Consider the following 57,485-nt stretch of genomic DNA (forward strand, 5'->3'; position numbering starts at 1 on the left):
GCTGGAGTACACCTGGGGCGACGACCTGCTCCGCTGGGAGCTGGCCCCTACCGGCGACGGCACCACGCTCACGCTGCGGCACCGGGTCGCCCGGCCCGACCTCGCCCCGACGACTGCTGCCGGCTGGCACCTCTGCCTCGACGTCGCCGCCCATCTGCTCGACGGCGACCCGGTCGGCCCGATCCGGGGCGCGGAGGCGAAGGACTTCGGCTGGGCGGAGCTGCGCGACGCGTACGCCGAACGCCTGAACCGCGGCTGACGACGGCCGTCACGCGGTCCGGCGGCGCAGCCACCCGGCGGCGCCGCCGACCAGCGTCGTCCCGATGGTCGTGCCGATCGCCACCAGCGCCGCCCCGACCGCCCACAGGCCGGTGTCGTCGGTCGAGGCGGCGTGCACCGCCCACGGGACGGTGAACGCCACTGTCATCACCGTCGCCACCAGCCAGATGTTCAGCCACCAGCCGCCCGCTGCGGCCAGCGCGCCCAGGGTCAGCACCGCGGCGGCGACCTGCCAGACCGCGTACGGCCCGCTCATGTCGCCGGTCTGCGGGTCCACGGTCCAGCCGGATTCCCAGCTCAGCCAGGCCACCCAGGCACCGGCGGTGGCCAGCGCCAGGAGCAGACCGCCGAGCAGCGTACGTCTCGTCGTCACGCCTTCGATCCTGCCCGGCCGGCGGGCCGGGCGAATGAGCACGCGTACTCGATTCCGCTGCCGCGCACACGGCGGTGTGCGCGGCGTGTGCGCCCGGTGCCAGCGGGCCCGGCCATCGTCGGCGTCATGAGTTACGCATTCGAGGCGGAGGGCCTGGTCAAGCGGTTCGGTACGACCACCGCGCTGGCCGGGATCGACCTCGCCGCACGCCGCGGGACCGTGCTGGGGGTGCTGGGGCCCAACGGCGCCGGCAAGACCACAGCGGTACGGATCCTCGCCACACTGTTGCGCCCGGACGAGGGGCGCGCCACTGTCGGCGGCCACGACGTGGTCACCGACGCCGCCCGGGTACGCCGGTTGATCGGGCTGACCGGCCAGTACGCCTCGGTCGACGAGGACCTGACCGGCACGCAGAACCTGGTGCTGATCGGCCGGCTGCTCGACCTGAACCGCCGTGAGGCGCGGGCGCGGGCGGCGGAGCTGCTCGCCTGGTTCGGCCTGACCGACGCGGCCGGGCGCCCGGCCAAGACGTACTCCGGTGGCATGCGCCGCCGCCTCGACCTGGCCGCGAGCCTGGTCGGCCGGCCGGAGGTGATCTACCTGGACGAGCCGACGACCGGCCTGGACCCGGCCAAGCGGGAGGAGATGTGGGGCGTGGTCCGCTCGCTGGTCGACGACGGGTCGACGGTGCTGCTGACCACGCAGTACCTGGACGAGGCCGACGCGCTCGCCGACGAGATCTCGGTGATCGACCACGGCCGGGTGATCGCGCACGGTACGCCGGGCGAGCTGAAGCGGATCGCCGGCAGTCAGACGATCGTGGTCCGGCCGACTGATCCGGGCCGGATCGGCGCGGTCGCCGAGATCCTGCGCGCCAGCACCGGGACCGATCCCGAGCTGCCCCGGCCGGGGCTGCTCACCGTGCCGGTGGACAGCGACGCCACGTTCACCGCCGTGGTCCGCCGGCTCGACGACGCCGGCATCGGAGTGGTCGAGCTGGCGTTGCGGCTGCCCAGCCTCGACGAGGTGTTCTTCACGTTGACCGGCCACGGCGCCGAGGAGCCCACGGAGGTGGCGGCATGACCACGACCACTCGTACGGCGGCGACGCCGTCCCGGCCCGCCGCCGCCCACACCGCGGTCCGTCCGTTCGGGATGGCCCGGCACAGTCTGGCGCTGGCCGGCCGCAGCCTGGTCAAGACGGTCCGGACGCCGGAGCAGCTGCTGGACGTCACGCTCCAGCCGATCGTCTTCGTGCTGATCTTCGTCTACCTGCTCGGCGGCGCGGTCGCCGGCTCGCAGCACGAGTACCTCCAGTTCCTGCTTCCCGCGATCATGGTGCAGACCGTGTTGTTCGCGTCCATCGCGACGGGCGTCAGCCTCAACACCGACGTCGAGAAGGGCGTGTTCGACAGGTTCCGCAGTCTGCCCATCGCCCGGTCCGCGCCGCTCGTCGGCTCCGTGGTCGGTGACCTGGTCCGGTTCGTGGTCTCCATCGTGGTGCTGCTGGGGTTCGGCTATGCGCTCGGCTTCCGGATCGGCACCGATCCGCTGTCCGCGCTCGCCGCGTGCCTGCTCACCATCGCGTTCGCGTTCGCGGTCAGCTGGATCGGCGTGCTGCTCGGGGTGCTGATGCGCAGCCCGGGCGCGGTGCAGGGCACGGCGTTCCTGCTGCTGTTCCCGCTGACCTTCGGCACCAACATGATGGTGCCGACGGACACGCTGCCCGGCTGGTTGCAGTGGTGGGTCGGGGTCAACCCGGTCGCCGACGTGATGGAGGCGGCCCGGGGCCTGATGATCGGTGGCCCGGTGGCCGGGCCGGTGACCCGGTCGCTGCTCTGGACCGTGGCGATCATCGCGGTGTTCGCGCCGCTCGCCGTCCGCGCCTACCGCCGCCGCGCCTGACCGGACGGCACGCCGATCACCGAGCCGGGTCGCCGCCCACGAACGCCAGGGCGTCGGCCCGGCTACGGCCGTTACCCCGGGCGTACGCGGCGGCGTACCCGTCCTCACCCAGCTCGGCGCGCAGCCGCTCGGCGAGACGCTGCGCGTCCGGGTTGGAGCGGTCGGGCCGGCCGCGCAGCGAGTCGGAGACGCCGAGCAGTTCGGCGGCCCGCTCGTACCGGCCCTCCGCCACCGCCAACGCCACCCAGCCGACAGTGACGATCGCGACCACCGGCATGTCCCGGGCGGCGAGGGCCCGCGTGGTCGCCTCGTCGAGGTGCCGGCGCGCACCCGGCAGGTCGCCGCGGGCCAGCGCCAGATGGCCCATCTCGGACAGCAGCAGGCCACGGAACTGCGGGGCGACGAGCGGCGTCTCGGCCTGCCGGCGCATCGCCTCGGCGAGACACTCCTCGGCTTCGTCCAGCGAGCCGTCGGAGCGGGCGATGCTGCCGAGCATCATCAGCCCGAACGCGCCGTCCCGGCCGTCCCGGTCGGTCACGAACCGGCGCAGTTCGGCCTTCGCGCCGGCCACGTCGCCGGAGCGGGCCCGGATGGCCGCGAGCCAGATCAGCTGGAAGCCCGGCTCCGAGGCCGGGTTGAGTTCCCGGGCCAGCCGCACCGACTCCTCCAGCGCCTCGGTCGCCGCGTCGAAGTCGCCGCGTTTGGTGAGCGCGTCCGCGTACTCGCTGAGCACGTGCGACAGGCTCATCCGCTCACCGACCGCGCGCAGCTCCGCGGCGGCGTCGGTGAGGTCGCGGAGCATGCCCTCGGCGTCGCCGTCGTTCTCCTTGAACTTGCCGCGTATCCCCAGCAACGTGCCGTCGGTCCACGGGTCGGGATGCCCGCGCGCCCGGTCGATCGCCGCGATCCCGGCCGCCGTGTCGTCGCCGAAGATCGACAGCATCGGTGCGAGCAGCCCCACGATCGGATGCTTGGTCCCCTCCGCCGCCCGCAGGATCGTGGTCAGCTCGGCGATCTGCTCCGGCGTCGGCCCCTGCTCGCCGCGTGCCAGCTCCGCGCCGATGCGGATGGCGAGCACCACCGCCCGCTCCTCCGCCGGAGCCGGGCCGGGCAGCGCCAGCGCGCGGGCCAGCACGTCACCGCCGATGCCGCCGTCGTCGCCCCAGATCACCAGCGGCAACGCCAGCCCCGCGCCGATCCGCAGCGCGGTGTCGGCGTCACCGGCGTCGCACGCGTAGTGCAGCGCGCCGACGATGTTCTCCCGTTCCGCCTCCAGCAGGCGCAGCCACGGCAGCTGACCGGCCGTCCGCAGGTGCGGCTCCGCGGTCCGGACCAGCTCCCGGAAGTACGCCGCGTGCGCGGCGCGCGCCCCGGCCACCGCCCCGGCGGCGGCGAGCCGTTCCAGCCCGTACTCCCGGATGGTCTCCAGCATCCGGAACCGCCCGTCCCCGACGACCTGGAGCAGCGACTTGTCCACGAGCGCGTCGAGCAGCGCGGCGGCGGCCGGGCCGGCGACGCCGGCCGCCGACTCGGCGGTGACCGACGCCGGGAAGACCGCGAGCCGTTCGGCGAGCCGTCGCTCGTCGTCGGTGAGCAGCCCCCAGCTCCAGTCCACCACCGCCCGCAGCGTGCGGTGCCGGGGCAGCGCGGTGCGGCTGCCGCCGGTCAGCAGCCGGAACCGGTCGTCCAGCCCGGCCGCGACCTGCTGCGGCGACAGCGTCCGCAGCCGCGCGGCGGCCAGTTCGATGGCCAGCGGCAGGCCGTCGAGCCGCCGGCAGACCTCCACCACGGCCGCCACGTTGTCGCCGGTCACCAGGAACCCGGGCCGCACGGCGGCGGCCCGGTCGCGCAGCAACTGCACCGACGGGTACGCGAGCGCGTCGCCCGGCGTCGCGTCCGCCGGGGGCAGGCGCAACGGGGGTACGGGGTCCAGCGCCTCACCGACGATGCCCAGCGGCTCCCGCGAAGTGGCCAGCACGCGCAGTCCCGGGCAGCGGCCGAGCAGCTCCTCGGCGAGCCGGGCGGCGGCCTCGACGACGTGTTCGCAGTTGTCCAGCACGATCAGCGTCTCGTCGGTGGCGATCGTCTCCACCAGGCGGCCGAGCGTGTCGCGGGCCGGCGGGCGTACCGGTTCCAGCGTCCGGTCCCGGCGGCCCAGCGTGTCGAGCACGGCCCGTGGTACGTCCGCCGGGTCGGTGATCGGCGCCAGCTCGACCAGCCAGGCCCCGCCGGGTACGCCGTCGGCGAGCCGGCCCGCCGCCACGCTCGCCAGCCGCGTCTTGCCCGCTCCGCCCGGCCCGAGCAGGGTGACCAGCCGGTTGCCGGCGAGCAGTCCGGTGAGCCGCCGCAGGTCCTCGTCGCGCCCGACGAACGTGGTGAGCGCGGTCCGCAGGTTGCCCCGCGTCACGGCCGTCGGCTGCGGCGGGGCCGCCTCGCCGCGCAGCAGTTCCAGATGCGCGGCCCGCAACTGCGGCGACGGGTCCACGCCCAGCTCGTCGGCGAGCCGCTGCCGGATCCGCTCGTACGCGGCGAGCGCCTCGGCGGGCCGCCCGGCGGCGGCGAGCGTGCGCAGGTGCAGTTCGGCCAGCCGCTCCCGCAGCGGATGCGCGGCGGTCAGCTCGTCCAGCTCGGCGACGAGCAGCTCCGGCCGCCCGGTCCGCAGCTCCGCCTCGATCCGGTCCTCCTGCGCGGTGAGCCGCAGTTCCGCCAGCCGCGCCACCGCTGCCGCCGCGTACGGCGCGTCGACGACCTCGGCCAGCGCCGGCCCCCGCCACAACGCCAGCGCGTCACGCAACGTCGTACGCGCCGCCGCCGCGTCCCCGTCACGAAGCGCCGCCCGCCCCTGCCGGGTCAGCCGCTCGAACCGCCCGGCGTCCACGTCGTCCGGGTCGAGGTCGAGCCGGTAGCCCGCCGGGCTGCTGCGTATCGCGAGCCCGGGCACCGCCCGGCGCAGCCGGGACACGAGCGTCTGCACCGCGTTGGCGGTGTCGGTCGGCGGCTCGTCACCCCAGAGCGCCTCGGCCAGCGCGGGCACGCTCACCGGCCGGCCCGGGTCCAGGGCGAGACGGATCAGCAGCACCCGCAGCCGCGCCCCGGCGACGTCGACCGGCCGATCGCCGTCGCGGACCTCAAGCGGCCCGAGGATCCCCACCCGCACCGTGTCACTCTCTCATCCCCCGCCGACCCGACGCCGACACGACCGTGGACGGGCTACGCGTCGGGGATGCGGACCGTGAGCACCCGGGTGAGGACGCGGAAGCCGGCGGCGTCGTACATGCGGCGGGCCGGGTTGCCGTCGACCACCGACAGGCCGACTGACGGCAGCCCGACCTCGCGCGCGCCGCGCAACGCGTGGACGAGCAGCGCCCGGCCGAACCCGCGGCGCTGTGCGCGGGGCGCCACACCCAGGTTGAGGATCCAGACGCAGTCGTCGTCGGTCCACGGCACCGGCCCGGCGCACAGCACGTGCCCGGCGCTGCGGCCGTCCGGGTCGACCAGCCGGGCCGAGGCGGGCACCAGGGGCGGAACCGGCTCGCCGGTGTCGAACATGGCCCGTACCTCGTCGGTGTCGCTCGGCTGCCAGCGGCCGTCTGGGTGGTCCGGGCCGTACGCCGCGTCCAGCCCTGCGGCGAGGTCGTCGTCCCAGCCGGGGGCGCCGAGCGACCAGCCGTCCGGCAGCGCCACCGGTTCGGGTACGTCGATCAGGTCGTGCCGCATGTCGGTGGCGGCCCGGTCCAGCGTCAGCCCGTCGGCCACCAGGGCCGCCGCCAGCGCCTCGTCCGGCGTCTCCAGCCGGTGCCCGGCCAGGTGGCGCCGCACCTGCGCGACGAGCCGGGTGAGCGGCGCCTCGGACAGCGGCCGGACGTCGGCCGCGACCGCGGTGCCGTCGTCGTCCCGCAGCCGCATCCGGGCCAGCGGCGTGTCGCCCTCATCGAGCAGCAGCGAGTCGTCGAGGTGCTGTCGTACCGGCATTCGCGGCAGCGTACCGGGCGCGCCCCGCTCCCGCTGGCGGGAGGGCGCGGGCCTAGGGTTGGGGGGGTGAGCAGGATCGATCGGGGCAGCAGGACGATCGCCGCGTCACCGGGGGCGGTGTACGACGCGCTCGTCGACCGGGCCGCCCTGGAGGCGTGGTTGCCGCCGGACGGGATGCGCGGGCGGATCGAGCGCTGGGATCCACGGCCGGGCGGCGGCTTCCGGATGGTGCTCACCTACCTCGACCCGGCCGGCAGCCCTGGTAAGACGTCGGACGCCACCGACGTGGTCGATGTCGGGTTCGCCGAACTCGTACCGGCGCGTCGGGTCGTGCAGACCGCCGTGTTCCAGGCCGACGACCCCGCGTACGCGGGCACCATGACCATGACCTGGCACCTCGCGGCGGCAGGCGACGGCACCGCTGTGACGGTCACCGCCACCGGCGTGCCGCCGGGCATCGACCAGACGGTGCACGAGGAGGGCATCGCGTCCTCGCTGGCGCACCTGGCCGCGTACCTCGAACCGGGCGGCTGACCCCGGCGGAGGCCGGGAATGGCGGCGGCTTTTGCGGGTAGCCGCCGGCGGTGACCGGGCAGCGTGAGGGGCGCGGCGGCCGGCGGGGGTCGTCGCGGCGCGCCGGCCTGGACGCGGAACGGTTCGACGAGGCGTGGGAGCGCGTGAACGAGCGCGGCCGGGCCGCCGGGCGGGACCGGATGCAACAGTTGCGGATCAAGTCCGTACTCGCCGTGCAGGCCGGACTGGCGGCGGCGCTGGCCTGGGCCGTCGCGCGCTGGCTCACCGGCATGCCGAGCCCGATCTTCGCCCCGGCCGCCGCGGTCGCGGTGATCACCTCGTCGTTCGGACGACGCCTCTCCAACACCGTCGAACTGCTCACCGGGGTGACGCTCGGCATCATCGTGTCGGACCTGCTGATCGGCGCCGTCGGCGCCGGCGTGTGGCAGACCGGCGTGATCGTCGCGGCGTCCGTCCTGGTCGCGCTGGCATTGAGTACGCGGGGCGGGATCGTGGGCAACGCCAGCGGTACGGCGGTGCTGCTCGGCGCGCTCTCCTCCTCCCGGCACACGCTGGAGTTCCCCCGCTTCGTCGACGCGCTGATCGGCGGCGGCGTGGGACTGGTGGTGACGCTGCTTCTGGTGCCGATCAACCCGCTGCGGGTCATGCGGCGGGTGGCCGCGCCGACGCTGCGCCAGCTCGCCGACCAGCTCGCCGCGACCGCCGCCGCGCTACGGCGACGCGACCACGACCTGGCCGACCGGTCGCTGAGCCGGTCGCAGGCGATCGGCGCGGACCTGGGCCGGTTCTGGGACGTGTTCGGCGGCGCGAAGGAGACCGTCGACCTCGCCCCGGCGCGGTGGCCGAGGCGGCGTTCCGTCCGGCACTACCAGCTCAGCGCGCCGGACGTGGACCAGGCGGTCTGGAACACCCGCGTACTGGCCCGGCGGGCCGTCGTGCTGATCGAGGACGGGGAGCCGATACCGGAGAGCCTGCCGGACGCCGTGGAGGCGCTCGGCGCCGCGGTGCACGCCGTACAGGAGGAGGTTCTCGCGGACCGGGGCCCGGAGGACGCCCGCCGTCACGCGCTGAACGCGGTGGCGGCGGCGACGCGCGCGGAGCTCGCCGGGACCGGACTGTCCGGCACGGTGATCGTGGGACAGGTCCGGACCGCGGCGAGCGACATCCTGCAGGCGACCGGGATGGACCGCGCGGAGGCGCTGCGGCGCATCCGGGAGGTGGCCGCCGCGCAGTCGTGAGCCGTCAGTCGTCCCCGCGGACGCGGGCGTGCAGGTGCATGTCGTGCCGTCCGTCGTCGTGCACGGCAGCGCTGCGCTTGGTGCCCTCCAGCCGGAACCCGGCCTTGACCGCGACCCGGCACGACGCGACGTTGCCGGTCGAGTGGTCCAGCCAGAGCCGGTGCAGCCGGCCGTCGCCGAGCGCCCACGCGCTCAGCGCCCGCAACGCGCCGGAGGCCACACCCGCGCCGCGGGCGGCCGGAACCACCCAGTACGCGCACCCGGCCACGCCGTCGTCGAGGTCCACCCCGCCCAGCACCATGCGACCCACCACTGCGCCGTCGCGCGTCACCGCCCAGCTCGCGCCCGTCGCCTGCCGCCAGGCACGGCGGAAGTGTGCGAACCACTCCAGGACCTGCTCCTGCGACGCGGGCCGCCGGGTGTGCCAGCGGCGGATCTCCGGATCCCGGTACGCGGACAGCACGGCCGGTGCGTCCTCGTCCTCCCAGGGGCGCAGGACCAGGCCGTCGGCCGCGAACAGCGTGGGCTGCGGGCCGGTGGTGAGCGTGCCGGCGGGAACGGCGGGTGGCGTCGACAGCGGAAAGCTCATGCCCGACTCTCCCCCGCCGACCGCCCCGCGTGTCAATCCGGTCCGGATCGGCAGCAGTGCTGGGCCCGCCACCATCGGCGCGGACCCAGCTCTCGGCACCGATCCGATCGGATAGTGCGCGTCGATCAGCGCCTGACGGGGCTCGGCGACGGGCCGAGGGGGTTGTCCGACCGCACGCCCGGCGGAGCCGGGACCGGACTGGCCGGCATGCTCGGGTCCGGGTCGACCGGGACGGGCGACGGCGCGCCCGGCGAATCCGGGACGGGCGACGGCGCGCCCGGGCGAGTCGGGTCGGCGCCGTCCGGCACTCGTCGGCCGTCCGGGCCGACCGGGACGGGCGACGCCAGGCCCGGCGGGGGCGGAACGGGCTCGGTCCGGTCCGGCTGCGGGGCGCTCGTGCCCGGCTGCGGCGAGATCACCGGATCGTCGCCGCGGCTGGCGTAGGCGAACGGCGCGCCGATCACCAGCACCGCCAGGATGCCCGCCGCACCTGCCGCCACCGTATTGCGTCGGCGGTTACGCACGCGCCGTTCCGCCCTGGTCAATGAGTCCTGCACAGTCGGTGCCTCCTCGGCGATGTCGGTGAGGGTGGAGCGGAGCAGACCTTCGAACGGATCACTCATCGCCGCATCTCCAGAAGCTCGCTGTCCGGCAGGATCTGACGCAGTCGGGTGACCGCCCGGTGGGTCCGGCTGCGTACCGTCCCGACCGAGCAGCCCAGCAGTTCGGCGACCTGGGCCTCCGGCAGGTCCTCGTAGTAGCGCAGGACCACGACGGTGCGCTGCGCCGGCGGCAACTCCCACAGCGCCGCCCGCAACGCCAGCCGGAGATCCGTACCGCCGGCCGGGTCGGCCACCACCGGCTCCCGCACGCCGGCCGGGGACTCCCGACGACGGCGCAACCGCCGCCACCAGCTCACCTGCTCCCGGTACATGACGGCACGGAGGTAGCCCTCCGGGTCGGCGTGCCGGATGCTCCGCCACTTCGGGATGACCTTCGACAGCGCCGACTGGAGCAGATCCTCGGCGCTGCTGCGGTCACCGGTGAGCAGGTAGGCGACCCGTATCAGCGCCGGGGCACGGCTCGCCACGAACTCGGCCAGCACCGCCCGCTCGTCCTCGTCCACCGCACCACCCTCGTCTTCTCGTTCACCAGTGACAGACGCGTGGGGGTGTCGCCGCTATCCCGGGATCGGCGAAACAGTTTCCGCGGGCGCCGGCACCGTCCCCGGTCCAGGCTCGGCCCCGCCTACACTGCGCCGCGTGGACCAGGCCGCACCGCACACCGTCAGCTCGCTCGCGTACGACCTGCGCGCCCTCGGCGTTGCTTCGGGTGACGTCCTGCTGCTGCACTCGTCGTACCGGAGTCTCGGGTTCGTCGCCGGTGGCACCGAGGCGGTGATCTGGGCGCTACTCGACGCGCTCGGACCGGAGGGCACCCTCGTCGTGCCGACGCACACGCCAGACAACACGGACCCGGCCGGGTGGCGGCATCCGCCCGTACCCGAGGCGTGGTGGCCAGTCATCCGCGAACAGACGCCCGGCTTCGACCCGGCCCGCACGCCGAGCCGGTGGATGGGCGCGGTCGCCGAGACGGTACGCACCTGGCCGGGCGCCCGCCGCAGCGACCACCCGCAGGTGTCCTTCGCCGCGCTCGGCGCGCACGCCGCCGACATCGTGGAGGGGCACCGCCTCGACGACGCGCTGGGCGAGCACTCCCCGCTCGGTGCGGTGTACCGGCTCGACGGCAAGGTGCTGCTGCTCGGCTGCGACCACAGCTCCAACACCTCGCTGCACCTGGCGGAATGGCGGCAGGCTTCGCCGCCGCGGGCGGTGACAGGCTCGGCGGTACGGCTGCCGGACGGCACGAGCCGGTGGACCACGTGGACAGACGTCGTCACCGACGAGGACGACTTCGACCGGCTGGGCACCGACTTCGAGGCGACAGGCGGCGCAACGACCGGCCGGGTCGGCAGCGCGACGGCCCGGCTGATGCGTCAGCGCACCCTGGTCGACTTCGCCACCGCCTGGATGGCCACGAGCCGCGGGCTCTGACCGCCCGCCTCACGCGGCCTTCTCGTCGATCTTGGAGTTGTGGCGCCTCGGATGTCCCGCACGCGGCTATTGCGAGGTGCCGCAACTCCAAGATCAGTGCAGCGCGGCACGCGGGAGGACGGGACGCTCGTTCAGTCCGGCTTGGGGGCGAAGGGGTTGCGGCGGGGCTGGCGTAGTTCCCACTCGGCCGGACACAGGTGGGTCCACGCGGCTCCCGTCACCGATCGCCGGTCGGGCAGCTCGTCGCCCCAGGTCGGCAGGCGGTTCTCGACCTGCCGGACGTAGCGCTCGTAGACGACAAGCTCGCGGTACTCCGGATCGTGCCGCCACAGCGCGTACGGCTGCTCGCGCAACCAGTCGCACGCCGCGTCGCCCTCGGCGACCAGGTCCGCGGTCGGCGGCAACACCGCCAGCGGCCTGTCGTTCTGCCGGTCGCCGTACTGCTTGAGGTGCGCCAGGTATCCGTCCTCGTTCCGAGGGTGGGTCACGTGGACGCCGACAACGGTCACCGGTACGGCGAGCAGCGCGGTCACGGCCAGCGCCGACACCACCCACAGGCGTCTGTTCACGCGGCAACCATAGGCCGCGGCACATCTGTCCGCCGCCCCCTGGCAGCAGCGAACCCCGCCTACGATCCTGCGGAGGAACCCGCCGCACCACCGCTCGTCCGCCAGGTTCTTGCCGGACCGGCTGGCGGATCGCCCGCCGGCAGACTCAGGCGCTTACCGGCTTCCGGGTACGGGGATCTCCCGCGGCGGCCCCGGCTCGGCCCGGCACCAACCGCCTCGGAACTCGACTCCCGGGATGCCCTCGATCAGGCGGCTGATGTCCGCTACCGCCCCGAGCGAGTCGGCGATGCTGCCGCGCAGCTCTCCCACCGCCGATTCGAGGTCGTCGTCTTCCGCAGACCAGTCGATCTCCGCCTCTCGCAGCTCGGCGACTGCGTGATCGGCAAGAGCCTCAGCATCGGTCACCAGCACGTCGACCCTGCAATACAGGTGCAGGGCAAGCGGCACCGACGCGTGCAGGTTCTTCATCGGGCCAGCATGCCGACGCGAGTTGCGATTGGGAAGACAGGCGGCGACCGTCAGCGAAGTCGATCTATCATCTGCCGGTGCTGCGCATACACCCCGCGTTTCTCGCCGTCGCCGTGGTCCTCGCCGTGTCAGGCTGCCAGGGCGACAGCCCTTCGCCAGAGCCCTCGTCGGGTGGCACCACGGCTCCCGCCTCGCATCCCGCCCTGGAGGGCGTCGCCTTGGCCGCCTGGGTGTGCGAGCAGATCAACGAGGTGGTGAAGAACGGCACCCACGGCGAACCGGCGACGATGCGCCCGATCGCCGAAGCGGCAAAGCGGTCCGGCGTCGATGGTTTTGACTTCAAAGGTTCGGTGCTCCTGAAGAAGGCCGACAAGGTCGAAGCGACGAGGGCGCACGATCCCTCAGTGGTCCTGGAACTTCAGAGCAACGCTCTCGACCTCAAATGGACATGCAGAGGGGCGGTTCAACGGCCCGGCTGGCCGAGTTCCACTCGCACCGCAGCGGAATGACCGGGGCGGACGGCCTACTGCTACAGCGAAAAGTGATTGCCCCGGGCGGCCGGTCCAGCCGGTTGATGGTCGCCACTGCGTCCGCCATGTATCGTCACGCTCCCGCAAGATCGCGAGATGGGATACGACGTGAGGGTACGACGGCTCGGGCTCTGCGTGACGGTCGCTGCGATGCTGCTCACGGCCTCGGCGTGTGGCCACGCCGACGAGATGCCGAGCACGCCCACGGCCGTGGCGGCGAGCACCTCCACGGAGTCACCCATCGCTGCGGAGTCGCCCATCCCCACGCCCACGGTGCCGACGGCCACACCGACCCGTGCACCCGAAACCTCGCCGACCCCTCGGTCCTCGGGCATCTCACGGTCCTCGACGGCCCCCGCGGCTACGACCACGACCAAGAAGGCCACGCAAGTGGCTACCACCAGCAACAAGGCGGCCTGCACCGCCGTCAAGGGTCCGTTGGAGAAGGCCATCGCCGGCCTGATCATCCTGGTCGGGGTCGCCGCCAGTTCGACAGTGGAGGCCGAACTCGTCAACGCCCGGGCGGAGGCGTCCACCCGATTGGTCAACCTCGAGGCGGTGGCGAACCGGGTGGCCGGCGAGCAGACCGACCGCACGCTGCGGAAGAAGTTCCAGGTGCTCACCATGGCCGCAGGCCGGAAGGACGTCGAGGTCCGCTCGATCAAGCCCAAGCTCGAATATGCGGAAGCGATCGTGAAGATGGCGAGCGACACAGGCGACCTGGAGAACGCCGTCGACAAGCTCGAGCCGGACTGCGGCAGGTACTGGTAGTGCGGCTGAGTAGGGCGTTTCGCGTGGCGGGGCAGAAGGGCTGGCGGACTCACTGCGTCGCGGCCCACAGAACTCATCGTATTTATCTAGGGTGATGCGATGACCGCCACGCCGGTGACGACTGTACTGTTCGACTTCGCCTGGACTCTGTTCGCCAGGGACTCGGAGCGCTGGGTGGGCAACGCGGCGGCATCGATCGACCGGACATTGGCTGCCGGCGAGGCGCACCGCATTGCCGGCGACTTCGCGGGACTGTTGCGGGAGACGGCCACGGATCCGGCCCACATCGCCCGAGATCTGGATCCGCGAGTCTGGGATCGGGCGATCCTCGCCGTGCTGGGACAGATCCCTGGGGTGGACCGGGCGCTGGCATCGGCCTTGCACGAAACACACGCCGAAGCGATCGAGCCGTACGCCGACACCGTCGCCACCCTGTCCGCATTGCGTGACAGCGGTGTTCGCATCGGCGTCGTCAGCAACGTCGGCTGGGACATCCGCAAATGCTTTGCGCGGCACGGACTCGACGGCCATGTCGATGCGTTCGTACTGTCCTACGAGGTCGGCTTCGTCAAACCGGACCCTCGGATCTGGGGCGCCGCCCTCGAAGCCCTCCATGCCGCACCGGGCCAGACCCTGATGGTCGGTGATCATCCCGCCGGCGACGGCGGATCGGTTTCCGCCGGCATACCAGCACTGATCCTGCCAATGGTGGATTCGCCCGCGCAGAAACGCGGCTTCGAATACGTGCTCAGGCTTGCCCAGGTTCCGTCCTGAGAGGTCTGCCGCTGGCGCTCACGTGAAGCTCCCTGTACCGGCGACGGCGTACCGTTGATGCAGCTCCCCATGAACAAACGCCGGCCTTCCTTCACCAAGGCTACTTTTTCGTCGTAGCTCCCGACGTGGGGCGCGTCGTGGCCGTCGAGTCCACCGTAGACATTGTCATAGGCGTCGGAGCACTCTTCCGCGTCGCCGGGGGATCCCGATGGCCGGCTCTTCTCCACGGCATGCAGTTCGGCCCCACGCTGAGCCATCGTGCGTAGGTATTCCATCTGCTCGTCATGTGACGCATCGCTGGTGCAGCCGGTGAGAAGCGTGGCGAGAGACAGGGCGGCTACGGCGTAGCGCTTCTCCATGGGCGCGGAGTGTATCAACCGCCCTTGATGTCCGAAGGGAAGTACCTATGTGCCTGGCCAGGAGTCGAACCTGCGGCCTTGGGATTAGAGGAAGAGGTCATGGGGCTGATCCTCTGGGCACTCGGGGTAGCGATCGCAATCGGCAGCGGCTTCCCTCCACTGCCCGTGCCGGCGCTCATGGGAGTGAGCTCGGCGCTGATGTTCTCCGCCGGCTTTTTGGGACGTGCAGCGTCAGTTTGAGGTGACCGAGGTCAACGGTCGGGCGGTGTTCGGCACGCCGTAGCCCGTGTTTCGTAAGTGGGCGTGGGCCGGGTGAGGTCACGGCGTGGCGGTGATCGATTGCTGAAGAGGTCTCCGGTAAGTGGGTAAGCGACCAAGCAAACCTGAATACCGGAGACCTCGTGGCCAGCCTAGCGGCGGCGGCGCGGCATGACCTCAGCGACATCCAGTGGCAGCACCTGCACCCTTTGCTGCCTGCGGAATCGTCGCGGGGAAGACCGTGCAAGTGGACCAGACGACAGATCATCGACGGCATACGGTGGCGGGTACGCACCGGTGCGCCCTGGCGTGACGTACCCGCGAACTACGCCCCATGGCAGACGCTGTATCGATGGTTCCGCCGCTGGCAACGTGATGGCACCTGGGCCCGCATCCTCGCAGGGCTGCAAGCCGCAGCCGACGCGGCCGGGCGCATCGACTGGACCGTCAGCGTCGACTCCACGATCAGCCGCGCCCATCAACACGCCGCCGGCGCCCGCCGTAACGGCGACCAGCAGAAAGAACCACCCGGCGGGATCTACGCCGAGCCTGCCGATCATGCGCTGGGCCGTTCGCGAGGCGGATGGACCACCAAGACCCATCTCGCCTGCGAACAGGGCCGTAAGGTCCTGGCCACCGTCGTCACGGCCGGACATCGCGGTGACAGCCCGCAATTCACCACGGTCCTCGACCGCATCCGCGTCACCCGCTGCGGTCCCGGCCGGCCCCGGACCCGCCCGCAGCAGGTCCTCGCGGACCGGGCCTACACGTCCAGGGCCAACCGCGCCTACCTGCGCCGACGCGGAATCAAGGCCTGCATCCCGAGCAAGACCGACCAAGACGCCCACCGCCGCGCCAAAGGCTCCCGCGGCGGCCGGCCACCCGCCTTCAACCCTGAGACCTACCGCCGACGCCACGCCGTGGAGTGCGGCATCAACCAGCTCAAACAACACCGCGCCATGGCCACCCGCTACGACAAACTCGCCGTCCGCTACGAAGCCACCCTGACCATCGCCGCCATCAACCAGTACCTCCGGGCCTTATGAAACACGGGCTAGACGCACCAACGCCGGTCGGTGCCGCTCCCCGCTTCCTGGTCGAGCCGATCGCCGCGCAGATCGCCGGCCGAGTTCCGGTGGCGAGATGGTGTTCATGTCCCCGGCCGGGGAGGTGTTGCGTAACGACAACTTCCGTCGTCCGGCGGGTCGCGCTGCTCCGGACTCAGTGCGGACTGAGAGCGTCGGACCGGACCTCGACGCGATCGGCCCCGACCGCCGGCAGCAGGGCTGACCAGGGAAAACAACTGGTGGGGCGGGCGGGGTTCGAACCCGCGACCGAGGGATTATGAGTCCCCTGCTCTAACCGGCTGAGCTACCGCCCCGTGACCGCGCCGGATCGTAACCCGCCGATCGCTGCGCGGACCACCACCTACCGGGCGGAAACACGGCCGCGACAGCACGATGGGCAACGCGAGGATAACAACGCGCTACCCGCCGATGGCTCACCCGCGCCGCAACTGCGCGAAGACCGCGCCGACCGTACGCCATCCGCTGGCGAGCGCGCCCTGGATGGACGGGCTGTCGCGGTGGTCGCCGGCCACGTACAGGCCGTCGCCGAGCGCCACCGGCTTGCGCAGCCGGCCCTGTGGCGGCGGTGCGGCCGGGAGCGCGTCGGGCACGGCGACTGTGGTGAGGTGGGTCCAGTCGGCGGTGGGGCGGCCGTAGAGGCGGTCCAGTTCGCGCCGGATCACCGGTTCGGGAGGGGCCTGCGGGCCGACCACCGAGGTGGCGACCAGGTGCTGGCCGTCCGGCGCGTACGTGGGCGCGGCCCGGCTCACCACCACCGTGTTGGCGATCAGTTCGCGCCGGTCACCCTCGAGCAGCAGGATCGGCTCGTCCAGCGGCGCCGTGTCGGTGCGGTGGTAGTAGGTGGTGTAGGCGTGCATGCGTACCCTCGGCAGCCCTGGCAGCAGCGTGGCCGCCGCGGGCGGGTCCACCGCGACCACGACGGCGCGGCAGGTGATCTCGCCGGACGGGGTGCGGACCCGGCCGAGCGCGACCTCGGTGACCGGGGTGTTCAGCTCGATCAGCTCGGCGGGCAGGGGCGCGGCGAGCGCCCTCGGCAGCGCCTGCATCCCGTCGGCCGGCAGGCCGATCCGGCCGCGGGCGAAGGAGCGCATGACGACCGCGAGGACGTGGCTGGAGGTGGCCAGCTCGCGGTCGAGCAGCACGCCGGACAGGAACGGCCGGAGCAGTTCCTCGATGATCGCGTCGGAGAGGCCGGCCCGGCGCAGCGCCTTCTCGGCGCTGGTCTCGGGCGTGTCGAGCAGCCGCCCGACCGGCACCGTGGCGTAGCCGGCGGCGAGCGTGGCGAACCGCAACCGGTCGGTCAGCGATCCGATGCCGGCGGTGAGCGTGCCGGGTGCGCCGGTGGGTTCGCGCAGCGGGTTGACCAGGCGTTCCAGCCGGTCGCCGCGGCGCACCAGCACGCCGGAGGTGAACCAGCCCATCGTGAGAGCGCCGACGTCGACCAGGCCGGTGAGCCGCGGGTACGCGGTGTTGAGCACCTGGAACCCCCGGTCGAGCAGGAACCCGTCGACGCGGTCGGTGGCGACCCGCCCGCCGAGCCGGTCGCCCGCCTCCAGCAGCCGCCACGGCACGCCGGCGCGGTGCAGCCGCCGGGCGGCGGCGAGGCCGGCCAGGCCGCCGCCGACGATCACCACGTCCGTGTCAGGCACGGTCCACCCCCGCCCCGGCCCGGTCGCCCTCGCGGTGCGACCGCGACAAACGGCCCGGCCACCAGATCTTCGGCCCGATGTCGTACGCGAGCGCGGGCACCAGCAGCGAGCGGACCACGATGGTGTCGAGCAGGACGCCGACGGCGACCGCCACGCCCAGCTCGACGAGCACCACGAGCGGCAGGACGGCGAGTGCGGAGAACGTGGCGGCGAGCACGATGCCGGCGGAGGTGATGACGCCGCCGGTGACGGCCAGTCCGGCGAGCACACCGGCGCGGGTGCCGCGGCGGACCGACTCCTCGCGGACCCGGCTCATCAGGAAGATGTTGTAGTCGATGCCGAGCGCGACCAGGAACACGAACGCGAACAGCGGGAACGACTGGTCGACGCCGGGGAAGTCGAAGACGTACCGGAACAGCAGCGCGCACAGGCCCAGCGTGGCCAGGAACGACAGCACCACTGTGGCGATCAGCAGCACCGGGGCGACCAGGGCGCGCAGCAGCAGGGCCAGGATGACCGCGATGACCAGCAGCACCACCGGGATGATCACGTCGCGGTCGCGTACCGAGGCGTCGGCGGTGTCCACGTTGATCGCGGTGAAGCCGCCGACCACGGCGTCGGCGCCGGGTACCCGGTGCACCGCCTCGCGCAGGTCGCGGATGGTGCGTTCGGCGCCGTTGCTGTCCGGCGGGTCGGCGAGCGTGACGTTGAGCTGCACCCGCCCGTCGACCACCTTGGGGGGCGCGTTCGGGTCGGGCGGCGCGTTCTCGCCCCGCTCGCCGAGCGGCAGCACCGAGGCGACTCCCGGTACGCCCTGCGCCACCTGGGCGACCTGCCGCGCGGTGGCCTGGTTGGTGAAGATGGTGGCGGGGCTGCCGGTGCCGGCCGGGAAGTGCCTGTCGATGACCTCCTGCCCGGCCACCGAGTCGGTGCGCTGGGTGAACAGCTGGGACTGGCCGAGCGTGGTGGCGCCGAGCTGGGTCACCCCGATCGCGAGGGCGGCGAGCACCACGGCGGTGACGACCCAGACGGTACGCGCGCGGCGCGCCACGAAGCCGGCGATCCGCCCCCAGATGCCGTGTTCGGTGCGCGGGTCGGCCTGGTCGTAGCGGGGTCGCCGGGGCCAGAACGCCCAGCGGCCGCCGAGGACCAGCAGCGCGGGCAGGAAGGTGAGCATCACCAGCAGCGTGGCGGCGATCCCGACGGCGCTGACCGGGCCGAGCGCGCGGTTGGAGTTGAGGCTGGACAGCAGCAGGCAGAGCAGGCTGACGATGACCGTGGCGCCGGAGGCGACGATGGCGGGGGCGGCGCCCTTCCAGGCGGTCCGCATCGCGTCCCAGGGGCGCTCGTGCCGGTGCAGTTCCTCCCGGTAGCGGGCGATGAGCAGCAGCGCGTAGTCGGTGCCGGCGCCGAAGACGAGCACGGTGAGGATGCCCTGTGCCTGCCCGTTGAGCTTGACGATGTCGTGGTCGGCGAGCAGGTAGACGAAGACGGCGGCGAGCGAGTACGACATCCCGGCGGCCAGCAGCGGGAAGATCCAGAGGACCGGGCTGCGGTAGACGACGAGCAGGATGACCAGCACCACTGTGAGCGTGACCAGCAGCAGCGGCCCGTCGATCGCGCCGAACACCTCGATCAGGTCGCCGAGCAGCCCTGCGGGTCCGGCCACGTCGACGGTGAGCCCGTCGCGGTCCGGGCCGGCGATGTCGCGCAGGCGTTCCACCACGGACCGGATCTGTTCGCCCTCGGCGCTGTCGATCGGCACGATCACCTGGGCGGCCTGCTCGTCCTGGCTGACGACCGGTGGCGGGAGCGGGCCGACCACGCCCGGCACCTCGGCGAAGCGGTCCGCGTCGGCCTGGATGCGCTGCTGGTCGGCCGGGGTGAGGCCGCCGGGTCGTTCGTAGACCACGAGTGCCGGGGTGGTCTCCCGGTCGACGAATCCGCCGGCCAGGTCCTGCGCCCGGGTGGCCTCGGCGTCGGCCGGCAGGAAGGAGGCGTTGTCGTTGGTGGAGACCTCGCCGAGCTTGCCGGAGTAGGGGCCGGCGATGCCGCCGACGATCAGCCAGCCGAGCACCACCGCCACCGCGATCAGCGTCGCGGTCCAGCGGCTGCGTCCTGCGGCCATCTCCACCGTCCTCGAATCGACGCATGAATCGACGCAGCGGGAGTCTAAGTCGACGCCGACCATCCTGCCGGGCGAACGAGGACTCGGGGGCGGAAACCCGGCAGCCCGGGCACCGCGAGGGGATGCAGCAACGACGAACGCCCGCCGGATCTACCGACGGGCGTGACGTGGAGCGAAGCTCCCCCGATTGGACTCGAACCAATAACCTGCCGGTTAACAGCCGGCTGCTCTGCCAATTGAGCTACAGGGGACCGTGCACCGCTCGGTTCGGATCTCTCCGCTCCGTGCGACGGGGACAAGAGTACAGGACATCGAGGGGTGGTGCGCCAGGGGGTTACCGGAGGAGGACCGGACCGGCTGACGCGCCAGGATTACGGACAAATCGTCATCTCGGCACAGGGAGGCATGAGCGGAGAGCAGGATGGGTAGTTAGCCGTCGACAGAGAACGCAGGCGCGAGACGGTCATTCCGCCGAGCTGGCGGAAACCGGCGAGAGCGTCAGGTACGGAAGGAGCCGCCATGCGCGGAAAGATCATGTTTCTTGGCGGGCTGGCTGCGGGATTCGTCCTGGGCGCCCGTGCCGGCCGGGAGAAGTACGAGGAGCTGGTGGTCCGCGGGCGCAAGGTGCTCGACCACCCGACCGTCCAGGAGGCGGCCGGGGTCGCGCAGGCCCAGGCGAACCGGCTCTACTCGGAGGGCAAGGACAAGCTGGGGCAGACCAAGCTCGGTGAGAAGCTCGCCACCAACGGTGGCAAGCCGGGCATGACCGACGCCGACAAGCCGTTCGCCGGCACGCCGGCCGCGGTCGGCAGCCGCAGCGCCAACGGGACGGGCTCGACCAGCGCGTCCGGCTCGACCACCACCGGCACGAGCACCAAGCCGTCCAGCACCGGCAACACGCTCTGACAGCAGCGGGCTGCGGGCCGGTCACCTCCGGGTGACCGGCCCGCTCCCGTGTGCGCGGGCGGCGATGTGGCACATTCTCCGTGGGGAGGTGACCACATGCCGATGGTCGGACCGGAGACGGCGGATCAGGCGCGACTGCTGCGCCTGCTGCGCGACGACGGCCCCCGCTCCCGGGTCGAACTGGCCGACCTCCTCGGCCTGCCCCGCGCCCGGTTCGCCGCCGAGGTCGACCGGCTGACCACGCTCGGCCTGGTGGAGAGCGCCGGCCCGGCCGCGTCCCGGGGAGGACGCCGCTCGTCGCTGCTGCGCGTCGGCGCGCAGGTCCGGTTCGGTGCGGTGCTCGTCGGCGACGGCGTCCTGCGGGTCGCGCTCACCGACGGCGAACTGAACCCGCTCGCCCGGCACGACGAGCCGGTGGACGTCCGGCTCGGCCCGGACGTGGTGGTCGGGCGTATCGTCGAACTGCTCGGCAAGCTGCGCGTCGAGGCGGGACTGTCCTCGCTCACCGGCGTCGGCGTCGCGCTGCCCGCGCCGGTCGAGGTCCGCGACGGCTCGCCGGTGTCCGCGCCGGCCCTGCCCGGCTGGCACCGCTTCCCGGTACGCGACACGCTCGCCGCCGAGCTGGGCTGCCCGGTGCAGGTGGACAACGACGCCAACGCGATGGCCCTCGGCGAGCGGCACGCCGGCACCGGCCGGCCGTTCGACGACTTCCTCTACGTCAAGCTGGGCGAGGCGATCGGCTGCGGGCTGGTGCTCGCCGGCGCGCTCTACCGGGGCGCGGCCAGCGGGGCCGGCGACATCGGCCATTTCCAGCTCACCGAGGACGGGCCGCTCTGCGGCTGCGGCAACAACGGGTGCGTCGAGGCGTACTGCGGGGATGTCGCACTGGTGCGCGAGGCGGTGAGCGCCGCGCGGGCCGGGCGCTCGACGGCGCTGGCGGACCGGCTGGCTGCGGCCGGGACGCTGTCGGTGGCCGACGTGGCGGCGACGGCCACCGAGGGCGACCCGGCGGCGCAGACGCTGGTGCGCGACGCCGCCCGCCGGCTCGGGCGGGTGCTGGTCGGGCTGGTCAGCTTCGTCAACCCGGCCATCGTCATCATCGGTGGCGCGCCGGCCGGGATCGGGCCGGTCCTGCTCGCGGAGATCCGGGGCGTCGTCTACCGGCGTTCCACGCCGCTGGCCACCGGCAGCATGCCGATCGTCCTGTCCGACCTAGGCGACACCGCCGGCCTGGTAGGCGCGGCCCACCTGGTCAGCGACCAGGTCTACGCCGCCCGCTGACCCCACCCCCACCCCTCCCACCCCGCCGATCTTGCACTTGCGGCCCGCGTGATGCCGCTTATTCCCGTTTCGGGAGGGCCGCAACTGCAAGATCGCGGGGGGGGGGGGGGGGGGGGGGGGGAGAGGGCGAGGGCGGGGGTCAGTCGCTGCTGCTGAAGGCGGCGTCGAAGGCGGCGCTCGGGGCGTCGAACGCCAGGCGGCGGACGAACTGGAGCGCCTCCGGCGCGCCGACCAGGCGGTCCATGCCGGCGTCCTCCCACTCGATCGAGATCGGGCCGTCGTAGCCGATCGCGTTGAGCGCCCGGAAGCAGTCCTCCCACGGCACGTCGCCGTGGCCGGTGGAGACGAAGTCCCAACCGCGCCGCAGGTCGGCCCAGGGCAGGTGGGAGGAGAGCCGGCCGCGCCGCCCGTCGCCGGTACGGACCTTCGCGTCCTTGCAGTCCACGTGGTAGATCCGGTCGGCGAAGTCGAAGATGAAGTTCACCGGGTCCAGTTCCTGCCAGACGAAGTGCGACGGATCCCAGTTGAGCCCGAACGCCTCCCGGTGCCCGATCGCCTCCAGCGTGCGCTTGGTGGTCCAGTAGTCGTAGGCGATCTCACTCGGGTGCACCTCGTGCGCGAACCGCACCCCCACCTCGTCGAACACGTCCAGGATCGGGTTCCACCTGTCGGCGAAGTCCTGGTAGCCGCGCTCGATCATGGCCGGCGGCACCGGCGGGAACATCGCCACCGTGTGCCAGATGGACGAGCCGGTGAAGCCGACGACGGTGTTCACGCCGAGCTTCGCCGCCGCCCGCGCGGTGTCCTTGATCTCCTCGGCGGCCCGCTGCCGCACCCCCTCCGGCTCGCCGTCGCCCCAGATCCGGGCCGGCAGGATGTCCTGGTGCCGCTCGTCGATCGGGTGGTCGCAGACGGCCTGCCCGACCAGGTGGTTGGAGACGGCGAACACCTGAAGGTTGTGCTTGGCGAGGGTGGCCCGCTTGCGCTCCACGTACGAGTCGTCGGCGAGCGCCTTGTCCACCTCGAAGTGGTCGCCCCAGCAGGCGATCTCCAGCCCGTCGTAGCCCCACTCGGCGGCGAGCCGGCAGACCTCGTCGAACGGCAGATCGGCCCACTGGCCGGTGAAGAGCGTGATGGGTCGCGCCATTGTCCTTCTCCCCTGTGGTGATGGGGGATTCCGTCGCGGACCGGGGCGAGGACGACCGGAGGCGGCGGCGCGTGGGAACCGGTGGACGCCGGAGCGTCTGCTCCCGGGCGGGTTGCGCCTCCCGCCGGGTCACCGGCCACCTCGCGGTCGCCGCCTCCACTCTATGGCCTCCGTCAGGGCAGGGTCCAGCGCTGGTTCGCCGCACCCGTGCAGGTCCACAGGTGCACCGCCGTGCCGTCGGCGGAGTTGTTGCCGGACACGTCCAGGCACTTGCCCGACTGCGGGTTACGCACCGTCCCGTCCGCCTGCGCGGACCAGTTCTGCGCGCCCGTGCCGTTGCACGTGTAGAGCTGGATCTTCGTGCCGTCCGCGCTGCCGCCACCCGACACGTCCAGGCACTTGCCGAGCGCCTTCACCGGCCCGTTCGGCGTGACCGTCCACGACTGCGCCGACGAGCCGTTGCAGGTGTAGAGCTGGATCTGGGTGCCGTCGGCCGACGATCCGCTGCGCACGTCCAGGCACTTGCCGGCCAGGCCCTTGACCGGGCCCGTACCGCCGGTGCCGGTCGAGCGGACCAGCGTGAAGTCGTCGACGTCGAACAGCCCGGAGCCGCTGCCGGTGAACGTCAGGTGGACCGTCTGCGTACCGGACGGCACGCCGGTGAGCGCGGTGCTCACGTCGGCGAACGTGGTCCAGCTGCCGGTGTTCGGCACCGCCACCTGGCCGAGCACCGGACCGGTCGGCGATCCGGTCCGCACCTGGAGCGTGCCGCCCGGCCCGCCGGACACCACCCGGGCGCGCAGCGACGTCACACCGGTGAGGTCCAGCCCCGGGTACGCGGCCCAGTCGCCCGGGTCCACGTACCCCAGGGTCTGGCCGCCGTTGGCGCCGGCCTTGGGGTACGCGCTGACGCCGCTCGCCGAACCGAACGCCTCGGCCTGGACGGTGGTGTTGCCGGTCGGCGGCGGCGTGCCGCCGAGTTCCTTGATCCGGATGTTGCGGAACGACACGTCGTCGCCGGTGCCGTGGTTCTGGATGCCGACGTGCCCGGCGAGCGACCGCACCGGGTCGGTGTTGGTGAAGTCGTTGATGCGCACGCCGTTGAGGAAGACCTGGAGCCGCTCGGACTCGACCAGGATCTCGTAGGTGTTCCACTCTCCCGCCGGGTTCAGGGCCGCGTCCCGGGCCGCCAGGTCGGCGGACTTGAAGCCGTAGATCGCGCCGGTGGTCCGGTCGGCCGCGTCGGTGGGGTCGATCTGGATCTCGTAGCCGTTGTTCACCGCCGAGTTCGGGTCGCTCGACGGCGGGAAGCCGACGAACACGCCCGAGTTGTCGTCGCCGGCCAGCCGCCAGTCCAGCTTCAGCGAGTAGTTGGTGAACTGCTTCGCGCTGTACCAGTAGAGACCCATGCCGCCGACCGAGGTGAGCGTGGCGTCGGCGTTGGTGAAGCTGCCCGGCCCGGCCTGCGACCAGCCGGTGGTGCCGCCGTTGTAGAGCGCGGTGTAGCCGGTCTCCGGCCGGCAGTCGGCCTTCGTGCGCCCGGCCGCGTAGCGGATGCCGCCGAGCAGGTGCGCCCGGAACGCCGCGTCGGCGTACGACGCCTGGGTGTGGCCGCCGCCGGTGTAGAAGGACCGGCCGCCGCTGTACGTCTTGCACCAGGCGTGCGGGTGGTCGCCGCCCATCGAGCCGCCGGAGTACGTGGACTCGTCCAGGCTGGCCAGCACGTGTGCGGTGGAGCGGGCGTTGGTGCGGTAGTCGTACCACTCGTCGGTGCGGTTCCACCGCTGCGGCAGGTGCGCGGTGGCGGCGTGCGCCCGGTCCTCCACCTTCACGGTGGCCGGCTGGATGGCCGGGTGGGAGGCGAACCAGGCGCCGACGAGGTTGCCGTAGAACGGCCAGTCGTACTCGGTGTCGGCGGCGGAGTGCACGCCGACGTACCCGCCGCCGGCGGCGATGTACGCCTCGAACGCCGACTGCTGGCTGGCGTTGAGGACGTCCCCCGTGGTGTTGAGGAAGATCACCGCCTCGAAGCGGGCCAGGTCGGTGGTGGTGAACTGGGCGGCGTCCTCGGTCGCGGTGACGGTGAAGTTGTTCGCCGCGCCCAGCTCGCGTACGGCCTGCGTGCCGACCGCGATGGAGTCGTGGCGGAAGCCGGCGGTCTTGGAGAAGACGAGCACGTCGTAGGGGGCGTCGGCGGCGGCCGCCGGGCTCGCGGGAACGGTGCAGGCGATGGTGGCGAGGACGGCGGTCACCGCCCCCAGTGCGGTACGCACGAGTTTCATCTGGTCCTCCTTCATCCTCACGGCAGGGTCCAGCGCTGGTTCGCCGCGCCGGTGCAGGCCCACAGGTGCACCGCCGTGCCGTCGGCCGAGTTGTTGCCGGACACGTCCAGGCACTTGCCCGACTGCGGGTTGCGCAGCGTCCCGTCGGCCTGCGCGGACCAGTTCTGCGCGCCGGTGCCGTTGCACGTGTAGAGCTGGATCTTGGTGCCGTCAGCGCTGGCGCCGCCGGAGACGTCCAGGCACTTGCCGAGCGCCTTCACCGCGGCGTTCGGCGTCACGGTCCACGACTGCGCCGTCGTGCCGTTGCAGGTGTAGAGCTGGATCTGGGTGCCGTCGGCGGTGGCGGCGTTGCGCACGTCCAGGCACTTGCCGGCCAGGCCCTTCACCGGGCCGGTGCGCACGGCCGACGTGGTGAGCGTGAACGCGTCCAGGTCGTAGAGCGCCCCGGTGCCCCCGGCGAACGTCAGGTAGAGCGTGGTGGTGCCGGCCGGCGGGTTGGCGATCGTGCCGGTGACGGTGGCGAACGTGTCCCAGGCGCCGGTGACCGGGACGGTGGCCGAGCCGAGCACGGTGCCGGTGGCCGAGCCGGCCCGCACCTGGAGCGTGCCGCCGGCTCCGGCGGACGACACCCGGGCGGTGAACCCGGTGGCGTCGGCGAGCAGGTACGGCTGGAACGCGATCCAGTCCCCGTTGTGGATGTCGCCGACGGTCTTGCCGCCCTCGGCGGTGGCCTTGTCGAACGTGTTGATCCCGGACGAGGTCTTGAAGTGCTCGGCCTGCCGGTGCCGGGGCTGGAGCGTGTGCTGGGTGTGCGTGGTGAGGCCGCCGGAGTCGGTGTACTCGGCGTCGAAGACGGCGAAGATGTTCGCCGCGTCGTCGTGCTCACCGTCGACGGGTACGGCGATCGAGCCGGTGCAGCCGGTCGCCGAGGTGATCTGGTGGCCGTGCTGGTCGTGGCCGAGCACGTAGGTCATCTTGACCTTCGTGCAGTCGATCGTGGCGTCCTCCGGGTCGGTGACGGTGATCCGGAACGGCACGGTGTCGCCGAAGGAGAACAGCTTGCCGTTGCCGGGCGTCTCGATGACCACTGTCGGGGCGGTGTTGCCCACGGTGATCGTCACGCTGGCGGTGCCGGTCGCACCCTGCGGGTCGCGCACCGTGAGCGTGGCGGTGTACCTGCCGTTGGCGGTGTAGGTGTGCGACGGGTTTGCCGCGGTGGAGGTGCCGCCGTCGCCGAACGTCCAGGCGTACGTCAGCGCGCCGCCCTCCGGGTCGGACGAGCCGGCTGAGGAGAAGGCGACTGCGAGCGGCGCGGCGCCGGACGTCCGGTCGGCGGCGGCGCGGGCCACCGGGGCGCGGTTGGCGCCGCCCAGGTAGTCGAAGCGGTACAGCGCCGAGTTGGCGTCGCCGTTGAAGTAGCCGGTGCCGTAGTCGAGCACGTAGTACGCGCCGTCCGGGCCGAACGCCGAGTCCATCACCTGCTTGCCGGTCCACGGGAAGCTGTCGATGGTGCCGGGTGAGCCGTCCGAGTTGACGTGGATCGGCTTGATCCAGCCCCGGCCGAACTCGGTGGCGAAGAACTGCCCGTCGAACGACTGCGGGAACTTCGTGGTGGACGGGTTCGCCGCGTCGTACCGGTAGACCGGGCCGCCCATCGGCGACTCGGAGCCGCCGCCGAACTCGGGCGGGCTGCCGGCGTCACCGGCGTAGCGGATCCAGGACGGCTTCGCCGCCGGCAGCGTGGCCAGGCCGGTGTTGCGGAACGAGTTGTTCGTCGGCCCGCCGGTGCAGTTGAACTTCGGGCCGGCGGTGCCGGCGGCGAAGTCCCACTCGGCGTACGTCTCGGCGGCGGTGTTGGTGCCGGTGCAGTACGGCCAGCCGTAGTTGCCGGGCCCGGTCACCCGGTTGAACTCGACCTGCCCGGACGGGCCGCGGGCCGTGGTGGTGCCGGCGTCCGGCCCGTAGTCGCCCACGTAGACGACGCCGGTGGCCTTGTCGACGCTGATCCGGAACGGGTTGCGGAAGCCCATCGCGTAGATCTCCGGGCGGGTCCGCGCGGTGCCGGGCGCGAAGAGGTTGCCGGCCGGGATCGAGTACGTGCCGTTGGCGTTCACCTTGATCCGCAGGATCTTGCCCCGCAGGTCGTTTGTGTTGCCGGCGCTGCGCTGCGCGTCGTACCCGGGGTTGCGGTTGGTGCGCTCGTCGATCGGCGCGTAGCCGGCCGAGTCGAACGGGTTGGTGTCGTCGCCGGTGGACAGGTAGAGGTTGCCCGCCGCGTCGAAGTCGATGTCGCCGCCGACGTGGCAGCACAGCCCCCGGTCGGCCGGTACGTCGAGCACGTCGACCTTGCTGGCCTGGTTGAGCGTGAAGTCGGCGTTGAGCGTGAACCGGGAGAGCCGGTTGACGCCCTGCCAGGCGGAGAAGTCGGTGCCGGTGGCGGGCGCGTCGCCGGCCGGGGTGGACAGCGGCGGCGCGTAGTAGAGGTAGATGTGCCGGTTGGAGGCGAAGCCGGGGTCGACGCCGACGCCCTGGAGCCCTTCCTCGTCGTGCGTGTAGACAGGCAGCGTGCCGATGACTGTGGTGGCGCCGGCCGCGTCGGTGCGGCGCAGCGTGCCGTTGCGGGCGGTGTGCAGGACCGACCGGTCGGGCAGCACCGCGAGCGACATCGGTTCGCCGGTCTCGGCGACACCGCGGGCGAGTTCGACCTGCTGGAAGTCGCTCGCCGAGATCGGGTGGGCGGACGCCGGGACGGACGCCGCGGCCACTGTGACGGTGCCGGCGGTGGCCGCGAGCAGCAGCGCTGCGGCAGCGGCGAACGGTCGTCGGACACGGGGGTGGTGGTGGCTGGACATGCTGTGCTGTCCCTTCCTGACGCGCGCAGCCAGGACCGGGCGCGCGTCGCGCCGGATGCCGAGCAGGGGGATGCTGCGCCGGCCCGCCGGGAGGTCGGCGGGCCGCGACCTCCGGTCGGGACCGGTGGTCACCTCGCCGAGGCGGGCGGTGCGGGGCGATCTGGTGCGGGGCGATCACCTCGGCGAAACAGCGTTGTGCTGTGCACGACATTAAGACCTTTCGATCAGCCTGTCCATAGCTTCTGATCGATCGGCTTTGACTTTCGGCGCTCAGCGACAAAAGTAGGTGTCACTCGTGGCGGTCGACCGCCCGCTCCGCGAGCGCCGCCAGCACCCGTCGCGCCGGTTCCGCCAGCGGCAACGCCTCCAGCGCGACAAGCGCCGCGTCGGCCCGGGTGCGGATCATCCGCTCCACCGCCTCCCGGGCGCCGGACTCCTCGACGATGCCCCGCACCTCGGCCGCGCCCGCCTGGCCGAGGCCGGGATCGCCGACCAGCTCCCCCAGCCGGGCCGCGCCGGCCCGGGAGGCGGACGCCCGGGCCAGCGCCAGCAGCACCGTCGGCTTGCCCTCGCGCAGGTCGTCCAGGTTGGACTTGCCGGTCACCGCCGGATCGCCGAAGACGCCGAGCAGGTCGTCGCGGAGCTGGAACGCGTCCCCGAGCGGGTCGCCGAAGCCGGCCAGCGCGGCCACCTCCTCCGGTGCCGCCCCGGCGAGCGCGGCGCCGATCTGCACCGGGCGGGTCACCGTGTAGCGGGCCGTCTTCAGCCGTACCACGGTGAGCGCGCTCGCCACCGAGCCGTCCCCGGCCGCCCCGACCACGTCCAGGTACTCCCCCGCGATCACCTCCGAGCGCATCCGGGCCAGCAGCACGTGCCCCCGGCGCAGCCGCTCCGGCGGCAACCCGCACCCGTGGAACATCTGCGCCGACCAGGTGGCGCAGAGGTCGCCGCAGAGCAGCGCCGCCTGCCGCCCGTACGCCGCCGGGTCGCCCGGCCAGCCGGACGCGGCGTGCAGCGCGGCGAAGAACCGGTGCAGCGTCGGCGCGCCCCGGCGGCGGTCGCTGCGGTCCACGATGTCGTCGTGGATCAGCGCGAACGCGTGGAACAGCTCCAGCGACGCCGCGGCGACCACGATCGGCGCGGCGTCCGGGCCGCCGAACCCCCGCCAGCCCCAGTAGCAGAACAGCGGGCGCATCCGCTTGCCGCCGGCCAGGACGAACCAGCGCAGAGCAGTGTGGACGGCCCCCGTACCGTCGTCCGGCCGATCCGGCTCTCTCGCGTCCAGGAACGCGGCTAGCGCGGCGTCGAAGCGGCCCCGCAGCAGGGCCGGATCGGTCGGTGCGACGGTTACGGTCATGGTGCCTCCCTGGCCAGTCCGGCGAGTTCGAGCAGCAACGCCTTCACATCGGTGGCCTCCAGCCGGGGCCGGATCGCGGCCCGGTCGGAGCAGAGCAGCACCGGGCCGTCCGCCGGGTCGGCGGGCAGGCGCCCGTGTGAACCACGTACCGCACGCGCGCCCGCGTCCAGCCCCACCACGGACATCAGGTAGCGCAGCCCGAGCTTCTTGCGGGCCAGCGCCACCGCCGCGCGGCGCTTCGCCGCACCCGGCGCGGCCGGGTCGAAGAACAGCTCGGCCGGGTCGTAGCCGGGCTTGCGGTGGATCTCCACCAGCCGGGCGAAGTCGGGTGCCCGCGCGTCGTCGAGCCAGTAGTAGTACGTGAACCAGGCGTCCGGCTCGGCCACCAGCACCAGCTCACCCGAGCGGGGATGATCCAGCCCGTACCCGGCCTGCCCGGCGGCGTCGAGGACCTCGGCCACGCCCGGCAGCGACGCGCAGAGCTTCGCCACCGCCGGCACGTCCGCCGGATCCCTGACGTAGACGTGCGCCACCTGGTGGTCGGCCACCGCGAACGCCCGTGACGTCCACGGGTCGAGGTATTCCATCCCGGCCTGGGTGTAGACCCGCAACAGCCCTTCGGCGCGCAGCATCCGGTTCACGTCCACCGGGCGGGACACGTCGGTGATGCCGTACTCGGACAACGCCACCACTGTGGCTCCCTGGTCGCGCGCGGCGTCGAGCAGCGGGCCGAGCACGGTGTCCAGCTCCGCTGCCGCGGCGGCTGCCTGCGGGCCGGACGGGCCGAAGCGTTGCAGGTCGTAGTCCAGGTGCGGCAGGTAGACGAGGGTCAGGTCGGGGGCGTGGTCGGTGAGGATGCGCTGGGCGGCCCGGCTGATCCACGCCGAGGACGACAGCCCGGCGCCCGGACCCCAGTAGCTGAACAGCGGGAACGTGCCGAGCGCGCCGGTGAGCGAGTCCCGCAGCTCGGGTGGGTCGGTCCAGCAGTCCGGCTCCTTGCGGCCGTCGGCGTGGTAGACCGGGCGCGGCGTGACCGTCCAGTCCACGTCCGCGCCCATCGCGTACCACCAGCAGACGTTCGCCACCCGGTAGCCCGGCTCGACGCGGCGGGCCGCCTGCCAGACCTTCTCGCCGCCGACGAGCCCGTGGTGCTGCCGCCAGAGCAGCACCTCGCCCAGGTCGCGGAAGTACCAGCCGTTGCCCACCACGCCGTGCCCGGCGGGCAGCTCGCCGGTGAGGAACGTGGACTGCGCCGAGCAGGTCACCGCCGGCAGCACGGTGCCCAGTTCGGCGGCGAACCCGGCCTCGGCCACCGCGCGCAGCCGGGGCATGTGCGCCAGCAGCCGTGGCGTCAGCCCGACCACGTCGAGCACCACGAGCCGCCGGCTCATGCGGTGCCGGCCTTCGTTCGCGACTGCGGGGCTCGCAGGACCGGCTCACTCCTCGCGCTCACGGCGACCCCCACCGTCGGGGCCAGGCCGAGCGCGGTCAGCTCGTCGCGGGCGAACGCCAGCTCGGCGGCGATGCCGGCGGCCAGCTCCGCGTCGCCGCGCGGCCGCCGCGCCTCCGGCAGCACCCCCCAGGTGTACGTCTCGACGTCGAGGTGGTCGCAGCCGGCGACCGGACCGGCGTACAACGCGGCCAGCGCCTCGCGCAGCACCGGGACCGTGGAGCGCAGCGGCGGCTCGGGCGGGGCGTGCAACGGCACGTGGTAGTGCACCCGCCACGCCCCTGGTAGCCGCGCGTCGAGTGCGGCGTCGAGGTCGTCGGCCGCGTACGCCGGATCGGCCGGATCGGCGGCGCCGGCGCAACCGGCGGCCCGCGTCTGGTGCAGGAAGCGCGGTTCGACGAACCGGCGCAGCGCCGCGCTCGCGGCGGGCGGGTCGGGCGCCTCGACCGCTGCGGACACCTGGACCTTCACCACAGGGAGACCGGCGGCACGCAGTCCGGCCAGGGCATCCGCCGGCTGCTCCCAGGCACACGCCAGGTGCGCGAGATCCAGGCAGATCCCGAGCCGGTCGGTATCCATGTCTGAGAATACCTCGCGTGCTTGTCCCGTCGACTCCACCAGACAGCCCGGTTCCGGTTCGAAGCCGACCCGGATCACCCGGCCGGTCTCCCGCTGCACGGCGGCCAGGCCCTCGGCCAGCGCGTCCAGGCGACGCCGGGCGGTGGCGGCCCGCCCGGAATCCCACGGGGTGCGCCAGGCGATCGGCAGCGTCGAGATCGAGCCCCGGACGGCGTCGTCGGGCAGCAGGTCGGCGAGCACCCGGGCCAGGTCCAGCGTGTACGCCGGCCGTTGCGGCGTGGTCCAGTCCGGGTGGTACACCGCGCCCTTGACCACAGGGGCCTGGAACGCGGCGTACGGGAAGCCGTTGAGCGTGACCACCTCCAGCCCGCGTACCGTCAGCTCGTGGCGCAGCCGGCGCCGGGCCGGCGGGTCGGCGGCGAGCGCGGCGGCCACCGGCGCGGCCAGCCAGAGCCCGAGCCCGAGCCGGTCGGCGCCGAGCGCCCGGCGGACCGCGACCGCGTACGTGTCGAGCTGGGCGACGACGCCCGGCAGGTCCTCGGCCGGGTGCACGTTCGTGCAGTAGCCGAGGTGGACGGTCGTGCCGTCGGCGTGACGCAGCCGCATTACGCGCCTCCCCGCAGGATCGAGTTGCCGGCGAACGTGGCCGACGAGTCCTCCAGGTCGGTCAGGTCGAGCCGGCCGGACTGGCCGTAGAACTCCACCGGGTTGCGCCACAGCACCCGGTCCACGTCGTCGGCGTCGAACCCGGCCAGCAGCATCGCCTCCCCGGTGGCCCGGGTCAGCAGCGGATCCGACCGGCCCCAGTCGGCCGCCGAGTTCACCAGCATCCGCTCGGTGCCGTACCGCTTCAGCAGCTCCACCATCCGCGGCGGCGACATCTTCGTCTCCGGGTAGATCGAGAAACCCAGCCAGCAGCCGGTGTCGCGGACCAGCTCGACGGTCACCTCGTTGAGGTGGTCGACGAGCACCCGCCCGGGCGCGATGCCCGACTCGGCGACCACGGCGAGCGTCCGCTCGACGCCGCGCGCCTTGTCCCGGTGCGGCGTGTGCACCAGCGCGGGCAGGTCGTGCGCGACGGCCAGGGCGAGCTGCCCGGCCAGCGCCGCGTCCTCGGCCGGCGTCATCGCGTCGTAGCCAATCTCGCCGACCGCCACCACGCCGTCCTTGTCCAGGTAGCGGGGCAGCAGGTCCAGCACCGGGCGGCAGCGCGGGTCGTTCGCCTCCTTCGGGTTCAGCGCCACTGTGGCGTGGTGCCGGATGCCGAACTGGCCGGCCCGGAACGGCTCCCACCCGATCAGCGAGTCGAAGTAGTCCACGAAGCTGTCCACGCTGGTACGCGGCTGGCCCAGCCAGAACGCCGGCTCGACCACCGCGCGGACACCGGCGGCGGCCATCCGCTCGTAGTCGTCGGTGGTGCGGGACGTCATGTGGATGTGCGGGTCGAAGATGCGCATGTCACGCCTCCGTGGTGGGGATGGTCAGCCGGCGCAGCAGGTCGGACGCGTCGGCGGGCATGTCGCGGCCGGCGGCGTGCCGTTCGGCGGCGAACGCGGCGAGCATCCGGGCCAGCTCGCCGTCGGACCGCTCCGGCAGGCCGTCGACCACCGCCAGCGGCACGCCGGTGAACACGCACTTGAGCACCGCCTGCCGCCAGGTCGCCTGCTCCAGGTGCCGGGCGTACGGGCCGAGCGCGGCGGCGACCAGCCGGGTGTCGTTGGTGCGGGTCGCGTCGTGCAGCAGCGGCACGCACTCCGCGCCGATCGGCAGCAGCGGCAACGCGCGCAGCACCGCACGTTTCTCGGCGGCGTCGCCCTGCCGGTAGAGCGTCTCCGCGGCGGCGGCGTGGCCGTGCGGCAACGCGGTCAGCAGCAGCGCCCGGGCCGCTTCGTCCGCCGTCCAGCCCGGCGGGTCGGGCAGCGGCAGGCGGCCGCACCGCCGGGCGGCGGCGGCGAAGAACCGCCCGATCGCCGTGGGTTCGGTAGCGACGCGGCGCAGCGCCGCGTCCAGCCACTGCGGATCGGGTACGCCCCGAAGCGCGGCGCGCAGTCGGTCGGGTGTCATGCCGTCTCCCCTCTGCCGGGTGGAAGGTGGTGGGTCACCGCCCCTCGCCGCTCGAGGCGGCGGCGCGCAGGAAGTCCAGTGAGCGGGCGGCGACGGCCGGTGCGGCGTGTGAGTGACGGGGCAGCTCCACGGCCACCAGCCCGCAGTAGCCGGCGTCGGCCAGGGCTTGCAGCACCGGCGGGAAGTCGATCTCGCCGGTGCCGAACTCCAGGTGCTCGTGCACACCCCGGCGCATGTCGTCGATCTGCACGTTGACCAGGTGCTCGGCGACCGCCGGCACGCACTGCGGCACCGGCAGCGGCTCCAGGCAGCGGCAGTGCCCGATGTCGAGCGTGATGCCGAAGCCTGGTGGCGCGCCGAGCGCCTCGCGCAGCCGCCACCACCCGGCGATGTCCTCGACGAACATGCCCGGCTCCGGTTCGAAGCCCAGCGGTACGCCCGCCTCCGCCGCCTCGGCGCAGACGGTCGCGCAGCCCGCGACCAGGCGGTCGGCGGCGACGTCGGGTGGTACGCCGGGCGGGCGTACGCCGGCCCAGAAGGAGACCGCCTCCGCGCCCAGGTCGGCGCCGATGCGGACGGCCCGGCGCAGGAACTCCACCCGCCGGGCCGGGTCGTCGTGCAGCAGCGTCGGCGCGTGCTTGTGCCACCGGTCGAGCAGATACCGGGCGCCGGTCTCGACCACCACCGCGAGCCCGAGCGCGTCCAGCCGGCGGCGGACGGCGGCGACGCGGCGGGCCAGGCCGGGGGCGAACGGGTCCAGGTGGTCGTGGTCGAGGGTGAGCGCGACGCCCACGTACCCGAGGTCGGCGAGCACCGCCAGCGCGTCGCCGAGCCGGTGGTTGGCGAAGCCGTTGGTGCCGTACCCGAAGCGCAGCCCGCCCGGCCCGGGCAGCGGTTCGGTTGTCATGTCGGGGAGATCAGTCGGGCCAGGCGGCGGCCGAGCGGGGCGGCGCCGGCCACGGCGAGGCCGAGCAGCCGGGCCCCGGCGCGGGCGGTCAGCGCGCCCTGCAACGCGGGCAGCCCGGTGATCCCGGCACCCACGGCGGCCCGCACCCGGGCCGGTGACGGGTCGGCGAGCACCCGGGCCTGCGCCCGGCCGTAGCGGGCGGCGTACCCGGCGGCGAGCACCGCCGGCACCAGCTCCCCGAGCCGGGCGGCGCGGCCGGTGTGAGCGGCGGTGGCGGGTGGCGTGGGCCGGGCCGGGGTGGTGAGCGCGATCAGCGCGGTGCCGGCGAGCGTGAGGCCCGGCAGCCGCCGGTCCGCGCCGGTCACCTCGCGGCGGGACAGCGCGGTCACGGTCCAGGTGTGCGCGGCGACTGTCAGCGCTGCGGGAAGCGCCCGGACCACCCGGCCGCCGGACGCGCCGAGCAGCACGTCCAGCCCTCGGCAGGCGGCCATCACCGCCGGGCCGGCGGCGGTGTTCTTGGCGCGCAGGTCGTACCCCCAGATGGTGGCCGCGAGTGGGAGCGCGACCGCTGCCGCGCGGCGGCCCCCGGCGGCGGTGGCGACGGCGAGCCCGGCGGCGGTCAGGCCGGACGCGACGCCGAGCGCCACCGACGGGCGCACCCGCCCAGACGGGATCGGGCGTTCCGGCCGCTCGACCGCGTCCAGCCGCCGGTCCGCCCAGTCGTTGGCGGCCATCCCGGCCCAGTAGAGCAGCACCGACGCGCCGGCCAGCGCCGGTGTCCGCGGGCCGAGCGCACCGGCCGCCGCCGCGCCGGACAGCACGTCCCCCGGTACGGAGAGCGCGGCGGGCGCCCGCACCAGCTCGGCCAGGTCGGCCAGGCGGGTCACGGCGTCACCCGGGCGTGCAGAGCGGCGGCGAAGTCCCGCAGCACCGTCCACTGGTCACCGAGCGCGTGACCGGTCGCGCCGAGCGGATCCTTGAAGAAGAACGCCAGCTCGGTCAGCGGACCGTGGCGGCCGGCGGCGTGCGCGGCGGCGGTGAGCCGGGCCAGGTCCAGCACGAGCGGCGCGGCCAGCGCCGAGTCGCAGCCGTGCCAGGTGAACTCCATCCGCATGCCGGTGCCCAGGAAACCGGCGAATGTGACCAGGTCCCAGGCGGTCTTGAAGTCGCCGAGTTCCTCGACGTACTCGATCCGGGTGTGGCCCTGCGGCAGGTAGCCGAGCGTCTCGGCGAGCACCCGTTGTTTGCTGCCCACCTTCGCCGCGTTGGCGGCCGGGTCGGCGAGCGTGGCGCCGTCGCCGCCGCCCAGCAGGTTCGTGCCGGACCAGGAGCGCACGGCCAGGTGCCGCATCGCGAACATCGGCGCGAGCACCGACTTGAGCAGCGTCTCGCCGGTCTTGCCGTCGTGCCCGGCGTACGGCAGTCCGCGTTCGGCGGCCAGCGCGGCCAGGGCCGGCAGCCGGGCGCCGGTGGACGGGGTGAAGTCCACGTACGCACACCCCGCGGTGAACGCCGCGTACGCGTATCCGGAGCTGGGCGGCAGCACGTCGGCCGGGCCGGAAAGCGCCTCGCGAAGCGCGGCCAGGTCGTCGTGGGCCGGATGCGGCGCGGGCGCCGGTTCGGTGGCGGCGACGTTGACCACCACCACCCGGTCCAGCCCGTGCCGGGTGCGGAAGTCGGTCAGGTCGCGCACCACTGCGGCGATCCGTTCGCCCTGGTCGCCCTCGGTCGGCGCGGGCCGCAGCGCCGCCTCGACGCCGGCCAGGTCGGGCGCCACGGCGTCGGCCAGCCGGGCGGGCAGCACGCCGGCGGCGGCGAGCGCCTCGGCGCGTTTGGTGAGCGGGGTGGCGACCACGTCGTGGCCGCCGAAGACGAGATCGGCGAAGCCCGGCAGGGCGGGCCCGCGCAGGTCGGGCAGCTCGGTCACGCAGCCGGTCGGCGCGGTGAGCCCGGCCCGCAGGGCCAGTCCCCCGACCACGGCGGTGGTGGCGACCGAGCCGCGCGCACCCACCAGCCAGACACCCGTACGCATTCGCGCTACCTCCCCAGGTAAGGCCGGTCCGCCGGTGCGGCCGGGGAATCCCGGTCCGGCCGCACCGGAGGGCCGTGCTGGTCGTGCCGGCGGACACCGGCGGCACGCTCCCGGAGCCGGCCTCGTCCCCGCCGCGGGGCGCAACCGCGGCGGGCCCTCGCCGGCCGGCGCCGGTGAGTGTCGGGCGGGCCCCGCAGGGCCGCCTCGGGTCAGGCGGAAGCTTCGGCCAGGGCGGGCTCCACCTCCGTCCAGGCGGCCCGCTCGGCCGAGCGGGTCACCGCGTCGAGCACGAGCTGGACCTGCAACGCGTCGGCGAACGACGGGGCCGGGTCGGCGCCGGTGGCGACCGCCTCGACGAAGTCGCGTGCCTGGTGGGTGAAGGAGTGCTCGTAGCCGATGATGTGGCCGGGCGGCCACCACGCACCCAGGTACGGGTGGTCCGGCTCGGTCACCAGGATCCGGCTGAAGCCCTGCTCGGCGGTGGGGCGGGTGGCGTCCAGGAACTCCAGTTCGTTGAGGCGTTCCAGGTCGAACACGACGCTGCCGCGCGAGCCGTTGATCTCGACCCGCAGGGCGTTCTTGCGGCCGGTGGCGAACCGGGTCGCCTCGTACGTGGCCAGCGCTCCCCCGTCGAGCCGGGCCACGAACACCGCCGCGTCGTCAACTGTCACCTGGCCCATGGCGCTGCCGTTGCCGTCGGCCTGCGCGGCCAGGCCGCTCGACCCGGCGACGAGCGGCCGCTGACGCACGAACGTCTCGGTGAGCGCGCTGACCCCGGTGACGAGCTGACCCGTGACGTACTGGGTCAGGTCGATGATGTGCGCGCCGATGTCACCGAGCGCGCCGGAGCCCGCCCTGTCCTTCTGCAACCGCCACACCAGCGGGAACTGCGGGTCGACGATCCAGTCCTGGAGGTAGGTCGCCCGGACGTGCCGGATCTCGCCGATCCGCCCGTCGGCCACCAGCTGCCGCATCAGGGCGACAGCGGGCACCCGCCGGTAGTTGAAGCCGCACATCGCGCGTACCCCGGACTCGCGGGCCCGGGCCGCGGCCTCGGTCATCTCGCGGGCCTCGGCGACGCTGTTCGCGAGCGGCTTCTCGCACAGCACGTGCTTGCCCGCGGCGAGCGCGGCGAGTGCGATCTCGCGGTGGCTGTCCCCCGGCGTGCAGATGTCGACCACGTCGATCTCGTCGGACTCGACGAGCCGCCGCCAGTCGGTGGTGTAGCCGTCCCAGCCGAGCCGGTCGGCGGCCTCGGCCACCTTCGGCTCGTCGCGGCCGCAGACGAGCGTCATCCGCACCCGCGCCGGCAGGTCGAACACCCGGTTCACGGTGCGCCACGCCTGGGAGTGCGCGGCGCCCATGAACGCGTAGCCGACCATGCCGACCCGCAGGATGCTGTCGTGACTGGACAAGGTGGGTCTCCCCCCGTGTGTCAGAACCCGAGCTTCAGGTAGTCGCTCGCGTTCTCCTTGGTGATCGTCTCGGAGGCGAGCACGATCTCCTTCGGTACCTGGAGTTCGACCAGGTCGGACATGCCCTTGCCCTGGCCGATCAGGCGGGCCAGGGAGATGGCCGAGGAGGCCATCGACGGGCTGTAGGTGACTGTGGCCTTGAGGACGGTGTTGTCGGCGGCGATGTCCTCCATGGCCTTCTTGGAGCCGGCGCCGCCGACCATGAGGAATTCCTTGCGGTTGGCCTGGTTGACCGCCGCGAGCACGCCGATGCCCTGGTCGTCGTCGTGGTTCCAGACCGCGTCGATCTTCGGCAGCGCCTGGAACAGACCGGTGGCGGCCTGCTGCCCGGAGTCCACAGTGAACTCCGCGGGCCGCCGGTTGGCGACCTTGAACCCGTACGAGGCGAGCGTGTCGGCGAACCCCTTCGACCGTTCCTGGGTCAGCTCCAGCGACTCGATGCCGGGGATCTCGCCGATCACCGGGTTGCTCACGCCCTTGGCCTTGAGCTGCTCGGCGATGTAGGTGGCGGCGGCCACCCCCATGCCGTAGTTGTCGCCCTTGATCTGCAGGCGGTAGGCGCGCGCGTCCGGGAAGGCCCGGTCCAGGTTCACCACCGGGATGCCGGCCTTCATCGCCTCCAGGCCGAACGCGTTGAGTTCCTTGCCGTCGTGCGGCAGCAGCACGATCACGTCGGGCTTCTGCGAGATCAGCGTGGACAGCGCCGCCCGCTGGGCCGCCGCGTCCGCGCCGGCCTCGACCGACTTCAGCTCCACGTCCTGGTACGCCCCGGCCTGCGCCTTGGCGTTGTTGGTGATGGCGGCGATCCAGCCGTGGTCGGCGGCGGGGGCGGAGAAGCCGATGCTCACCTTCTTGCCCGTCTCGGTGTTGGCGCCGGAACCGGCCGCCTTGGTCTGCGCCTCGGTCGGGCTCTGCTCGTTGCTGGTGCAGCCGGCGAGCAGCACCCCGGCGGAGACGGCGGCCCCGCCGAAGAGCAGCCGGCGGCGGGACAGGTCAGGGCGCGGTGTTCTCATGACGCCTCCTGGGATGAGGTGGTGGGGTGGTTTCGGGTGTGGCGGGCCGGACCACCGTCGGTACGACGGCAGCCGGGATGTGCGCGTGGGGTCAGGTGGTGGTGGCCCGGTTGCGGGCGAGGAACTGGGTGAGGCTGCCGAACTGCACCTGCTGGACCAGGACGGCGGCGACGATGATGCCGCCCTTGACCATGTTCTGGGCCTCGGCGGACAGGTTGTTGATGGCGAACAGGTTGGTGATGGTGGAGAAGATGATCACCCCGAGCAGGGAGCCGATGATCGTTCCCCGCCCGCCGCTGAGCAGCGTGCCGCCGATGATCGCGGCGGCGATCGCGTCCAGCTCGTAGAGGTTGGCCATCGCCGCCTGCGCGGAGGTGGCCTGCGCGGTCAGCATGACCGCGGCGATGCCGCAGCACAGGCCGGACAGCGCGTAGAGGAGCACGGTGTGCCGGCGGACGTTGATGCCGGCGAGCCGGGCCGCCTCCGGGTTGCCGCCGACCGCCACCGTACGGCGGCCGAACGTGGTCCGGTTCAGCAGCACCCAGCCGGCCGCCACCACCGCCACCAGGATGTAGACCAGCAGCGGGATGCCGAGCACGTTCGTGCTGGCGATGCCGTTGATGAACGTGTTGCCCGACACCTGGGTCTGCTTGTCGGAGATCTCCGCCGCCAGCCCTCGCGCGGCGACGAGCATGGCGAGCGTGGCGATGAACGGCACCAGCCGCCCGTACGACACGAGCAGCCCGTTCACCACGCCGACGGCGAGCCCGACGGTGAGCGCGGTGAAGATCATGCCGCCCGCGCCGTAGCTCTGCGTCGCCACTGTGGTGCACCAGACCCCGGCGAGCGCGACGATCGCGCCGACCGACAGGTCGATGCCCCCGCCGATGATCACGAACGTCATGCCGACGGTGACCACGCCGACCACCGAGGCGAGCTTGAGGATGGTGAGCGTGTTGCCCCACACCCAGTTCGGGTCGCCGTAGAGGTCGGGGCGGGTCAGGATGCCGATGACCACCAGTACGACGAGGACGGCGAGCAGGCCGAGGTTGCGCTTGGCGCCCTCCCCGCCGTCGCCGCGCCACCAGGAGAGCTTCGCCGGCGCGTCGACCTTCGCGGTCTCCGTCCGCTCCACCGGCGGCGACTGCGCGGGCAGGGCGGATTCCGTCACTTCGCTCATGCCGCCGCCCCGCTTCGCGCGGCGCCGGCACGAGACTCTCTGGCGCTGTGTCGATGATTCGCTCGCTGTCGCTCGCTCATGCCGGTGCGCCTTCCATGAGGGACCCCGCCATGACGAGGTCGAGCACGGTGTTCTCGTCCAGTTCGCCGGCCGGGGCCTCGCGGACCACCCGGCCCTCCCGCATCACCAGCACCCGGTCGGCCAGGCCCAGCACCTCGGGCACCTCGCTGGAGACCAGCAGCACCCCGACGCCACGGGCGGCCAGATCGCGGATCACCTGATACAGCTCCGCGCGGGCGCCCACGTCCACGCCCCGGGTCGGCTCGTCGAGCAGCAGCAGCCGGGTGTCACCGAGCAGCCACCGCCCCACCACCACCTTCTGCTGGTTGCCGCCGGACAGCGTGCGCACCGGCCGGCGTACGTCCCGGGGCCGCAGCTCCAGCGACGCGGCGATCCGGTCCGCCTCGGCGCGTTCCCGTCCGGTGTCGGTGAAGCCGAGGCGGGCGTACCTGCTGAACGTGGCGAGCGTGACGTTGCGGTAGATCGGTTCGCCGAGCAGCAGCGCCTGGCTCTTGCGCTCCTCCGGCGCCATGCCCATCCCGGCCCGTACCGCCGCGCCCACACTGCCGGGACGCAGCGCGCGGCCGTCCACCCGGACCGTACCGGCGTGCGCCCGGCGCGCGCCGAAGATGGTCTCCAGCAGCTCCGACCGGCCCGAGCCGACCAGCCCGGCGATGCCGACGATCTCTCCCGCCCGGACCCCGAGCGAGACATCGGCGAACTCGCCGGGCCGGGTCAGCCCGTCCACCCGCAACAGCTCCGCGCCACCCCCGTGGTCGGCCGGGCGCTGCGGGAAGACGTACTCGATGGTCCGCCCGGTCATCCGGGCGACCAGGTCGCGGGTCGGTGTCTCGCGGGCCGGCAGGCTCGCCGCCGTGGTCCGGCCGTCCTTGAGTACGGTGACCCGGTCGCCGATCTCGCGGATCTCCTCCAGCCGGTGCGAGATGTAGATGACCGCGATGCCCTGCGCGGTGAGTTCCCGGATGATCCGGAACAGGTTCGCCACCTCGTCGTGAGCCAGCACCGCGCTCGGCTCGTCCATGATGATCAGCCGCGCCTCGTGGGACAGCGCCCGGGCCATGCTGACGATCTGCTTGCCGGCGGCGGGCAGGTGCCGCACCAGCCGTCCCGGCGGGATCTCCGCGTGGCCGAGCCGGGCCAGGATCTGCCGGGTACGCCGGGCCATGTGCCCCCGCCGGACGAAGCCGAACCGGCGCGGCTCGTGGCCGAGGAACGCGTTCTCCGCCACCGACAGGTCGTCGACCAGGTCGAGTTCCTGGTAGATGGTGGCGATGCCGGCGCGCATGGCGGCCTGCGGGTTGGCGAACGAGGCCGGCTCGCCGCGCCAGAGCACCTCGCCGGAGTCCGGCCGGTGCACCCCGGCCAGCACCTTGATGAGCGTGGACTTGCCGGCGCCGTTCTGCCCCAGCAGGCAGTGCACCTCACCGGCCCGCACCTCCAGTTGCACGCCGTCGAGCGCGCGTACCCCCGGGAACGTCTTGACGACGTCGGTGAGGCGCAGGACCACCTCGCCCGCGACGGCGTCGGCGGGCGCCTCGACGAGCGGCCGGGCCTCGGGCTGTCCGATCGCGCTCACGCTGCACCGCCTTTCGTTCGCGACTGCGGGGCTCGCAACACCGGCTCACTCCTCGCGCTCACCGAGCCCGCCTCCGTTCGCGACTGCGGGGCTCGCAACACCGGCTCACTCCTCGCGCTCACCGAGCCCGCCTCCGTTCGCGACTGCGGGGCTCGCAACACCGGCTCACTCCTCGCGCTCACGCTGCCTCCCCGAATGCGAGGTCACTCGCCAGCACCGCCGCGCCGGCGACGCCGGCGCGCGGGCCCAGCTCGGACAGGACGACGGGCAGGTTGCCGGTGGCGAGCGGCAGCGAGCGGCGGTAGACCACGCTGCGGATCTCGGCCAGCAGGATGTGCCCGAGCTGGGCGAGCCCGCCGCCGATCACGATCATCGACGGGTTGGTGAAGCTGACCAGCCCGGCCAGTACGCTGCCGACCCGCCGGCCGCCGTCGCGGATGAGCTGGATGCAGGTGACGTCCCCCTCGATCGCCCCCTGCGCCACGTCCAGCGCGGTCACCACGCCCCGGGCGGTCAGCCGCTCGGCCAGCGCCGGGGACACCTCGGTGCGGGCCGCGACCGTCGCCTCCCGGGCCAGCGCGGCGCCGCTGAACACCGCCTCCAGGCAGCCGAGGTTGCCGCAACTGCACATCGGACCGTTCGGGTCGACCTGGATGTGGCCGATGTCCCCGGCGCAGCCGTCGGTGCCCCGGTAGACCTCGCCGTGCAGGTAGATGCCGCAGCCGATGCCGGTACCGATCTTGATGAAGAGGAAGTCGTCGACGGAGTGGGCCACGCCCCCGTGCCGCTCGCCGATCGCCATGATGTTGACGTCGTTGTCGACCACCGCCGGGCAGCCGTGCTCACGGGTGAGCAGCTCGCGGACCGGGAACCGGTCCCAGCCGGGCATGATCGGCGGGGAGACCGGCACGCCGTCGCGGAAGCTGACCGGCCCCGGTACGCCGATACCCACCGCATCGAGCCGCTCGTACGCGCCGTCCACCTTGGCCTTGTGCAGCAGCTCGTTAACCCGCTGGAGCGTCACCTTCGGGCCGGAGCGGATGTCGGCGGCCTCGGTGTAGGCGGCCACCGTCTCCAGCCGGCCGTTCACCACCTCCACGTCGATCGAGCTGGCGCCCAGGTCGACGGCGGCGAAGCGTAGGTGCGGGCTCAGTTCGACGAGGGTGGAGCGCCGCCCGCCCCGGGAGGCGGCCAGCCCGGCCTCGGCCACGTATCCGAGGGAGACCAGGCGTTCCAGCTCGGCGAGCAGGCGCGGACGGGGCATCTGGAGCCGGTCGCCGAGTTCGGCGCGGGACACCGCGCCCTCGTCGCGGAGCAGTCGCAGAAGCCGTACGTGCAGGGGGTCGACCGTCCGCACCGGCAGTCACCTCCGCATCGGAAGTCCGTCTCATCGACGACGGCGTTGTGTGTTGTGTCCGACACAGTAGGAGCCTTCCGGGCCGCATGTCCATACCTTCGGCACGCCTGATGCAAACTTTTGTCCATACGAACAAAAGCGAGTTCCGGATCATGAAAACGCGACGCCCCGCCCGTGTGACTTCCGGGCGGGGCGTCGCGATCTCGGGTCAGCGGGAGGGCGCGCGGCCCTTCTTGCGCAGCTTGCGGTCGTCGCGCAGTTCCACGTAGGGCTCCTCGTCGGCCGGGTGCCCGGCCGCGATGGCGCGGCTGCGCTCCAACTCGGCGTCGAACTCGGCACCCAGCAGGATGGCGACGTTGCTCAGCCACAGCCACACCAGGAAGATGATCACGCCGGCCACGGCGCCGTACGTCTTGTTGTACGAGCCGAAGTTGCTCACGTAGAGCGCGAACAGGCCGGAGACCACCAGCCAGAGCACCACCGCGAGCACGCCGCCGGGGCTGACCCAGCGGAAGCCGCCGTGCCGGGCGTTCGGCGAGGCCCAGTAGAGGATCGCGAACATCAGGCTCACCAGCACCAGGAGCACCGGCCACTTGGCGATGTTCCACACCGTCACGGCGGTCTCGCCCAGCCCGATCGCGTTACCGGCCTGCTCGGCCAGCCCACCGGTGAACACCACGATCACGGCGCTGATCAGCAGCATCACGCCGATCACCGCGGTCACGCCGAGGCGTACCGGCAGCGTCTTCCAGATCGGCCGCCCCTCCGGCACGTCGTAGATGCTGTTCGAGGCGCGCATGAACGCGGCGACGTAGCCGGACGCCGACCAGAACGCCGCCACCAGACCGATGATCGCCGCGATGCTCGCCAGCCCGCCGGACTGGCCCGCCTGGTCGATGGCGCTCTCGATGATGCGGCGGATGTTCTCCTCCGGCACCGCCTGCCCGACGGTGTCCCGTACCCCCTCGGTGGCCCGGTCGCCGAGCAGGCCGAGCACCGAGATCAGCACCAGGACGCCCGGGAAGATGGAGAGCACGCCGTAGTAGGTGAGCGCGGCGGCCCAGTCGGTCAGGCTGTCGTCCTGGAACTCCCGCACGGTCCGCTTGAGGGTCGCCATCCAGCCCGTGGCCGACAGGTCGGTCGGGCTGTCCGGCCCGTCGTCCGGCCCCACCGGCCCGGCGTGCTTCCGCCCGTCGGGCCGGTCGTGCCCGGCGCGGGCGTCGTCGCGCGTGGTGGGGGCGTCCTCACGCCCGTCGCGGGTGTCCTCGTGGACGTCGTGGGCGTCGTCGCGGGCGGCCATGGCACCTCCTCGTCGTCATGTCGTCCCGCACGACATGCCCTGACGAGGGCAGCGATAACCACCGCACCCGCAAACCGGCCACTCGACCGCCGGCGACTGGTCCCCACCCCTTCCCTGCCGGCCCGTTCCCCGGCCGAGCCCTGCCCGGCCGTCGCCGCCCGCACCCACCCGCTCTCCACTGCCCGCGCCCTGCCGTCGCCTCCCTCGTCGGCACCTTCACCCCGCTCGCCGCCTTTGCTCTGCACCCATACGCGCGGCAGACACGCTCCGTAACCATGTGCGCCGACGGATGCAGAGCAAAAGGCGGCGGGGGCAGCGCTCCCACCGGCACCCCACCGCACCCCGCCCGAAATCCGGGCGAGCCGCCGCTCCGCCGCGACCACCGATCGCCACCATCTCGACGACCGTCACGACGAGTGGAACGTCATGGGTGTCAAACGGGGCCGGAAGCACCCATGGCGTTCCACTCACCGAGGGTCAGCCACCGGCGCGCGCGGAAGCGAGAGCGCCGCGTACGGACGGCGACGGTCGGGGCGCTGAAGTGACGCGTGATTCGTCTTCCGATGCCACCACCTCGGCGAAGTGGAGATGATCGTGGAAACGCGAGCCGGCGAACACGCTCTCCGGCCAATTCCCCGCCGAGTGAGCGCGGTGCGCACGAGCGCGCGCGACACGGCGCGACGGGCGCCGCCGACGCGAGCCACCACGGAGGACGCACCCACCTGAGTGGACACGTTGCGTGACGACAAGCATCACGGGCGCGCCCATTCTTCATCGTTGTAAGCGATATCGGGAGAGAGCCGAGAGAGACCGCCTCCCATCATTGCGAAACAGTTTCAAGAAATATGTGCCGCGAGTGAGCGAAGCTCCATTCCGTCACTCATTGCAATCATGATCGGCAATGTTCCCAACATGCGCGCTATTCGCGTATCGTGCCCCCTCGTGCCGCCCGTTCGCCCCTCCGACGCGACTCCCCCCAAACCCCGGCCGCCGTCCGGCGGACGACCGGGGTCCGACGTGGATGCCGAGGTGGTGTCGCTGCCGCCGGACGATGGAAGCGTCGCCGGGCCCGAGTGGGCCGACGACGGGCCGGGCGAGACACACCACCACAGCCGAGCAGCGCACCACACCGCAGGCGAGCACCACACCGCGGGCGAGAGCAAGACCCGCGACAAGGGCGAGAACGAGACCCGCGACAAGGACGCGAGCCCGGACCAGACGAAGGACGCCCGTGAACTGGCGGCCCGGTTCGAGGAGGAGAAACCGGGACGGGTGCTCGCCGGTCCGATCGGGCTTCTCTTCACCGGCGTCACCGTCGCGGTCGGACTGCTGACGCTCTGGCAGGTGTTCTTCCCGCTGGCCCAGGGCAGCAAGTACTACCTCATCTTCTTCCTGGCCGGCGTCCTGCCGATGGTGTTCCTCGCGTACCCCTCGGGGGTGCGGCTGCGACGCGCCAAGGCCGACGCGGCCGACGTGGACGACCGGCGCGGGCCTACGCCCGTGGACTGGTTGCTGGCCCTCGCGGCGCTCGTCGTCTGCCTCTACCCGGTGCTGCCGGTCACGATCGGTGCCGGTGGCGGCGGGTACGACGCCTTCCTGGACCGGCAGGGCCTGCTGGATCCGCTGGACGTGGCGTTCGGCACCGGGCTGCTGCTTCTGCTGCTGGAGGCGTGCCGGCGTACCACCGGATGGATCCTGCCCGCGGTGTGCGTGCTGTTCCTCGGGTACGGCTACTACGGCGGGCTGCTGCCGCAGTCCTGGCCGGTGGCGCACGCGGGGCTCGACTTCGGGCAGCTCGTGGACGCGTTCTACAACTCCGACAGCGGCTTCTACGGCACCCCGCTGGACGTGGCCGCCTCGTACATCGTGCTGTTCACGATCTACGGCGCGGTGCTCGACCTGTCCGGCGCGGGCCGGTTCTTCGTGGAGCTGTCCGCCGCCGCGTTCCGCCGCTCCCGGACGGCCGCCGGGCGTACCGCAGTCGCCTCGGGTTTCCTGCTCGGCACGGTCTCCGGCTCCGGCGCCGCCACCACCGTCAGCATCGGCGCGGTGACGTGGCCGATCCTGCGCCGCGCCGGCTACCCGGCCGAGCGGGCGGGCGGCATGCTCGCCGCCGCCGGTGTGGGGGCGATCCTGTCGCCGCCGACGCTGGGCGCCGCCGCGTTCATCATCGCCGAGTACCTGGGCGTGTCCTACCTCCAGGTGCTCGGCTGGGCCACGGTGCCGACGATCCTCTACTACCTGGGCATCCTGCTCTCCGTCGAGATCGATGCCCGGCGCTCCGGCGTCCGCCCGGTGGTCATCGACACCGGCTCGGCGTGGCGGCTGCTGGCCCGCTTCGGCTACCACTTCCTCTCGCTTCTCGTGATCATCGTGGTGCTGGCGCTCGGCGCGTCGGCGATGCGCGCGGTGGTCATCGCCACCGCGGTCGCCGCGGTGCTGTCCTTCCTGGACCGCCGGCACCGGCTCACGCCGGCCCGGCTGGTGACGGCGCTGCGCGACGGCGTACGCGGGGTGCTCGCGGTGAGCGCCGTCTGCGCCGCGGCCGGCATCATCACCGCCACCACCACGAAGACCGGCCTCGGGCCGCAGGCCGCCGCGCTGCTGATCGACGGCGCGCAGGCGGTCAGCTCGGAGCCGGCGGTGGTGCTGGCGCTGACCGCGGTGCTCGCCGCCGTCGCGCTCAGCCTGCTCGGCCTCGCGGTGCCGGTCACCGCCTCGTTCGTCATCGGCTGGGTGATCATCGGCCCGGCGCTGCTGAACCTGGGCGTCGAAGCACCCGCCGCGGCCATGTTCGTCTTCTACTTCGCGGTGCTGTCCGAGGTCTCGCCGCCGACCGCGCTCGCCGCCGTCGCCGCCGCCGCGGTCACCGGCGGCCGGCTGGTGCCGACCATGTGGCAGACCCTGCGGTACGCGCTGCCGGCGTACCTGATCCCGCTGGCCTTCGTCATCACGCCGACCGGCCTCGGGCTGCTCGGCATCGGCGGGCCCGGACGGATCGTGACGGCCGGTCTGGTGTCGGCGCTGGGCGTCGCGGTGCTGGCGGTCGCGGCCGGCGGCTGGCTACCCGGCGTGGGCCCGGCCGGCGTGCCGGAGCGGATCGTCGGCGCGATCGCCGGGCTGGTGCTGCTCTGGCTGGAACCACTGCCCATGGCGATCGGCGCGGCGCTCGCCGCGCTCGCGGTCGCGGGCGTGTACGTCCGACGTGGCGCCGCCGGACACCCCGGCCGCCCGGCGGCCGAAGAATCCGTGGACCTTGGGGAGGAGAGAGAGTGGGACGGATCGACGCGAGGATAGTGGCGGGTGTCGGGGCACTGGTCCTGGTCGCCGCCGGTGCCGCCGGCTGCGGGGGCCGTCAGGACGGCGCGGCGAAGGACGACGCCGCCCGCGAGGTCAGCTGCAAGGTCACCAAGGACACCCGGGTCGGCATCGCCACCGGAAACGCCACCGGCGTCTACTACGTGGTCGGCAACGCGCTCGCCGGTGAGCTGAGCAAGACCACCGACGGCAAGCTCACCGGGACGGCCGCCGAGACCGGCGCCTCGGTGCAGAACGTCGAGCAGCTCGTCGCCGGCCAGTACGACGTGGCGTTCTCGCTGTTCGACACCGCTGTCAACGCGGTGCAGGGCAAGGGGAGCTTCAGCTCGCCGCAGCCGGTGAAGGCGCTGGCCCGGATCTACGACAACTACACGCAGGTGGTGGTCCGCGCCGACGCGGGGATCACGTCGGTGGCCGACATGAAGGGCAAGAAGATCTCCACCGGCTCGCCGAAGTCCGGTACCGAGGTCATCGCCAACCGGCTGCTCACCGCCGCCGGGCTGGACCCGGCCAAGGACATCCAGGCGCAGCGGCTGGACCTGACCAAGACCGTCGACGGCATGAAGGACGGCAGCATCGACGGCTTCTTCTGGTCCGGCGGCGTGCCGACCGGCGGGGTCACCGACCTGTTCACCACGTCCGGCGACAAGGTCAAGTTCGTCGACATCAGCCCGCTGCTGCCGAAGATGGCCGAGCTGAACCCGGCGTACCAGGCGGGCACCATCGGCAAGGACATCTACCGGACCCCGGCCGACGTGCCCACCATCGTGGTGCCGAACGTGCTGCTGGTGCGGGACAACCTGGACGCCGACGTGGCCTGCGCGATCACCCGGACGGTGTTCGACTCCAAGGACGCGCTGGCCCAGGCCAACCCGGCGGCGAAGGGCATCGAGCTGGGCAACGCCCGCAAGACCGACCCGGTGCCGCTGCACCGGGGCGCGGAGCGGGCGCTGAGCGACCTCGGCGCGAGCTGACCCGAACGGGCCGGGCCCGGACGTGCGTCCGGGCCCGGCCCACCGACCCGACCCGGAGACCCCCGTGCCGCTGCCCCACCCGGCTCGCGTACGCCGGCATCACCGCTCCGCGGACCGCACCGGACGCCTCCGCTCGGTCCGCGTCCAACTGCTGGCCCCGATCCTGGTGGCCACCGCCGGCCTGGTCGTGCTGGGGGCGGCGCAGACCGGCGCCGCGCTCGACGCGTCCACCGACGCCGACCGGGCCCGCGTGCTGGCCGGCACCGCCACCGCGACCGTACGGCTGGTGCACGAGCTGGAACGCGAACTGGGCGAGACGGCCGCGTTGCGCCAGCGCGGCGGTACGTCCGGCCGCCCGCTCGTGGACGCGCAGCGCCGCCGGGTGGACACTGCGGTGGAGCGCTACCGCTCGGCGCAGGGTGACGCGCGCCGGGCCGCCCCGGATCTGGGCGGCGTGCTCGACGACGTGGGCGGGCGCCTGGCGCAGCTCGCGCCGACGCGGGACCTGGCACTGGCCGGTGATCGCGGCGACCCGGCGTACGTGTCGCTCGTGGAGTCGCTGCTCGCGGTGGCGGACGCGCTGCCGAGCCAGCTCCGCGACGCCGAGCTGGCCAACCAGGCGCGCGAGGTGGCAGCGGTGGCCGCCCAGGAGCACCTGTCGGCGCTGGAACGCGACCTGCTGCGGGCGGTGTTCGTCAGGGGTGGACTGGAACGCGGCGAGCTGGCCCGGCTGGGCCGGCTGCGGGGTGCCCGGGAGCAGCGGCAGGCCGAGTTCCTGCGGATCGCCTCCGGCCCGGCGAGCAGGGCCTGGTACCGGCTGGTCGACGGCGCCGACGTGACCACCGCGCGGCGGATGCGGGACGCCGTGCTCGACTCCGACGGCGCGCCGGACGCGTTGAAGACCGACGGCGACGCCTGGTACGTGGCGCAGAGCGGCGCGATCCGCCGGTACAACCTGCTCGGCCGGGACCTGACCGACGGGCTGGACCGGGACGCGGCGGACCTGGCCGGGGCGGCCCGGTTGCGTGCGGTGCTGACCGCCGGTGCGACGAGCACCGTCGCGCTCGGCTCGCTCGTCACCGCCGTGCTGCTGGCGGTCCGTACGAGCCGCCGGTTGCGCCGGCTGCGGGTGGCCGCGCTGACCATGGCGAACCGGGAGCTGCCGGAACGGATCACCGCGATCGCGGCGGGCGAGCGGACCCCGGCGGAGGGCCCGGCGACCCGGATGACCGACGGGATCAGGCGGGGCCGGGACGAGGTGGCGCAGGTCGCCGAGGCGTTCGACACGGTGAACCGGGCCGCGTTGCGGCTGGCCGGTCAGCAGGCCGAGTTGCGGCTGGACGTGACCCGGATGGCGGAGGCGCTGGCCCGGCGCATCCGGACGCTCATCACCCGGCAGCTGCGGCTGCTCGACGACTTCGAGCGCGAGGAGACCGACCCGGACGCGCTGGCCCGGCTGTTCGCGCTGGACCACCTCGCCGCCCGGTTGCGCCGCAACGGGGAGAACCTGCTGGTGCTCGCCGGTGGCGAACCCGGACGCGGGCACGAGGGCGCGTTGCTGCTGGACGACGTGGTGCGGGCGGCGGCCTCCGAGATCGAGGACTACCCGCGGGTGGAGATCGACGTGCCGACCGCGGCGGTGCACGGCACGGCGGCCGGCAACCTGGTGCACCTGCTGGCCGAGCTGCTGGAGAACGCCACCGTCTACTCGCCACCCGAGGCCCGGGTGCTTGTCGACGGCCGGCGCACCGTCGACGGGCTGGTGCTGCGCGTCCGCGACCAGGGCATCGGCGTCAGCGAGAGCCGGCTGACCGAGATCAACGAGCGGCTGGCCGCGCCGGCCACCCTGTCCAGCGCGGCGGCGGGCAGCATGGGCCTGCACGTGGTGGCCCACCTGGCCGCCCGGCACGGGATCCGGGTGCAGTTGCACAACCCCGGTACCGGGACTGTGGCGCAGGTCGACGTACCGGAATCGGTGCTGACCCGGGTCGAGTCGGTGGCGTCCCGGCCGGCCGCCGAGCGGCGGCCGCGCGCCGCGGCCTGGTTCAAGTCCGGGCCGGCCGCCGGCCGCAGCCTCGTCACCAGCGCCACGACCGTCGGGCCGGTGCGCGGCGTCGCCGCGGTCCGCACGCCGGGTGGCGCGCTGCTGGCGCCGAGCACGGCCCGGATCCGGCCGGTGAGCGTGCCGCCGACGCCCGTCCCGACCACCGCCGCCGGGCTGCCCCGGCGGCAGGTGGGCGGCCACCTGCCCGAGCCGATGCCGGACACCACCGCGCCGCCGCCGGCTACCGACCTGCTCGACCCCGAAGTGGTACGTGCCCGGCTGTCCGCCCTCGCCGAGGGGGTGGCCAGCGCAACCCGCCGTGCCCCGAACACCACACCCAACGGGAGAAGACCATGACCTCACCGTCCACCACCGGACTGGACTGGCTGCTGGCGAACTTCGCCGAGCAGGTGCCGGACGTCTCGCACGCGCTCGCGGTCTCCGAGGACGGGTTGCGGCTGGCGTCCTCGCCGGACCTTGCCCCCGACCAGGTCGACCAGCTCTCGGCGGTGATCAGCGGGCTGGCGAGCCTGACCGTGGGCGCGGCCCGGCTGATGTCGGCCGGCCGGGTACGCCAGCAGATCGTGGACATGGACGGCGGGGTGATGCTGGTGATGGCGGTGGGTGAGCGGGCGCTGCTCGGCGTGCTGGCCGCGCCCGGCTGCGACCTGGGCCAGATCGGCTACGAGACGGCGACGCTGGTGCAGCGGGTGGCGGAGGCGCTGGAACCGGCGGTCCGCCGGTGACCGGCCGCGCGCTGCGGCTGACCGCCGCGCTGATGTCGGCGGTGCTGGTGGCCGGGTGCGCGGCCGAGGACTCCGCGCCGGAGGCGTGGCACGGCGGGCGGATCTTCCTGGCCACCGGCAACACCACAGGCGTCTACTACCAGCTCGGCGGCGGGTACGCCGACCTGATCACCCGTCATCTGCCCGGGTACGAGGCGCGGGCCGAGCCGACCGGCGCGTCGGTGGAGAACATCACCCGGGTGGCGAGCGGCGACATGGAGATCGCGTTCAGCCTGGCCGACACGGCGGCGGACGCGGTCGACGGGCGCGGGGCGTTCGACAAGCAGCCGCAGCCGGTACGGGCGCTGGCCCGGGTCTACAGCAACTACACCCACGTCATCGTCCGGGCCGACGGCAAGATCCGCAGCTTCGCCGACCTGCGCGGCAAACGCATCTCCACCGGTTCGCCGAAGTCCGGCACCGACATCATCGCCGGGCGCCTGCTCACCGCCGGTGGCATCGACCCGAACCGGGACATCCAGCGGTTCAACCTGTCGCTGCCGGAGACGGTCAAGCGGATGCGGGCGAAGGGCCTGGACGCCATGTTCTTCTCCGGCGGTCTGCCCACCCCCGGTGTCAAGGATCTGCTCTCGTCCGCGCCGGGCACATTCCGGCTGCTGCCGATCGACGAGCTGATCGAGCCGTTGAGCGCCCGCTTCGGCGCTGTCTACACCACGGCGACGCTGCCGAAGGAGGTGTACGGGACACCCGAGCCGACGCCGACCATCACGGTGGCGAACGTGATCCTGGTGGGGGCGGACATGCCGGACCAGCTGGCGTACGACCTGACCCGGGTGCTGTTCACCTGGCAGGGCGAGTTGATCCAGGTGCACCCGGAGGCGGCGAACTTCAACCGGTCCAGCGCCGCGGCGACCCGCCCGATCCCGTTGCACCCGGGCGCGCAGCGGTTCTACCGCACCGGCTGAGCGCGGGACCGTGCCGCCTCGGTCCGCGCCGGGGCGGCGCCGCGCCCGCTACGGCGTCCAGTCGCGTCGTAGCAGGCCGTAGATCACCAGGTCGGTGAAGCCGTCGCCGTCGTACTCGCGGTCCCGCTGGGTGCCCTCGTGGACGAAGCCGCACCGCTCGGCGGTACGCCGCATGGCCGTGTTGCCGGCGAGCGTCTCGATCTCCAGCCGGCGCAGGTTGCGGTTGCGGAAGCCGTACCGGCAGAGCAGCCGGATCACCTCGGTGCCGTAGCCCTGGCCGCGCGCCTCGGGCAGCAGCGTGATGCCGAGGTGGGCGTACCCGTTGAAGGCGTTGATGCCCCAGAGCACGCCGGTGCCGAGGAACGTGCCGTCGGCGACGGTCTCGGCCAGCAGCGACACCGGAGCGGCGGCCTCCGGCTGCTCGGCGGCGCGCTTCTCCAGCCGGGCCCGGACGTGTCCGACGTGGTGCGGCAGGAACGGCTCGTCGTCGGTGACCAGGTGCAGCTCCGGGTCGCTGTGCAGCCGGAACAGGTCCGGCGCGTCGTCGGGGGTGGGCGGACGCAGGCGGACCCGGTCGGTGGCGAACATGCCGCGACGCTAACGGCGGGCGGGTGGGCCGACAACCGGATTCGACTCCCTACCGACCGGTCGGTAGGGTGATGGGTATGACGCCGCTCGTGCTCGCCACCGCCCTGACCAAGACCTACCGGACGCGCGACGCCCTGCGCGCGCTCGACCTGACCGTCGCGCCGGGCAGCCGGTTCGTCGTTCTCGGCCACAACGGCGCCGGCAAGTCCACGCTGCTGGAGATCATCGCGACGCTGCGCACCCCGACGTCCGGCTCGGTACGCGTCGGCGGCTTCGACACCGTCACGCAGGCGCGGGAGGCCCGGCGCCTGATCGGCCTCGCGCCGCAGTCGAACGCCCTGGACCCGCTGGCCACCCCCACGGAGGTGCTCGACTTCCACGCCGTGGCGCTCGGGCTCGGACGCCGGCAGCGGGCCCGCCGTACGCCGGAACTGGTCGACCTGTTCGGCCTGGGCGAGCACCGCTCGACCCGGGTCGCCAAACTGTCCGGCGGCACCCGCCGCAAGCTCGACCTGGCCGTGGCTCTCGTCGCCGAGCCCGCCGTGGTGATCCTGGACGAGCCGACCACCGGCCTGGACCCGCTCGCGCGCATCGGCTTCTGGGCCGAGCTGACCCGCCTCAACCAGACCGGCACGTCGCTACTCATCTCGACCCAGGATCTCCACGAGGCGGACGTGCTCGCCACCGAGATCGCGGTGCTCCGGGACGGCCGGGTGGTCGCCCAGGGCTCACCGGCGTCGCTGAAGCAGCGCGTCGGCGCCCGTACGCTCACGCTCGACCTGTCCGGCGCCGCCGCCGCAGCCGCGTTCGCCGCCGCGTCCGAGGCCGGGTTCCGCGCCGACGCCGACCGCCCGGACCGGGTACGCCTCAGCGTGCCCGACGACCCGCGCGCCCTGGCGAAGGCCCTGACCGAGGCGGGAGACGCCGCCGCCGGCATCACCCGGCTGCACCTCGCCGAACCCTCCCTCGACGACGTCTTCGTCGCCCTCGCCGCCCGCTGAGGCGTGACCCCACCGCACCCCGAAAGGCCCGGATCCGTGCTCCCGCTCGCCGTCACCCCGCCCCGCCGCTCCCCGGCACCTGTCGTCCTCGCGGCGATCAGACGTTCCACCCGTGCCGTGCTCCGTACGCCCGCGCTGCTTGTCGCCCCGGTCGCCCAGTCCCTGTTCTTCCTGCTCGTCTACGCCGGGCAGCTCGACGCCGTCGGCAGCACCTACCTGGACGGGACGAGCTTCATCGCGTTCCTGCTGCCGCTGATCCTGCTCACCGGCGTCGCCACCGGCGCGGGCACCGCCGGCACGCTGGTGCTGGGCGACCTCGCCAGCGGATACCTCGACCGTCTGCGGCTCGCCCACGGCACCACGACACCGTTCCTCGTCGGCCCGGTCGTCGCCGCGCTGATCGCCGTCGTCCTCCAGATGGCGGTGACAGTGGCCGGGGCCGCGGCGATCGGCTACCGGCCGGCGAGCTGGTCCGGCGTCGCCGGGATGCTGCTGCTGATGCTGACCCTGGGCCTCGGTGTCGCGCTGCTGAGCACGGCGCTCGCGATCCGGTCGGCCTCCGCGTCGGCCACCAACCTGGTCACGCTCGCCGTGTTCGGCCTGTCGTTCTTCACCGGCGTGTTCGCGCCGGTCGACGAACTCGCCGGCTGGATGCGGGTGATCGCCGTGGTCAACCCGCTCACCTATATCGTCGACACCGCCCGCCAGCTCGGCGGCGACGCGGCGCTCACCGCGGCCCCGATCGGCGTGGCGGCGATCGTCACCCTCGCCGTCGCCGGGACCGCGGCGTGCGCCCTCGCCCTCCACCACGCGAGGAAGACCCGATGAGCCCTGCCGACACCCGCACCCAGATCATGGACGCCTTCGCCGAGCAGCTCGCGGCGACCGGCTACCAGGGCATCTCCCTGGTCGGCGTGGGCCGCAGCGTCGGCATCCAGAAGCCGTCCATCTACCACCACTTCCCCGGTGGCAAGGAGGATCTCTACATCGCGGTGGCGGAGCGGTACATCCGCGACGTCGGCGCCCGGATCTCGGCGGCGCTGGCCGGCCCCGGCGACGTGCCGCACCGGCTGCACGCGCTCGCCGCCGTCGCCGCCGGTCAGCGCGGCGCGGTCACGTTCGAGCAGCGCATCTACGACACGCTGCCGCTCGTCTCCGCCGGGACCAGCGAGCACGTCTCGGGCCTCTACGTCGCCCTGATGCTGGCGCCGGTGACCCGGTTCTTCGCCGACGCCCGGGCCGAGGGCGCCGTCACCGGCGAACCGGAGTTCCTGATGAACGCGTTCCTGCACCTGGCCCGCGCGGCCGACCTCACCGACGAGACCGGACCCGCCCGGGTCGTCGCGCTCTTCCTCGACGGCGCCCGCCCACGTGCCTGACCCCGCGTGACTCCGGGCGTGGCGCGGCCTCAGGCGTCGGCGGGGGTGGTGGCGGCCCGTGCCGCCGCGACCAGCCGGGCGGTCTCGGCGGTCACCGCCTCGTCGTCGGCGGGCGTCCCCGGGTCGTAGCGGACCGTCCAGGTCAGGCCGTCGACCCCGGGCACCCGCCGGGCCGCGATCCGCCCGGAGCCGCCGGGCACCTCGTGGTGCGAGGTGTACGCCACCGAGCCGGTGACCCGGGCCCGGACCTGGTGCGGCAGGTCGCCCGGGTCGACGAGCAGGTACGTCTCCGGGAGGCCGTCCGCGACCACCAGGTAGCCGTCGCGCTCGGCGACCGGCTCGGCCGGGGTGACGGTGAGTTCGCGGCCGGACCAGACCGCCTTGAGGATGTCGTGCCAGCCGAGGCGGTCCACCCGGCCGGGCAGCCAGAGCCCGCGGTTGCTGGCCACCAGCACGCCGTCGTTGCCGCCCTCGCCGGTGCCGGCGGCGGCCCAGGCGAGCACGCGCTCGTCGGCGGCCAGCGGCGGCCGGTCCGCCGAGGGCAGTTTCGGCCGGCGGTTGAACAGACCCATCACAAACCTCCGGCGGCCTGCTCGCGCAGTGCCCGTGCGTGCTGTTCCAGCGAGAGCAGTTCCCCGAACAGGGCGAAGTACTCGTCCTTGTTGCTCACCGGGTTGACTCGCTGGATCTTCGACTTCAGGTCACGGATGCGGCCGGTGACCGAACTCCACTGGAGCCGGGCCATGGTGATCGAGACGTACCGCGGGTCGGGCTCGCCGTCGATGCGCAGCGGCTCCACCGCCAGTTCACCGATCAGCGCCTGCCCGGCCAGGTCGTCGCAGGCGTCGCGGACCCGCTCGATCCAGACCGCGCCGCCGGTGGCGCCGGACGCCCCGCCCGCCGCGGCGACGGCGGCGCGTACCGCGAGGTGCACCGGGTGCTGGTAGTCGGTCGCCTCGACCGCGTCGAACATCGGGCCGGCCAGGACCGGCTCCTGCAACGCCAGCTTCAGCGCCTCCCGCTCCACCATGGATCGCGGGCTGTCCACGGTGGGCGCATTGGGGCGGGGGCGCCCGGACGCGGCGGGCGTACCGGGGGCCGGTTGCCCGTTCGCGGCGGCGAGCACCGCGCGCTGCACCGGCTCGATCTCCATGCCGAGGTCGCCGGCGAGTTTGCGGACGTACTCCGGGCGCTTCTCCCGGTCCTTGATCTTCGCCACGAGCGGCGCGGCGCGGCGCATGGCCTCGACCCGGCCGTCGACGGTGTCCAGGTCGAACCGGTTGATCACGTGCCGGAGCGCGAAGTCGACGAGCGGCTCGCGGCGGGCCACCAGGTCGCGTACGGCCAGGTCGCCCTTTGCCAGGCGCAGATCGCACGGGTCCATGTTGTCGGGGCTGACCGCGATGAACGTACGCCCGACGAAGCGCTGGTCGTCCTCGAAGGCGCGCAGCGCTGCCTTCTGCCCGGCGGCGTCACCGTCGAAGGTGAAGATGATCTCCCCGGCCCGCTCGTCGCTGTCGAACAGCACCCGGCGCAGCACCGAGATGTGGTCGCCGCCGAACGCGGTGCCGCAGGTCGCCACCGCCGTCGGCACGTCGGCGAGGTGGCAGGCCATCACGTCGGTGTAGCCCTCGACCACCACCACCTTGCCCTGCTTGGCGATCTCCCGTTTGGCCTGGTCGATGCCGTAGAGCACGTGCGACTTCTTGTAGATCGGCGTCTCGGGGGTGTTGAGGTATTTCGGGCCGTCGTCGTCGTCGAAGAGCTTGCGGGCGCCGAAGCCGATCACGTCGCCGGTGATGTCCCGGATCGGCCACATCAGGCGGCGGCGGAACCGGTCGATCAGCGAGCCGGAACGGGCCGGGCGGGACAGCCCGCCGGTGACCAGCTCGTCGTGGGTGAAGCCCTGCTGACGCAGGTGCCTGGTGAGCAGGTCCCACCCGTCGGGGGCGAAGCCGCAGCCGTACCGCTCGGCGGCGGCCCGGTCGAAGCCGCGCCCGGCGAGGAACTCGCGGGCCGGGCGGGCGCCGGCGGTGGTGAGCTGGGCCCGGTAGAACTCGACGGCGGCGGCGTGCGCGGCCACCAGACGCTGCC

At 73.2% G+C, this 57,485-nt stretch carries 50 protein-coding genes and 2 tRNA genes (2 of these 52 cut by a window edge); 20 read left to right on the plus strand and 32 right to left on the minus strand.

What is annotated here, in order from left to right:
* A protein-coding gene (locus CLT75_RS16900; RefSeq protein WP_135241506.1) for an SRPBCC family protein crosses the window boundary here: on the plus strand, positions 1-259 show its 3' portion. The gene continues 272 nt to the left of window position 1, outside the view; the window shows 259 of its 531 coding nt (coding positions 273-531); its start codon lies off the left edge, out of view; it ends in the stop codon at positions 257-259.
* 9 nt (positions 260-268) lie between these two features.
* Here the strand turns inward: CLT75_RS16900 and CLT75_RS16905 are convergent, their stop codons facing one another.
* Positions 269-652, minus strand: coding sequence for a hypothetical protein (locus tag CLT75_RS16905; RefSeq protein ID WP_135241507.1), 384 nt, complete (start codon positions 650-652; stop codon positions 269-271).
* Positions 653-778: 126 nt separating this feature from the next.
* Here CLT75_RS16905 and CLT75_RS16910 point away from each other — a divergent pair, with 126 nt between their 5' ends.
* Positions 779-1,735: an ATP-binding cassette domain-containing protein gene (locus tag CLT75_RS16910; RefSeq protein ID WP_135241508.1), complete on the plus strand. Its 957-nt coding sequence runs from the start codon at positions 779-781 to the stop codon at positions 1,733-1,735.
* Positions 1,732-2,556, plus strand: a complete 825-nt coding sequence (locus tag CLT75_RS16915) for an ABC transporter permease (protein ID WP_135241509.1) — start codon at positions 1,732-1,734, stop codon at positions 2,554-2,556. The genes CLT75_RS16910 and CLT75_RS16915 overlap by 4 nt, the downstream gene beginning before the upstream one ends.
* 16 nt (positions 2,557-2,572) lie before the next feature.
* Here the strand turns inward: CLT75_RS16915 and CLT75_RS16920 are convergent, their stop codons facing one another.
* Both CLT75_RS16920 and CLT75_RS16925 read right to left on the minus strand, forming a co-directional pair.
* A complete protein-coding gene (locus CLT75_RS16920) occupies positions 2,573-5,713 on the minus strand; it encodes a BTAD domain-containing putative transcriptional regulator (RefSeq protein ID WP_135241510.1) in 3,141 nt (1,046 codons plus the stop codon).
* A 53-nt stretch (positions 5,714-5,766) separates the two neighbouring features.
* Positions 5,767-6,528 (minus strand): GNAT family N-acetyltransferase, encoded by a 762-nt coding sequence (locus tag CLT75_RS16925; RefSeq protein WP_135241511.1) that lies wholly within the window; start codon positions 6,526-6,528, stop codon positions 5,767-5,769.
* Between the two features lie 66 nt (positions 6,529-6,594).
* Here CLT75_RS16925 and CLT75_RS16930 point away from each other — a divergent pair, with 66 nt between their 5' ends.
* Both CLT75_RS16930 and CLT75_RS16935 read left to right on the plus strand, forming a co-directional pair.
* The gene (locus CLT75_RS16930; protein ID WP_135241512.1) at positions 6,595-7,062 is read left to right on the plus strand and encodes an SRPBCC family protein; all 468 of its coding nucleotides are present in this window, start codon (positions 6,595-6,597) and stop codon (positions 7,060-7,062) included.
* Positions 7,063-7,112: 50 nt separating this feature from the next.
* Positions 7,113-8,300, plus strand: a complete 1,188-nt coding sequence (locus CLT75_RS16935; RefSeq protein WP_135241513.1) for an FUSC family protein — start codon at positions 7,113-7,115, stop codon at positions 8,298-8,300.
* A 4-nt stretch (positions 8,301-8,304) separates the two neighbouring features.
* Here CLT75_RS16935 and CLT75_RS16940 read toward each other — a convergent pair whose 3' ends face one another.
* The 3 genes from CLT75_RS16940 to CLT75_RS16950 all read right to left on the minus strand — a co-directional run bounded on the left by CLT75_RS16940 (position 8,305) and on the right by CLT75_RS16950 (position 10,015).
* Positions 8,305-8,889, minus strand: coding sequence for a GNAT family N-acetyltransferase (locus CLT75_RS16940; protein ID WP_135241514.1), 585 nt, complete (start codon positions 8,887-8,889; stop codon positions 8,305-8,307).
* A gap of 125 nt (positions 8,890-9,014) precedes the next feature.
* Positions 9,015-9,512: a hypothetical protein gene (locus CLT75_RS16945; RefSeq protein WP_486485203.1), complete on the minus strand. Its 498-nt coding sequence runs from the start codon at positions 9,510-9,512 to the stop codon at positions 9,015-9,017.
* A complete protein-coding gene (locus CLT75_RS16950) occupies positions 9,509-10,015 on the minus strand; it encodes a SigE family RNA polymerase sigma factor (RefSeq protein WP_135241515.1) in 507 nt (168 codons plus the stop codon). The genes CLT75_RS16945 and CLT75_RS16950 overlap by 4 nt, the downstream gene beginning before the upstream one ends.
* Positions 10,016-10,151: 136 nt before the next feature.
* Here CLT75_RS16950 and CLT75_RS16955 point away from each other — a divergent pair, with 136 nt between their 5' ends.
* Positions 10,152-10,943 (plus strand): AAC(3) family N-acetyltransferase, encoded by a 792-nt coding sequence (locus CLT75_RS16955; RefSeq protein ID WP_135241516.1) that lies wholly within the window; start codon positions 10,152-10,154, stop codon positions 10,941-10,943.
* Between the two features lie 131 nt (positions 10,944-11,074).
* Here the strand turns inward: CLT75_RS16955 and CLT75_RS16960 are convergent, their stop codons facing one another.
* A complete protein-coding gene (locus CLT75_RS16960; protein WP_486485204.1) occupies positions 11,075-11,512 on the minus strand; it encodes a hypothetical protein in 438 nt (145 codons plus the stop codon).
* Positions 11,513-11,665: 153 nt separating this feature from the next.
* Positions 11,666-11,980, minus strand: a complete 315-nt coding sequence (locus tag CLT75_RS16965; RefSeq protein WP_135241518.1) for a hypothetical protein — start codon at positions 11,978-11,980, stop codon at positions 11,666-11,668.
* Positions 11,981-12,057: 77 nt separating this feature from the next.
* Here CLT75_RS16965 and CLT75_RS16970 point away from each other — a divergent pair, with 77 nt between their 5' ends.
* The 4 genes from CLT75_RS16970 to CLT75_RS16985 all read left to right on the plus strand — a co-directional run bounded on the left by CLT75_RS16970 (position 12,058) and on the right by CLT75_RS16985 (position 15,718).
* Complete coding sequence (locus tag CLT75_RS16970) at positions 12,058-12,489, plus strand: hypothetical protein (protein WP_135241519.1); 432 nt, start codon at positions 12,058-12,060, stop codon at positions 12,487-12,489.
* Between the two features lie 411 nt (positions 12,490-12,900).
* Positions 12,901-13,281, plus strand: coding sequence for a hypothetical protein (locus tag CLT75_RS33325; protein ID WP_486485205.1), 381 nt, complete (start codon positions 12,901-12,903; stop codon positions 13,279-13,281).
* 99 nt (positions 13,282-13,380) lie between these two features.
* On the plus strand, positions 13,381-14,055 hold the full coding sequence (locus CLT75_RS16980; protein ID WP_135241521.1) for an HAD family hydrolase: 675 nt from the start codon (positions 13,381-13,383) through the stop codon (positions 14,053-14,055).
* 760 nt (positions 14,056-14,815) lie between these two features.
* The gene (locus tag CLT75_RS16985; protein ID WP_135240737.1) at positions 14,816-15,718 is read left to right on the plus strand and encodes an IS5 family transposase; all 903 of its coding nucleotides are present in this window, start codon (positions 14,816-14,818) and stop codon (positions 15,716-15,718) included.
* A 258-nt stretch (positions 15,719-15,976) separates the two neighbouring features.
* Here CLT75_RS16985 and CLT75_RS16990 read toward each other — a convergent pair.
* From CLT75_RS16990 to CLT75_RS17005, 4 genes are all read right to left on the minus strand, one after another.
* Positions 15,977-16,053: transfer RNA gene (locus CLT75_RS16990), tRNA-Ile, on the minus strand.
* A gap of 120 nt (positions 16,054-16,173) precedes the next feature.
* Positions 16,174-17,409 carry an NAD(P)/FAD-dependent oxidoreductase gene (locus CLT75_RS16995; protein WP_135241522.1) on the minus strand — a complete coding sequence of 412 codons (1,236 nt, stop codon included), beginning with the start codon at positions 17,407-17,409 and terminating at the stop codon, positions 16,174-16,176.
* Complete coding sequence (locus CLT75_RS17000) at positions 17,402-19,537, minus strand: MMPL family transporter (protein WP_135241523.1); 2,136 nt, start codon at positions 19,535-19,537, stop codon at positions 17,402-17,404. The genes CLT75_RS16995 and CLT75_RS17000 overlap by 8 nt, the downstream gene beginning before the upstream one ends.
* A gap of 178 nt (positions 19,538-19,715) precedes the next feature.
* Positions 19,716-19,788 (minus strand) — tRNA-Asn (locus CLT75_RS17005).
* A 268-nt stretch (positions 19,789-20,056) separates the two neighbouring features.
* Between CLT75_RS17005 and CLT75_RS17010 the strand changes: the two genes are divergently transcribed.
* A complete protein-coding gene (locus tag CLT75_RS17010; protein WP_135241524.1) occupies positions 20,057-20,443 on the plus strand; it encodes a hypothetical protein in 387 nt (128 codons plus the stop codon).
* Between the two features lie 96 nt (positions 20,444-20,539).
* Positions 20,540-21,724 (plus strand): ROK family transcriptional regulator, encoded by a 1,185-nt coding sequence (locus tag CLT75_RS17015; protein WP_135241525.1) that lies wholly within the window; start codon positions 20,540-20,542, stop codon positions 21,722-21,724.
* Positions 21,725-21,863: 139 nt separating this feature from the next.
* On the opposite strand, the gene CLT75_RS17020 is transcribed toward CLT75_RS17015, so the two are convergent.
* From CLT75_RS17020 to CLT75_RS17100, 17 genes are all read right to left on the minus strand, one after another.
* Positions 21,864-22,871: a sugar phosphate isomerase/epimerase family protein gene (locus CLT75_RS17020; RefSeq protein WP_135241526.1), complete on the minus strand. Its 1,008-nt coding sequence runs from the start codon at positions 22,869-22,871 to the stop codon at positions 21,864-21,866.
* A 173-nt stretch (positions 22,872-23,044) separates the two neighbouring features.
* On the minus strand, positions 23,045-25,153 hold the full coding sequence (locus CLT75_RS17025) for a ThuA domain-containing protein (protein WP_135241527.1): 2,109 nt from the start codon (positions 25,151-25,153) through the stop codon (positions 23,045-23,047).
* A 17-nt stretch (positions 25,154-25,170) separates the two neighbouring features.
* Positions 25,171-28,005 (minus strand): RICIN domain-containing protein, encoded by a 2,835-nt coding sequence (locus CLT75_RS17030; protein ID WP_135241528.1) that lies wholly within the window; start codon positions 28,003-28,005, stop codon positions 25,171-25,173.
* A 289-nt stretch (positions 28,006-28,294) separates the two neighbouring features.
* The gene (locus CLT75_RS17035; RefSeq protein ID WP_135241529.1) at positions 28,295-29,362 is read right to left on the minus strand and encodes a polyprenyl synthetase family protein; all 1,068 of its coding nucleotides are present in this window, start codon (positions 29,360-29,362) and stop codon (positions 28,295-28,297) included.
* Positions 29,359-30,753, minus strand: a complete 1,395-nt coding sequence (locus CLT75_RS17040) for an alkaline phosphatase family protein (RefSeq protein WP_135241530.1) — start codon at positions 30,751-30,753, stop codon at positions 29,359-29,361. The genes CLT75_RS17035 and CLT75_RS17040 overlap by 4 nt, the downstream gene beginning before the upstream one ends.
* Positions 30,750-31,997 carry a metabolite traffic protein EboE gene (eboE, locus tag CLT75_RS17045; RefSeq protein WP_486485206.1) on the minus strand — a complete coding sequence of 416 codons (1,248 nt, stop codon included), beginning with the start codon at positions 31,995-31,997 and terminating at the stop codon, positions 30,750-30,752. Before eboE ends, CLT75_RS17040 begins: the two co-directional genes overlap by 4 nt.
* On the minus strand, positions 31,997-32,848 hold the full coding sequence (locus CLT75_RS17050) for a TatD family hydrolase (RefSeq protein ID WP_135241531.1): 852 nt from the start codon (positions 32,846-32,848) through the stop codon (positions 31,997-31,999). Before CLT75_RS17050 ends, eboE begins: the two co-directional genes overlap by 1 nt.
* A gap of 1 nt (position 32,849) precedes the next feature.
* Positions 32,850-33,455: an EboA domain-containing protein gene (locus CLT75_RS17055; protein WP_135241532.1), complete on the minus strand. Its 606-nt coding sequence runs from the start codon at positions 33,453-33,455 to the stop codon at positions 32,850-32,852.
* Between the two features lie 34 nt (positions 33,456-33,489).
* Positions 33,490-34,362, minus strand: coding sequence for a sugar phosphate isomerase/epimerase family protein (locus tag CLT75_RS17060; protein WP_135241533.1), 873 nt, complete (start codon positions 34,360-34,362; stop codon positions 33,490-33,492).
* Entirely contained in the window at positions 34,359-35,249 is an 891-nt protein-coding gene (locus CLT75_RS17065; RefSeq protein ID WP_135241534.1) for an SCO3242 family prenyltransferase, read from the minus strand. Before CLT75_RS17065 ends, CLT75_RS17060 begins: the two co-directional genes overlap by 4 nt.
* Complete coding sequence (locus CLT75_RS17070) at positions 35,246-36,394, minus strand: inositol-3-phosphate synthase (RefSeq protein WP_135241535.1); 1,149 nt, start codon at positions 36,392-36,394, stop codon at positions 35,246-35,248. Before CLT75_RS17070 ends, CLT75_RS17065 begins: the two co-directional genes overlap by 4 nt.
* Before the next feature lie 209 nt (positions 36,395-36,603).
* A complete protein-coding gene (locus CLT75_RS17075) occupies positions 36,604-37,776 on the minus strand; it encodes a Gfo/Idh/MocA family protein (protein ID WP_486485353.1) in 1,173 nt (390 codons plus the stop codon).
* Positions 37,777-37,829: 53 nt separating this feature from the next.
* Positions 37,830-38,882 carry a substrate-binding domain-containing protein gene (locus CLT75_RS17080; RefSeq protein ID WP_135241537.1) on the minus strand — a complete coding sequence of 351 codons (1,053 nt, stop codon included), beginning with the start codon at positions 38,880-38,882 and terminating at the stop codon, positions 37,830-37,832.
* Between the two features lie 91 nt (positions 38,883-38,973).
* Complete coding sequence (locus CLT75_RS17085; RefSeq protein ID WP_135241538.1) at positions 38,974-40,062, minus strand: ABC transporter permease; 1,089 nt, start codon at positions 40,060-40,062, stop codon at positions 38,974-38,976.
* 76 nt (positions 40,063-40,138) lie between these two features.
* Positions 40,139-41,710, minus strand: a complete 1,572-nt coding sequence (locus tag CLT75_RS17090) for a sugar ABC transporter ATP-binding protein (protein ID WP_135244043.1) — start codon at positions 41,708-41,710, stop codon at positions 40,139-40,141.
* 187 nt (positions 41,711-41,897) lie between these two features.
* Positions 41,898-43,076, minus strand: coding sequence for an ROK family protein (locus tag CLT75_RS17095; protein ID WP_135241539.1), 1,179 nt, complete (start codon positions 43,074-43,076; stop codon positions 41,898-41,900).
* Positions 43,077-43,284: 208 nt separating this feature from the next.
* Positions 43,285-44,376: a YihY/virulence factor BrkB family protein gene (locus tag CLT75_RS17100; RefSeq protein ID WP_135241540.1), complete on the minus strand. Its 1,092-nt coding sequence runs from the start codon at positions 44,374-44,376 to the stop codon at positions 43,285-43,287.
* Positions 44,377-45,393: 1,017 nt separating this feature from the next.
* Here CLT75_RS17100 and CLT75_RS17105 point away from each other — a divergent pair.
* From CLT75_RS17105 to CLT75_RS17125, 5 genes are all read left to right on the plus strand, one after another.
* The gene (locus tag CLT75_RS17105) at positions 45,394-47,673 is read left to right on the plus strand and encodes a TRAP transporter fused permease subunit (protein ID WP_135241541.1); all 2,280 of its coding nucleotides are present in this window, start codon (positions 45,394-45,396) and stop codon (positions 47,671-47,673) included.
* Positions 47,649-48,668, plus strand: a complete 1,020-nt coding sequence (locus CLT75_RS17110; protein WP_013287916.1) for a TAXI family TRAP transporter solute-binding subunit — start codon at positions 47,649-47,651, stop codon at positions 48,666-48,668. Before CLT75_RS17105 ends, CLT75_RS17110 begins: the two co-directional genes overlap by 25 nt.
* A 64-nt stretch (positions 48,669-48,732) precedes the next feature.
* Complete coding sequence (locus CLT75_RS17115) at positions 48,733-51,069, plus strand: nitrate- and nitrite sensing domain-containing protein (protein ID WP_135241542.1); 2,337 nt, start codon at positions 48,733-48,735, stop codon at positions 51,067-51,069.
* The gene (locus CLT75_RS17120; RefSeq protein ID WP_135241543.1) at positions 51,066-51,458 is read left to right on the plus strand and encodes a roadblock/LC7 domain-containing protein; all 393 of its coding nucleotides are present in this window, start codon (positions 51,066-51,068) and stop codon (positions 51,456-51,458) included. The genes CLT75_RS17115 and CLT75_RS17120 overlap by 4 nt, the downstream gene beginning before the upstream one ends.
* Positions 51,455-52,423 (plus strand): TAXI family TRAP transporter solute-binding subunit, encoded by a 969-nt coding sequence (locus CLT75_RS17125; RefSeq protein ID WP_135241544.1) that lies wholly within the window; start codon positions 51,455-51,457, stop codon positions 52,421-52,423. Before CLT75_RS17120 ends, CLT75_RS17125 begins: the two co-directional genes overlap by 4 nt.
* A gap of 48 nt (positions 52,424-52,471) precedes the next feature.
* Here CLT75_RS17125 and CLT75_RS17130 read toward each other — a convergent pair whose 3' ends face one another.
* On the minus strand, positions 52,472-53,011 hold the full coding sequence (locus CLT75_RS17130; protein WP_135241545.1) for a GNAT family N-acetyltransferase: 540 nt from the start codon (positions 53,009-53,011) through the stop codon (positions 52,472-52,474).
* Positions 53,012-53,088: 77 nt separating this feature from the next.
* Here CLT75_RS17130 and CLT75_RS17135 point away from each other — a divergent pair, with 77 nt between their 5' ends.
* From CLT75_RS17135 to CLT75_RS17145, 3 genes are read left to right on the plus strand one after another with little or no spacing between them, the layout of a single operon-like run.
* A complete protein-coding gene (locus CLT75_RS17135) occupies positions 53,089-54,012 on the plus strand; it encodes an ABC transporter ATP-binding protein (RefSeq protein WP_135241546.1) in 924 nt (307 codons plus the stop codon).
* A 36-nt stretch (positions 54,013-54,048) separates the two neighbouring features.
* Complete coding sequence (locus CLT75_RS17140; RefSeq protein ID WP_135241547.1) at positions 54,049-54,840, plus strand: ABC transporter permease; 792 nt, start codon at positions 54,049-54,051, stop codon at positions 54,838-54,840.
* Positions 54,837-55,391 (plus strand): TetR/AcrR family transcriptional regulator, encoded by a 555-nt coding sequence (locus CLT75_RS17145; protein WP_135241548.1) that lies wholly within the window; start codon positions 54,837-54,839, stop codon positions 55,389-55,391. The genes CLT75_RS17140 and CLT75_RS17145 overlap by 4 nt, the downstream gene beginning before the upstream one ends.
* Before the next feature lie 29 nt (positions 55,392-55,420).
* Here CLT75_RS17145 and CLT75_RS17150 read toward each other — a convergent pair whose 3' ends face one another.
* Positions 55,421-55,963 carry a hypothetical protein gene (locus CLT75_RS17150; RefSeq protein WP_135241549.1) on the minus strand — a complete coding sequence of 181 codons (543 nt, stop codon included), beginning with the start codon at positions 55,961-55,963 and terminating at the stop codon, positions 55,421-55,423.
* Positions 55,963-57,485 carry the 3' portion of a DNA primase gene (dnaG, locus tag CLT75_RS17155; protein ID WP_135241550.1) on the minus strand. 373 nt of this gene lie beyond the right edge of the window, so the window shows 1,523 of its 1,896 coding nt (coding positions 374-1,896); its start codon lies off the right edge, out of view; its stop codon occupies positions 55,963-55,965. Before dnaG ends, CLT75_RS17150 begins: the two co-directional genes overlap by 1 nt.

The sequence above is a fragment of the Micromonospora sp. CNZ285 genome (assembly GCF_004637285.1).

Coding starts and splice junctions, on each gene's coding strand:
- CLT75_RS16945 (WP_486485203.1), bottom strand. CDS start 9,512: ATGAGTGATCCGTTCGAAGGTCTGCTCCGCTCCACCCTCACCGACATC.
- CLT75_RS17050 (WP_135241531.1), bottom strand. CDS start 32,848: ATGCGCATCTTCGACCCGCACATCCACATGACGTCCCGCACCACCGAC.
- CLT75_RS16910 (WP_135241508.1), top strand. CDS start 779: ATGAGTTACGCATTCGAGGCGGAGGGCCTGGTCAAGCGGTTCGGTACG.
- CLT75_RS17130 (WP_135241545.1), bottom strand. CDS start 53,011: ATGTTCGCCACCGACCGGGTCCGCCTGCGTCCGCCCACCCCCGACGAC.
- CLT75_RS17080 (WP_135241537.1), bottom strand. CDS start 38,882: ATGAGAACACCGCGCCCTGACCTGTCCCGCCGCCGGCTGCTCTTCGGC.
- eboE (WP_486485206.1), bottom strand. CDS start 31,997: ATGCGGCTGCGTCACGCCGACGGCACGACCGTCCACCTCGGCTACTGC.
- CLT75_RS17085 (WP_135241538.1), bottom strand. CDS start 40,062: ATGAGCGAAGTGACGGAATCCGCCCTGCCCGCGCAGTCGCCGCCGGTG.
- CLT75_RS17040 (WP_135241530.1), bottom strand. CDS start 30,753: ATGAGCCGGCGGCTCGTGGTGCTCGACGTGGTCGGGCTGACGCCACGG.
- CLT75_RS17135 (WP_135241546.1), top strand. CDS start 53,089: ATGACGCCGCTCGTGCTCGCCACCGCCCTGACCAAGACCTACCGGACG.
- CLT75_RS17075 (WP_486485353.1), bottom strand. CDS start 37,776: ATGGTCGGCTACGCGTTCATGGGCGCCGCGCACTCCCAGGCGTGGCGC.
- CLT75_RS17020 (WP_135241526.1), bottom strand. CDS start 22,871: ATGGCGCGACCCATCACGCTCTTCACCGGCCAGTGGGCCGATCTGCCG.
- CLT75_RS17000 (WP_135241523.1), bottom strand. CDS start 19,537: ATGGCCGCAGGACGCAGCCGCTGGACCGCGACGCTGATCGCGGTGGCG.
- CLT75_RS17150 (WP_135241549.1), bottom strand. CDS start 55,963: ATGGGTCTGTTCAACCGCCGGCCGAAACTGCCCTCGGCGGACCGGCCG.
- CLT75_RS16915 (WP_135241509.1), top strand. CDS start 1,732: ATGACCACGACCACTCGTACGGCGGCGACGCCGTCCCGGCCCGCCGCC.
- CLT75_RS17010 (WP_135241524.1), top strand. CDS start 20,057: ATGCGCGGAAAGATCATGTTTCTTGGCGGGCTGGCTGCGGGATTCGTC.
- CLT75_RS17070 (WP_135241535.1), bottom strand. CDS start 36,394: ATGCGTACGGGTGTCTGGCTGGTGGGTGCGCGCGGCTCGGTCGCCACC.
- CLT75_RS17025 (WP_135241527.1), bottom strand. CDS start 25,153: ATGAAACTCGTGCGTACCGCACTGGGGGCGGTGACCGCCGTCCTCGCC.
- CLT75_RS16980 (WP_135241521.1), top strand. CDS start 13,381: ATGACCGCCACGCCGGTGACGACTGTACTGTTCGACTTCGCCTGGACT.
- CLT75_RS17120 (WP_135241543.1), top strand. CDS start 51,066: ATGACCTCACCGTCCACCACCGGACTGGACTGGCTGCTGGCGAACTTC.
- CLT75_RS17035 (WP_135241529.1), bottom strand. CDS start 29,362: ATGACCGTAACCGTCGCACCGACCGATCCGGCCCTGCTGCGGGGCCGC.
- CLT75_RS16940 (WP_135241514.1), bottom strand. CDS start 8,889: ATGAGCTTTCCGCTGTCGACGCCACCCGCCGTTCCCGCCGGCACGCTC.
- CLT75_RS16965 (WP_135241518.1), bottom strand. CDS start 11,980: ATGAAGAACCTGCACGCGTCGGTGCCGCTTGCCCTGCACCTGTATTGC.
- CLT75_RS16925 (WP_135241511.1), bottom strand. CDS start 6,528: ATGCCGGTACGACAGCACCTCGACGACTCGCTGCTGCTCGATGAGGGC.
- CLT75_RS17030 (WP_135241528.1), bottom strand. CDS start 28,005: ATGTCCAGCCACCACCACCCCCGTGTCCGACGACCGTTCGCCGCTGCC.
- CLT75_RS17015 (WP_135241525.1), top strand. CDS start 20,540: ATGCCGATGGTCGGACCGGAGACGGCGGATCAGGCGCGACTGCTGCGC.
- CLT75_RS17100 (WP_135241540.1), bottom strand. CDS start 44,376: ATGGCCGCCCGCGACGACGCCCACGACGTCCACGAGGACACCCGCGAC.
- CLT75_RS17060 (WP_135241533.1), bottom strand. CDS start 34,362: ATGACAACCGAACCGCTGCCCGGGCCGGGCGGGCTGCGCTTCGGGTAC.
- CLT75_RS17145 (WP_135241548.1), top strand. CDS start 54,837: ATGAGCCCTGCCGACACCCGCACCCAGATCATGGACGCCTTCGCCGAG.
- CLT75_RS17055 (WP_135241532.1), bottom strand. CDS start 33,455: ATGACACCCGACCGACTGCGCGCCGCGCTTCGGGGCGTACCCGATCCG.